51 protein-coding genes, 1 tRNA gene and 3 riboswitches (1 of these 55 running past the window's edge) are annotated in these 53,339 nt (G+C 70.3%); of the genes, 39 read left to right on the top strand and 13 right to left on the bottom strand.

Annotated features, from left to right (window positions below; all coding sequences use genetic code 11):
• Positions 1-38, top strand: a tRNA-Leu gene (locus RT282_RS06500) (it extends 147 nt beyond the left edge of the window).
• 116 nt (positions 39-154) lie between these two features.
• Here RT282_RS06500 and RT282_RS06495 read toward each other — a convergent pair.
• Complete coding sequence (locus RT282_RS06495; RefSeq protein ID WP_313312752.1) at positions 155-2,788, bottom strand: DUF349 domain-containing protein; 2,634 nt, start codon at positions 2,786-2,788, stop codon at positions 155-157.
• Between the two features lie 987 nt (positions 2,789-3,775).
• Here RT282_RS06495 and RT282_RS06490 point away from each other — a divergent pair.
• From RT282_RS06490 to nrdR, 3 genes are all read left to right on the top strand, one after another.
• Positions 3,776-4,624, top strand: a complete 849-nt coding sequence (locus tag RT282_RS06490; protein WP_313312751.1) for a lytic transglycosylase domain-containing protein — start codon at positions 3,776-3,778, stop codon at positions 4,622-4,624.
• 29 nt (positions 4,625-4,653) lie between these two features.
• A riboswitch (ZMP/ZTP riboswitch) is annotated at positions 4,654-4,823 on the top strand.
• A gap of 40 nt (positions 4,824-4,863) precedes the next feature.
• On the top strand, positions 4,864-6,108 hold the full coding sequence (glyA, locus tag RT282_RS06485; RefSeq protein WP_313312749.1) for a serine hydroxymethyltransferase: 1,245 nt from the start codon (positions 4,864-4,866) through the stop codon (positions 6,106-6,108).
• 22 nt (positions 6,109-6,130) lie between these two features.
• Complete coding sequence (nrdR, locus tag RT282_RS06480) at positions 6,131-6,580, top strand: transcriptional regulator NrdR (RefSeq protein ID WP_312307014.1); 450 nt, start codon at positions 6,131-6,133, stop codon at positions 6,578-6,580.
• A gap of 134 nt (positions 6,581-6,714) precedes the next feature.
• On the opposite strand, the gene aroC is transcribed toward nrdR, so the two are convergent.
• The gene (aroC, locus tag RT282_RS06475) at positions 6,715-7,812 is read right to left on the bottom strand and encodes a chorismate synthase (RefSeq protein WP_313312747.1); all 1,098 of its coding nucleotides are present in this window, start codon (positions 7,810-7,812) and stop codon (positions 6,715-6,717) included.
• A gap of 98 nt (positions 7,813-7,910) precedes the next feature.
• Positions 7,911-8,375 carry a CBS domain-containing protein gene (locus RT282_RS06470; protein ID WP_313312745.1) on the bottom strand — a complete coding sequence of 155 codons (465 nt, stop codon included), beginning with the start codon at positions 8,373-8,375 and terminating at the stop codon, positions 7,911-7,913.
• A gap of 108 nt (positions 8,376-8,483) precedes the next feature.
• Here RT282_RS06470 and RT282_RS06465 point away from each other — a divergent pair, with 108 nt between their 5' ends.
• Positions 8,484-9,806, top strand: a complete 1,323-nt coding sequence (locus RT282_RS06465) for an O-acetylhomoserine aminocarboxypropyltransferase (RefSeq protein ID WP_313312744.1) — start codon at positions 8,484-8,486, stop codon at positions 9,804-9,806.
• A complete protein-coding gene (locus RT282_RS06460; protein ID WP_313312742.1) occupies positions 9,806-10,612 on the top strand; it encodes an alpha/beta hydrolase in 807 nt (268 codons plus the stop codon). Before RT282_RS06465 ends, RT282_RS06460 begins: the two co-directional genes overlap by 1 nt.
• Before the next feature lie 91 nt (positions 10,613-10,703).
• Here the strand turns inward: RT282_RS06460 and RT282_RS06455 are convergent, their stop codons facing one another.
• The gene (locus RT282_RS06455; RefSeq protein WP_313312740.1) at positions 10,704-11,414 is read right to left on the bottom strand and encodes an HAD-IA family hydrolase; all 711 of its coding nucleotides are present in this window, start codon (positions 11,412-11,414) and stop codon (positions 10,704-10,706) included.
• A 26-nt stretch (positions 11,415-11,440) separates the two neighbouring features.
• On the opposite strand from RT282_RS06455, the gene hemH reads away from it, so the two are divergent.
• Positions 11,441-12,442 carry a ferrochelatase gene (gene hemH, locus RT282_RS06450; RefSeq protein ID WP_313312738.1) on the top strand — a complete coding sequence of 334 codons (1,002 nt, stop codon included), beginning with the start codon at positions 11,441-11,443 and terminating at the stop codon, positions 12,440-12,442.
• A 105-nt stretch (positions 12,443-12,547) separates the two neighbouring features.
• On the opposite strand, the gene RT282_RS06445 is transcribed toward hemH, so the two are convergent.
• The 3 genes from RT282_RS06445 to RT282_RS06435 form a co-directional block, all read right to left on the bottom strand.
• Positions 12,548-14,059: a tripartite tricarboxylate transporter permease gene (locus tag RT282_RS06445; RefSeq protein ID WP_313312736.1), complete on the bottom strand. Its 1,512-nt coding sequence runs from the start codon at positions 14,057-14,059 to the stop codon at positions 12,548-12,550.
• Between the two features lie 5 nt (positions 14,060-14,064).
• The gene (locus RT282_RS06440; RefSeq protein WP_313312735.1) at positions 14,065-14,622 is read right to left on the bottom strand and encodes a tripartite tricarboxylate transporter TctB family protein; all 558 of its coding nucleotides are present in this window, start codon (positions 14,620-14,622) and stop codon (positions 14,065-14,067) included.
• 118 nt (positions 14,623-14,740) lie between these two features.
• On the bottom strand, positions 14,741-15,700 hold the full coding sequence (locus RT282_RS06435; RefSeq protein WP_313312732.1) for a tripartite tricarboxylate transporter substrate-binding protein: 960 nt from the start codon (positions 15,698-15,700) through the stop codon (positions 14,741-14,743).
• 144 nt (positions 15,701-15,844) lie between these two features.
• Here RT282_RS06435 and RT282_RS06430 point away from each other — a divergent pair, with 144 nt between their 5' ends.
• The 5 genes from RT282_RS06430 (at position 15,845) to RT282_RS06410 (ending at position 19,365) form a co-directional block, all read left to right on the top strand.
• Positions 15,845-16,531 (top strand): response regulator, encoded by a 687-nt coding sequence (locus RT282_RS06430; protein ID WP_313312730.1) that lies wholly within the window; start codon positions 15,845-15,847, stop codon positions 16,529-16,531.
• Positions 16,532-16,593: 62 nt separating this feature from the next.
• Positions 16,594-18,000 carry a sensor histidine kinase gene (locus RT282_RS06425; RefSeq protein WP_313312729.1) on the top strand — a complete coding sequence of 469 codons (1,407 nt, stop codon included), beginning with the start codon at positions 16,594-16,596 and terminating at the stop codon, positions 17,998-18,000.
• 24 nt (positions 18,001-18,024) lie between these two features.
• Complete coding sequence (locus tag RT282_RS06420; RefSeq protein ID WP_313312728.1) at positions 18,025-18,468, top strand: S4 domain-containing protein; 444 nt, start codon at positions 18,025-18,027, stop codon at positions 18,466-18,468.
• Between the two features lie 23 nt (positions 18,469-18,491).
• Positions 18,492-18,917 carry a GFA family protein gene (locus RT282_RS06415; protein ID WP_313084011.1) on the top strand — a complete coding sequence of 142 codons (426 nt, stop codon included), beginning with the start codon at positions 18,492-18,494 and terminating at the stop codon, positions 18,915-18,917.
• Between the two features lie 124 nt (positions 18,918-19,041).
• Positions 19,042-19,365 carry an EthD family reductase gene (locus RT282_RS06410; protein WP_313312727.1) on the top strand — a complete coding sequence of 108 codons (324 nt, stop codon included), beginning with the start codon at positions 19,042-19,044 and terminating at the stop codon, positions 19,363-19,365.
• A gap of 46 nt (positions 19,366-19,411) precedes the next feature.
• Here the strand turns inward: RT282_RS06410 and RT282_RS06405 are convergent, their stop codons facing one another.
• From RT282_RS06405 to RT282_RS06395, 3 genes are read right to left on the bottom strand one after another with little or no spacing between them, the layout of a single operon-like run.
• Positions 19,412-20,155 (bottom strand): ABC transporter ATP-binding protein, encoded by a 744-nt coding sequence (locus RT282_RS06405; protein WP_313312725.1) that lies wholly within the window; start codon positions 20,153-20,155, stop codon positions 19,412-19,414.
• Entirely contained in the window at positions 20,148-21,350 is a 1,203-nt protein-coding gene (locus tag RT282_RS06400; RefSeq protein ID WP_313312723.1) for an ABC transporter permease, read from the bottom strand. Before RT282_RS06400 ends, RT282_RS06405 begins: the two co-directional genes overlap by 8 nt.
• A 15-nt stretch (positions 21,351-21,365) precedes the next feature.
• Entirely contained in the window at positions 21,366-22,586 is a 1,221-nt protein-coding gene (locus tag RT282_RS06395) for an efflux RND transporter periplasmic adaptor subunit (protein WP_313312721.1), read from the bottom strand.
• 306 nt (positions 22,587-22,892) lie between these two features.
• Here RT282_RS06395 and RT282_RS06390 point away from each other — a divergent pair, with 306 nt between their 5' ends.
• The 4 genes from RT282_RS06390 to RT282_RS06375 all read left to right on the top strand — a co-directional run bounded on the left by RT282_RS06390 (position 22,893) and on the right by RT282_RS06375 (position 25,988).
• Positions 22,893-23,213, top strand: coding sequence for a TA system antitoxin ParD family protein (locus tag RT282_RS06390; protein ID WP_312757944.1), 321 nt, complete (start codon positions 22,893-22,895; stop codon positions 23,211-23,213).
• A complete protein-coding gene (locus RT282_RS06385) occupies positions 23,210-23,836 on the top strand; it encodes an AAA family ATPase (protein ID WP_313312718.1) in 627 nt (208 codons plus the stop codon). The genes RT282_RS06390 and RT282_RS06385 overlap by 4 nt, the downstream gene beginning before the upstream one ends.
• Positions 23,837-24,027: 191 nt before the next feature.
• The gene (locus tag RT282_RS06380; RefSeq protein WP_313312716.1) at positions 24,028-25,476 is read left to right on the top strand and encodes an L-lactate permease; all 1,449 of its coding nucleotides are present in this window, start codon (positions 24,028-24,030) and stop codon (positions 25,474-25,476) included.
• A gap of 53 nt (positions 25,477-25,529) precedes the next feature.
• A complete protein-coding gene (locus RT282_RS06375) occupies positions 25,530-25,988 on the top strand; it encodes a CopD family protein (RefSeq protein WP_313312714.1) in 459 nt (152 codons plus the stop codon).
• A gap of 77 nt (positions 25,989-26,065) precedes the next feature.
• Here RT282_RS06375 and RT282_RS06370 read toward each other — a convergent pair whose 3' ends face one another.
• On the bottom strand, positions 26,066-27,091 hold the full coding sequence (locus tag RT282_RS06370; RefSeq protein ID WP_313312712.1) for a sulfate ABC transporter substrate-binding protein: 1,026 nt from the start codon (positions 27,089-27,091) through the stop codon (positions 26,066-26,068).
• Positions 27,092-27,219: 128 nt separating this feature from the next.
• On the opposite strand from RT282_RS06370, the gene RT282_RS06365 reads away from it, so the two are divergent.
• From RT282_RS06365 to RT282_RS06310, 12 genes are all read left to right on the top strand, one after another.
• Positions 27,220-27,492 (top strand): oxidative damage protection protein, encoded by a 273-nt coding sequence (locus tag RT282_RS06365; protein WP_312757960.1) that lies wholly within the window; start codon positions 27,220-27,222, stop codon positions 27,490-27,492.
• A gap of 196 nt (positions 27,493-27,688) precedes the next feature.
• Positions 27,689-28,354, top strand: a complete 666-nt coding sequence (locus RT282_RS06360; RefSeq protein ID WP_312306378.1) for a trimeric intracellular cation channel family protein — start codon at positions 27,689-27,691, stop codon at positions 28,352-28,354.
• A 40-nt stretch (positions 28,355-28,394) separates the two neighbouring features.
• Positions 28,395-30,293 (top strand): FAD-dependent 5-carboxymethylaminomethyl-2-thiouridine(34) oxidoreductase MnmC, encoded by a 1,899-nt coding sequence (gene mnmC, locus RT282_RS06355; RefSeq protein WP_313313968.1) that lies wholly within the window; start codon positions 28,395-28,397, stop codon positions 30,291-30,293.
• A gap of 388 nt (positions 30,294-30,681) precedes the next feature.
• Entirely contained in the window at positions 30,682-32,478 is a 1,797-nt protein-coding gene (locus RT282_RS06350) for a nitrite/sulfite reductase (protein ID WP_313312711.1), read from the top strand.
• A 20-nt stretch (positions 32,479-32,498) separates the two neighbouring features.
• Entirely contained in the window at positions 32,499-32,894 is a 396-nt protein-coding gene (locus tag RT282_RS06345; protein WP_313312709.1) for a DUF934 domain-containing protein, read from the top strand.
• The gene (locus RT282_RS06340; RefSeq protein WP_313312707.1) at positions 32,891-33,538 is read left to right on the top strand and encodes a phosphoadenosine phosphosulfate reductase family protein; all 648 of its coding nucleotides are present in this window, start codon (positions 32,891-32,893) and stop codon (positions 33,536-33,538) included. The genes RT282_RS06345 and RT282_RS06340 overlap by 4 nt, the downstream gene beginning before the upstream one ends.
• Before the next feature lie 186 nt (positions 33,539-33,724).
• Positions 33,725-34,657 carry a sulfate adenylyltransferase subunit CysD gene (cysD, locus tag RT282_RS06335; RefSeq protein WP_313312706.1) on the top strand — a complete coding sequence of 311 codons (933 nt, stop codon included), beginning with the start codon at positions 33,725-33,727 and terminating at the stop codon, positions 34,655-34,657.
• Entirely contained in the window at positions 34,657-36,042 is a 1,386-nt protein-coding gene (locus tag RT282_RS06330; protein ID WP_313312705.1) for a GTP-binding protein, read from the top strand. Before cysD ends, RT282_RS06330 begins: the two co-directional genes overlap by 1 nt.
• Before the next feature lie 137 nt (positions 36,043-36,179).
• Positions 36,180-36,503, top strand: coding sequence for a ferredoxin FdxA (gene fdxA / locus RT282_RS06325; protein WP_313312704.1), 324 nt, complete (start codon positions 36,180-36,182; stop codon positions 36,501-36,503).
• A gap of 7 nt (positions 36,504-36,510) precedes the next feature.
• Positions 36,511-37,551 (top strand): NAD(P)/FAD-dependent oxidoreductase, encoded by a 1,041-nt coding sequence (locus tag RT282_RS06320; RefSeq protein ID WP_313312703.1) that lies wholly within the window; start codon positions 36,511-36,513, stop codon positions 37,549-37,551.
• A 26-nt stretch (positions 37,552-37,577) separates the two neighbouring features.
• A riboswitch (TPP riboswitch) is annotated at positions 37,578-37,683 on the top strand.
• 57 nt (positions 37,684-37,740) lie between these two features.
• Positions 37,741-39,042 (top strand): cytosine permease, encoded by a 1,302-nt coding sequence (locus RT282_RS06315; RefSeq protein WP_313312701.1) that lies wholly within the window; start codon positions 37,741-37,743, stop codon positions 39,040-39,042.
• 183 nt (positions 39,043-39,225) lie between these two features.
• Positions 39,226-39,702 carry an SH3 domain-containing protein gene (locus RT282_RS06310; RefSeq protein ID WP_409519460.1) on the top strand — a complete coding sequence of 159 codons (477 nt, stop codon included), beginning with the start codon at positions 39,226-39,228 and terminating at the stop codon, positions 39,700-39,702.
• A 24-nt stretch (positions 39,703-39,726) separates the two neighbouring features.
• Here RT282_RS06310 and thiD read toward each other — a convergent pair whose 3' ends face one another.
• Positions 39,727-40,605, bottom strand: coding sequence for a bifunctional hydroxymethylpyrimidine kinase/phosphomethylpyrimidine kinase (thiD, locus tag RT282_RS06305; protein ID WP_313312700.1), 879 nt, complete (start codon positions 40,603-40,605; stop codon positions 39,727-39,729).
• 78 nt (positions 40,606-40,683) lie between these two features.
• A riboswitch (TPP riboswitch) is annotated at positions 40,684-40,784 on the top strand.
• Positions 40,785-40,829: 45 nt separating this feature from the next.
• Between thiD and thiO the strand changes: the two genes are divergently transcribed.
• From thiO to RT282_RS06265, 8 genes are all read left to right on the top strand, one after another.
• Complete coding sequence (thiO, locus tag RT282_RS06300; protein WP_313312699.1) at positions 40,830-41,936, top strand: glycine oxidase ThiO; 1,107 nt, start codon at positions 40,830-40,832, stop codon at positions 41,934-41,936.
• 9 nt (positions 41,937-41,945) lie between these two features.
• On the top strand, positions 41,946-42,143 hold the full coding sequence (thiS, locus tag RT282_RS06295) for a sulfur carrier protein ThiS (protein WP_312306394.1): 198 nt from the start codon (positions 41,946-41,948) through the stop codon (positions 42,141-42,143).
• A 12-nt stretch (positions 42,144-42,155) separates the two neighbouring features.
• Positions 42,156-42,977, top strand: coding sequence for a thiazole synthase (locus tag RT282_RS06290; protein ID WP_313312698.1), 822 nt, complete (start codon positions 42,156-42,158; stop codon positions 42,975-42,977).
• On the top strand, positions 42,974-43,888 hold the full coding sequence (locus tag RT282_RS06285; RefSeq protein ID WP_313312697.1) for a thiamine phosphate synthase: 915 nt from the start codon (positions 42,974-42,976) through the stop codon (positions 43,886-43,888). Before RT282_RS06290 ends, RT282_RS06285 begins: the two co-directional genes overlap by 4 nt.
• Positions 43,889-43,936: 48 nt before the next feature.
• A complete protein-coding gene (locus RT282_RS06280; RefSeq protein WP_313312696.1) occupies positions 43,937-45,469 on the top strand; it encodes a 3-hydroxyacyl-CoA dehydrogenase in 1,533 nt (510 codons plus the stop codon).
• A gap of 386 nt (positions 45,470-45,855) precedes the next feature.
• Positions 45,856-46,935, top strand: a complete 1,080-nt coding sequence (locus RT282_RS06275) for a catalase family protein (protein WP_313312694.1) — start codon at positions 45,856-45,858, stop codon at positions 46,933-46,935.
• 91 nt (positions 46,936-47,026) lie between these two features.
• Positions 47,027-47,758, top strand: a complete 732-nt coding sequence (locus tag RT282_RS06270) for a hypothetical protein (RefSeq protein ID WP_313312692.1) — start codon at positions 47,027-47,029, stop codon at positions 47,756-47,758.
• A complete protein-coding gene (locus RT282_RS06265; RefSeq protein WP_313312690.1) occupies positions 47,758-49,134 on the top strand; it encodes a Dyp-type peroxidase in 1,377 nt (458 codons plus the stop codon). The genes RT282_RS06270 and RT282_RS06265 overlap by 1 nt, the downstream gene beginning before the upstream one ends.
• Before the next feature lie 98 nt (positions 49,135-49,232).
• Here the strand turns inward: RT282_RS06265 and pmbA are convergent, their stop codons facing one another.
• Positions 49,233-50,663, bottom strand: a complete 1,431-nt coding sequence (pmbA, locus tag RT282_RS06260) for a metalloprotease PmbA (protein WP_313312687.1) — start codon at positions 50,661-50,663, stop codon at positions 49,233-49,235.
• A gap of 106 nt (positions 50,664-50,769) precedes the next feature.
• On the opposite strand from pmbA, the gene yjgA reads away from it, so the two are divergent.
• The 3 genes from yjgA to RT282_RS06245 all read left to right on the top strand — a co-directional run bounded on the left by yjgA (position 50,770) and on the right by RT282_RS06245 (position 53,282).
• The gene (gene yjgA, locus RT282_RS06255) at positions 50,770-51,426 is read left to right on the top strand and encodes a ribosome biogenesis factor YjgA (protein ID WP_313312685.1); all 657 of its coding nucleotides are present in this window, start codon (positions 50,770-50,772) and stop codon (positions 51,424-51,426) included.
• A gap of 188 nt (positions 51,427-51,614) precedes the next feature.
• The gene (gene mog, locus RT282_RS06250) at positions 51,615-52,235 is read left to right on the top strand and encodes a molybdopterin adenylyltransferase (RefSeq protein WP_313312683.1); all 621 of its coding nucleotides are present in this window, start codon (positions 51,615-51,617) and stop codon (positions 52,233-52,235) included.
• A 30-nt stretch (positions 52,236-52,265) separates the two neighbouring features.
• On the top strand, positions 52,266-53,282 hold the full coding sequence (locus RT282_RS06245) for a hypothetical protein (protein WP_313312680.1): 1,017 nt from the start codon (positions 52,266-52,268) through the stop codon (positions 53,280-53,282).
• The last annotated feature ends 57 nt before the right edge of the window (positions 53,283-53,339 follow it).

Here is a 53,339-nt window from a genome sequence, read left to right as displayed (position 1 = left end):
TGAGAGGCGTGGAGGTTCGAGTCCTCTCCTGGGCACCAAAACAAACAAAAAGCCGCTGATGCAAATCAGCGGCTTTTTCGTTGCTGGCGCTTCAAGCCGGCATATTGCGCCGGGCGCCGGGCCTTGCAGCCCGGTCTGCCCCATCACCAGCTTCTCATTTGCGCAGCAGCGCCTTGAGCGCGTTCTGCAGGCGGCGCGCCTGGGCTTCGTCGCCGGCACTGGCGAAGATCTGTGCAGCGTCGCTCTCCCAGGTTTGCTGCGGCGACGGATCGTTGCGGCGCGTGAGCAGCTGCAGCTGCAGCGCACGGCGCGCCGACAGCTGCTCGGCCGGGGTCGGCACCTCGGCGGCGATCTCCAGGCGCAGCAGCGCCTGCTGCGCATCACTGGCCGCAGCCGGAGCAGACAGCGCCTGCGTCCAGGCCGTGCGGGCACTGGGCGACACCTTGCCGCCCAGCTCCTGCACGCTGGGCACCTGCGCCGCATCGCGGGCCTTCCAGGCGGCCATCAGCTGCGTGAGCGCTTCGCCGTGGGCCTGGGCCGCCAGCTTGCGCAGCGTGGCCTGGGCATGCTCCATGGCGTCGCGCTGGGCGCGGAAGGCGGTGTCGCCCAGGCGGGGACCGCGGGCCGGAGCATCGCCCCGGTCGCGCATGCGCCCGCCCTGCCCGCCCCTGAAGTCGTCACGGTCGCGCCGGTCACCGGGACGGCCACCGCGCTGCTGGGGCGCGGCCGTGGCTGGCTTGCGCGCACCAGGGCGATCGTCGCCGCGCACGGCCACCACAGGGCGCTGCACAGGCGCGGGTGCGGGTGCAGCCTCTGCCATCGGCGCTTCAGCGCCTGCTTCAGTATTTGTAGCTGCTGGCGCTTGCTGGACATGGGCTGCAGCCTGATTTTGCTCAGATTGAGCGTCATGCTGCGCCTTCAGCGCAGCGTCCAGCGAGGCCATGGCCTCGCGGATGCGCTGGGCGTCGCCCGAGGCGTTGGCCGCCTCCAGCGCCTTGGACGCTTCCAGCACCGCGCGGTCGCGCGCGCCCATCTGGGCCGCACCCTGCTCGCGCGCCGCACTCTTGCGGGCGAAGGCCTCGTCGATGGGCTTGCGGAAGGCGTCCCACAGCTTTTGCTCCTGCCGGCGGTCCAGCGGCACCGCCTGCGCCTCGGCCTGCCAGCGCTGCTGCAGAGCCTTGACGGCGTCGATGCGCAGCTGCGGCGCGGCGCCCAGCGCCGTGGCTTCCTCGATCATGGCGTGGCGCTGGGCCAGGCTGGCCTTTTGCGCGGCTGCCAGCGGAGCGCCGGCCTCGGCCATGGCCTCCTTCCACAAGGGCTGCAGCTCGGCAAACACCTTCTCACTGACGTGGCCGCCGGCGCGCCAGCGCTCGCTGAACTGGTGCAGTGCGCGGCTGGCGGCCTTCCAGTCGGGGGTGGTAGCGGAGGTTTGCTCCTGCGTCCAGGCCTTGAGTTCGTCCACCAAGGCCTGGCGCTGGGCGCGGTGCTGAGCGCTTTCGGCGCGCACCTTCTCCAGCCAGGCCTCCACGATCTTGTGGGCGGCGTTGCAGGCCTCGTCGAAACGCTTCCAAAGCGCATGGTTGGCGGGCGCGCCCTGGTCGGCCTGCTTCCACTGCTCGCGCAGCTGGCGCAGCGTTTCCTGCATCTTGCGGCCGCCCAAGGCCTGGCCTTCGGGACGGTTCAGCAGGCCCTCGGCACGCGCGACCAGGTCTTCGCGCACCTGGTCGGCGCTCCAGCGCTGCCAGCCTTCCAGCTCGCCAGCGGCGACCAGTGCGGCATGCACCTTCTGCTCCAGCTCGTTGTCGATCAGCTTGCCGTGCACCTTGAGCACCCCGCGCAGGGCAGTCGCTGCCCCGGCGCTGGCTTTGCCGTGACCCTGGGCGGTCTCTTCCTCCAGTTTGGCCAAGGCTTCGCGCACTGCCTGCTGGGCTGCCTCGCGCTGGGCCGGATCCACCTTGGGGCGGACCGGAGCAGCGCTGCGCGCCTGGGCCTTTTCGGCCTCGGTGGGCAAGCCACGCGCCTGGCGTAGTTCATCGGCCCAGACGGGTACGGGCGGCAGTGGCGCCGCGGCGTCCTCAGCCGCGGCGACGGTCTGGCTCAGCGCCGACTGGAAGGCCTCCCAGACCACCAGCAGCTGGGCGCGCGAGGCCTCCAGCTGGGCCGGAAAGCGCGCTTCCACGCTGGGCCAGGCGGCGTCGCCGGACAGCTCCTGCGCCTGCGCCTGCCAGCGCTCGACGTCGGAGCTCAGCAGCGCCAGGGCCGCCTGCGCGTCCTTCCAGGGCTTGGTAGACAGGACTTCGATGCGCTGGGCCAGCAGCACGGCGGCCTCGCGCTGCACCTGCACGCGGTGCTGCAGGTCCTCAATGACCTTGACGCGCTCGGCCAGCTGGCCCTTGAGCTGCGACAGCGGCTCGCGCGACAGCGGCGCGCCGGCCTTGGCGGCGTCGCGCTGCCAGGCCAGGGCGTCGGCGATGTTTAGGCGTGGCGCGGCCAGCAGTGCCTCGGCCTTGGCGGCCCATTCGGCGCCGATGGCCTCTTGCGCCTGGGCGCGGCGGATCTCGTCCAGCCGCTCGCGCACGGCACGGGCCGCGCCCTTGTCACGCGCGCTGAGTTCCTTGAAGACCTCCTGCAGGCGCTCGACCGGGGGCTGCGTGGCCAGCCAATCGCGGATGCGCCCCGCGCGCTCGCCGGACGTCGCGGCCGAGAAGGCGCCACCCGTCAGCGCGTCCAGGGGATGCGGCTCGCTGGTTTTTGCCGGGACCGGGGAGGTTTCAGGAGCGTCGGACATTTTGCTGCGGGAAGAAAAAGGAAACATGGTTCTGGCAGGAGGGCGATGGACCGGGATGCGGCGAACGCTGGGGGGTCATCGCGGCTAGAAGCGGGTAGACGGGAAGTCCGGCCACCGCGGGAAAGTTGCTATTTTGGCCCGGTTTTGCAAGACGGCCGCCAGGGCTGCCAAGGCCACGCGGCGGAAGCCATTCGAGGCATCTCCACTGCGAGCGGACATTTATCAAAACTGATAGCTGCCAGCGCTTGCTACACAAGGGTTTGCAGCCATTTTCATTTAAACCCCTCCCAGGAAGCGCCAAGCCGTCTCCATACATATATAGAGGGCAAGGCTGTCATCAAGAGAAACATGCCTGCCGGCCGCCCCGATGTTGATGAAAAGCAGAAAAAGAGAAGCCCGGTGGAAGGAAGCCTTCCACCGGGCCCGATGGCGGACGCAGCGGTCCATGTGCCATCGCTTTTCGCACTCGGGGAGAGATAAGTCCCCCAGTGCGGGAGGCAAAGTATTGCCTCCGAGGGATGCCGCGCAGGAGGCCGCCTTTTGCAAAGCTGCGAACCTGGTTGGCTTCGCGCCCGGCCACAGCCGGACGAATGGAAGATTAGCAAAGGCGGGCGTCCCCTTCCATCGATGTTTCGCAATGACACAACCGCACCGACCCCATCAGGCAAGAGCTGTTTCCTGATGTTGCAATCAGTTCATTTATGCTTTTTTTGTCTCAAACAAGAAAACCTTAGTATTGACTGAGCATTTTGCAGCCCCCTAGAATCCGCCAGCTTCACGACATCACCTCGTAGTAACCCTAGCCCAGCCGTCTCTCGGCTCCGATGGTCCGCAAGTTTCCGGTGCGCCGCGCGCCCGGCACGGATCGATATGGCAACCCAGTCCGGGCGAGCACGCCCGGCCCGAAATCGAGTTCCCTCCCCTGCATCGCTGCATTGCGGTGCCTCGCCTTGCCGGGACTCGTTTCTTGCAGAAAGGATGAGAGCTATGACAGCTTCAGGAAGAGCCGTCGCCGGCGTTCGCACTTTTGCCGCCGATGTCGCCAATGGCTTTCTGGAAGTCACCCACAGCAGCTTCGCCCTGCTGGGGCTGGCCGTCGCCTTCGTCGCCATCACCCTGACGGCGCGGCCCGACCTGCGTCAAGCGGGCGAGGAACACCTGATGGGCTGGCTGCAGTCGCGCCAGCCGGTGGTAGTGCAACTGGAAGCCGAGCCGCCCCTGGGCGATCGCCCCCTGGCCATCAACCCTAAGGAACTGCCGCGCGAGCAGGCCGCCGTGGCCTACTGGCTGAGCAAGAAATACCGCGTGGCCCCCGAGCCCGTGGCCGCGCTGGTGAACGAGGCCTACGAGATCGGCACGCGAACCAAGCTGGACCCGACGCTGATCCTGGCCATCGTGGCCATCGAATCGAGCTTCAATCCCTTCGCCCAGAGTCCTGTGGGGGCGCAAGGCCTGATGCAGGTCATGACGCGCGTGCACACCGACAAGTACGAGGACGTGGGCGGCCACCTGGCAGCCTTCAACCCCCTGGCCAACCTGCGCGTGGGCGTAAAGGTGCTGCAGGAATGCATCGCCCGCGCCGGCTCGCTGGAGGGGGGCCTGCGCTACTACGTGGGCGCCGCCAACCTGCCCAGCGACGGCGGCTATGCCGCCAAGGTGCTGGCCGAGCACTTCCGTCTGCGTCAGGTGGCGGGCGGACGGGCCGCCGCCCCCAACGTGCCGCCGGCCACGCCCGTGCTGTCCACGAAGGCTCCGGCCGAGGCGGCCGACGTGAGCGCGCCCTCCGCCGCACTGCAGCCCACTGGCGAGAAGGTGGCCATGCTGGCCGGCGTCTGACCGGTTGGTTCTCGGCGCTCGGCTACACTAGCCGGGTACGCGACTGGCGATAGGCGTGGCGCACCTGAGAGGGCGCCGCCGCTGACGTGGAAATCCTGCAGGAGGCATGCCTTTCCTGCCAACCACTGGGAAGCGTACCGCGCGGGCAGCCCCAACGGGCTGCCTTTGCCGCGATCCGTCGTTCGCCTGGGCAGCCCCTGGAAGCCTTCGGGGGGCACACGTTCATCAGACTGCCAACCATGTACCAACGCAACATCCTTGTCGAACAAACCGATCCCGAGGTGTGGGCTGCCATTCAGGCCGAAAACGTCCGCCAGGAAGAGCACATCGAGCTGATCGCCAGCGAAAACTACGCCTCGCCCGCCGTCATGGCTGCACAGGGCTCCCAGCTGACCAACAAGTACGCCGAGGGCTACCCCGGCAAGCGCTACTACGGCGGCTGCGAGAACGTGGACGTGATCGAGCAGCTGGCCATCGACCGCATCAAGCAGCTGTTCGGCGCCGAGGCGGCCAATGTGCAACCCAACTCCGGCTCGCAGGCCAACCAGGCCGTGCTGATGGCTTTTTGCAAGCCCGGCGACACCATCCTGGGCATGAGTCTGGCCGAGGGCGGGCACCTGACGCACGGCATGCCGCTGAACATGAGCGGCAAGTGGTTCAACGTGGTCTCCTATGGCCTGAACGCCCAGGAAGAGATCGACTACGACGCCCTGGAGGCCAAGGCACGCGAGCACAAGCCCAGGTTGATCATCGCCGGCGCCTCGGCCTATGCCCTGCGCATCGACTTCGAGCGCTTTGCGAAGATCGCAAAGGAAGTCGGCGCCATCTTCTGGGTGGACATCGCCCATTACGCCGGCCTGGTAGTCGCGGGCGAATACCCCAACCCGGTGCCTTTTGCCGATGTGGTCACCTCCACCACGCACAAGAGCCTGCGCGGCCCGCGCGGCGGCATCATCCTGATGAAGGCCGAGCACGAGAAGGCGCTCAATTCCGCCATCTTCCCCGGCTTGCAAGGGGGGCCGCTGGAGCACGTCATCGCCGCCAAGGCCGTGGCCTTCAAGGAAGCGCTGTCGCCCGAGTTCAAGACCTACCAGCAGCAGGTGGTGAAGAACGCCAAGGTCTTTGCCGAAACGCTGACGGCGCGCGGCCTGCGCATCGTCAGCGGCCGCACGGAAAGCCACGTCATGCTGGTGGATCTGCGCGCCAAAGGCATCACCGGCAAGGAAGCCGAGGCGGCCCTGGGCAAGGCGCACATCACCATCAACAAGAACGCCATTCCCAACGACCCGGAAAAGCCCATGGTGACCAGCGGCATCCGCGTGGGCACGCCAGCCATCACCACGCGCGGCTTCAAGGAAGAAGAGACGCGCCTGACGGCCAACCTGCTGGCCGATGTGCTGGAGAACCCGCACGACGAGGGCCACCTGGCCGCAGTGCGCGCCAAGGTGCACGAACTGACCAGCCGCTTCCCGGTCTACCGCTGAACGCCCGCCGGGCCACGCCAGCGTGAAGTGCCCTTTCTGCAGCCACCCGGAGACGCAGGTCGCAGAAACCCGCGTGTCCGAGGACGGCACGCTGGTGCGCCGGCGCCGGCGCTGCGCCGCGTGCGACAAGCGCTTCACCACGTACGAGCGGCCGGAAGTCAACTTTCCGACCATCGTCAAGAAGGACGGGCGGCGCGTGGAGTACGACCGCGCCAAGCTGCTCGCGTCCTTCCAGCTGGCGCTGCGCAAGCGCCCGGTGAGCACGGTGCAGATCGACAGCGCCATTGAGCGCATCGAGGAACGGCTGCTGAACCTGGGCCAGCGCGAGATGCTGTCCAGCACGTTGGGCGAGTTGGTCATGCGCGAGCTGCAGAAGCTCGACAAGGTGGCCTACGTGCGCTTTGCCAGCGTGTACCGCAGCTTCGAGGACGTGCACGAGTTCCGCGCGCTGGTCGACGAGGTGGGCAAGTGAAGCGACTGGCGCTACGGTTTTAGTAGCTGCCTGCGCTTAGCTGGCGGGCGACAGAGCCGTTTTTTGCCATCATTTCACAGCACCAGGGCCGCAACTGCGGCCCTTGTCTTGTGAACTGGCCGCAAGCGCCGGTTTCAGCCCGCGCTGGCGGCGATGGGGCCCACGGCCTGGTGCACGTCGCCGCACTGCGCCCGGTGGCGCAGGACATGGTCCATCAGCACCAGCGCCAGCAGCGCCTCGGCGATCGGCGCGGCGCGGATGCCCACGCAGGGGTCGTGCCGCCCCTTGGTCACCACCTCCACGCTCTGGCCGTGCACGTCGATGGACTGGCGCGGGCTGAGGATGGAACTGGTGGGCTTGATGCCGATGCTGACCTCGATGTCCTGCCCCGTGCTGATGCCGCCCAGGATGCCGCCCGCGTGGTTGCTGGCAAAGCCCTGGGGGGTGAGCGAATCGCCGTGCACCGTGCCGCGCTGCGCCGCACTGGCGAAGCCGGCGCCGATCTCCACCGCTTTCACCGCGTTCAGGCCCATCATGGCGTGGGCGATGTCCGCGTCCAGCCGGTCGTACAGGGGCTCGCCCAGGCCCACGGGCACGTTCGCCGCCTGCACGCGGATGCGCGCACCGCAGGAGTCGCCGGCCTTGCGCAGCCGGTCCATGTAGTCCTCGTAGCGCTGCACGTCGGCGACCGGGGCGAAGAAGGGGTTGCGGGGCACGTGCTCCCAGGACTCGAAGGGAATGTCCAGTTCGCCCAGCTGCGTCATGCAGGCGCGCAGCTCGGTGCCGTATTTTTCCTTCAGCCACTTGCGCGCCACGGCGCCGGCAGCCACGGTGGGAGCCGTCAGGCGTGCGGACGAACGCCCGCCGCCGCGCGGGTCGCGCAGGCCGTACTTGTGCCAGTAGGTGTAGTCGGCGTGGCCGGGGCGAAAGCTCTGGGCGATGTCCCCGTAGTCCTTGCTGCGCTGGTCCTGGTTGCGGATCAGCAGGGCGATCGGCGTGCCGGTGGTGCGGCCCTCGTACACGCCGGACAGGATCTCCACCGCGTCGGGTTCGCGCCGCTGCGTGACATGCCGGCTGGTGCCGGGACGGCGGCGGTCCAGGTCGTGCTGGATGTCGGCCTCCGCCAGTGCCATGCCCGGCGGGCAGCCGTCGATCACGCAGCCGATGGCCGGGCCGTGGGATTCACCGAAATTGGTGACGCAAAACAGGGTGCCGAGTGTGTTGCCGCTCATAGGACCGGGATTATCGCCCAGCCCCGTGCTCATAAAAAGTGAGCTGCCAGCGCTTATACAGCAAGGGCTGGAGCCATCTTTGGCTATGAAAGCTGCGCTCAGCCCGGCTGCTGCTGGCCGCTGGATTCTTCCTGCGGCCAGTCGCGGATATAGGCCTTGAGCAGCTTGTTCTCGAAGTTCTGCCCGTCCACCACGGCCTTGGCCACGTCGTAGAAGCTGACCACGCCCATCAGCATGCGGTTTTCCATGACCGGCATGTAGCGGGCGTGGCGGCCCAGCATCATGCGTCGCACCTCGTCCATGTCGGTCTCCAGCGTGCAGGTCAGCGGCGCGTCGTCCATGGCGGTGCGCACCAGTGTCGTGCCTAGGCTTCCTCCCTGCCGGGACAGGTGTCCAATGACCTCGCGGAAGGTGAGCATGCCCACCAGATCGCCGTGCTCCATCACCACCAGCGAGCCGATGTCTTTCTCGGCCATGGTCTGCACGGCCTGCGCCAGCGGCTCGTCGGGCGTGACGGTGTAGAGGGTGTTGCCTTTGACGCGCAGGATGTCGCTGACTTTCATGGGATGTCTCTCGGTGTCGCTTTCGGGGCAGGCAGGCGCGCCGTGCGCCGGATGCTCGCGAAAATATAGCCCACAATCCCCGGCGCATTGACCACTTTGGAGACACGGATGCCCGGATATTCCGACCCTGGCTTCGACACGCTCGCGCTGCACGCGGGCAGCCAGCCGGACCCGACCACCGGCGCGCGCGCCACGCCGCTGTACCTGACGACCTCGTTCGTCTTCCAGTCCAGCGATCACGCCGCCGCCCTGTTCAACCTGGAAAGCCCCGGCCACGTCTACAGCCGCCTGAGCAACCCGACCACCGACGTGTTGGAGCAGCGCGTCGCCGCGCTGGAGGGCGGCGTGGGCGCGATCGCCACCGCCAGCGGCCAGGCCGCGCTGCACCTGGCCGTCGCCACGCTGATGGGCGCGGGCGGGCACATCGTCGCCAGCACCGCGCTGTACGGCGGCTCGCAGAACCTGCTGCACTACACGCTGCGCCGCTTCGGCATCGAGACGAGCTTCGTCAAGCCCGGCGACATCGACGGCTGGCGCGCCGCCATCCGACCCAACACCCGGCTGCTGCTGGGCGAGACCGTGGGCAACCCGGGCATGGACGTGTTGGACATCCCCACCATCGCCCAGATCGCCGAGGACGCGGGCGTGCCGCTGCTGGTGGACTCCACCCTCACCTCGCCCTGGCTGATCAAGCCCTTCGAGCACGGCGCGCACCTGGTCTACCACTCGGCCACCAAGTTCCTGTCGGGCCACGGCACGGTGATCGGCGGCGTGCTGGTCGATGGCGGGCGCTTCGACTGGGAGGGCGGCGCGGCCCAGGGCAAATTCCCCGAGCTGACCGAGCCCTACGACGGCTTTCACGGCATGGTGTTCACCGAGGAGTCCAGCGTCGCCGCCTTCCTGCTGCGCGCGCGGCGTGAAGGCCTGCGCGACTTCGGCGCCTGCATGAGCCCGCATTCGGCCTGGACCATCCTGCAGGGCATCGAGACGCTGCCGCTGCGCATGGAGCGGCACGTGCGCAACACCGAGAAAGTGGTGCAGTTCCTGGCCAGCCACCCCTTTGTCTCGCGCGTGGGCCACCCCATGCTGGAGACGCACCCCAGCCACCAGCTGGCGCAAAGGCTGCTGCCGCGCGGCGCCGGCTCCGTGTTCAGCTTCGATATCAAGGGCAGCCGCGCGCAGGGCAAGAAGTTCATCGAGAACCTGCAGCTGTTCAGCCACCTGGCCAACGTGGGCGACGCCAAGAGCCTGGTCATCCACCCGGCCAGCACCACGCACTTCCGCATGAGCGACGAGGCGCTGGCGGCCGGCGGCATCAGCCAGGGCACGATCCGCCTGTCCATCGGCCTAGAGGAGGCGGATGACCTGATCGACGACCTCAAGCGCGCCCTCAAGGCCGCAGAGAAGTTTGGCGGAAAGGCAGGTGCGTGATGAACTACCAAGTCAACGGCGCCAGCGCCTACTGTTACACCGGCGGCCGGGCCTTCGACGCGGCCAAGCCCACGGTGGTCTTCATCCACGGCGTGCTGGGCGACCACAGCGTCTGGGCCTGGCAAAGCCGCTACATGGCCACGCACGGCTGGAACGTGCTGGCCGTGGACCTGCCCGGCCACGGCAGGAGCGGCGGAGAGGCGCCCCAGAGCGTCGAGCAGGCGGCGGATTTCATCGCCGGACTGCTGGACGCCGCCGGCGTGCAGCGCGCCGCACTGGTCGGGCACAGCTGGGGCTCGCTGATCGCGCTGGAGACGGCCGCGCGCCTAGGTGAGCGCATCAGCCACCTGGTGCTGGTGGGCACGGCCTACCCGATGAAGGTCTCGCCGGCGCTGATCCAGTCCTCGCAGGACACGCCCGAAGCGGCCCTGAAGATGGTCAACGTGTTCTCGCGCAGCACGCTGGCGCCTCCCACCGGGGCGGGCTTCTGGGTCTACGGCGCCGGCATGGCGCTGGGGCGGCGCGTGATGCAGGGCAACCGACAGGCCAACGTGTTCCACCGCGGCTTCGTGGCCTGCGACAGCTACGCCGGCGGCGAGGCGGCGATCGCGGCCATCCAGTGCCCGGTGCTGTTCGCCCTGGGCGCGCGCGACCAGATGACCAGCCCCAAGGCTGCCAAGGGCCTGATCGACGGTGCACGCGCCGCCGGCAAGCAGGTCACCGTGGTGCACCTGCCCGTGGGCCACAACCAGATGACCGAAGCGCCGCACGAGACGCTGGCGGCCATCCGCGACTTTTTGAGCTAAGCCAAATCAGCCGCCAGCGCTTGTACTACGGTCGCTGGCAGCTCCTTTTTTAATAGCAAACCGGGTGGCAGCGATGGCTGGCGCCGCGGCGCTACCGCAGCAGCTGGCACAGGGCGCCGAGGCTGGCCACCGTGGCGTGCGGTGCGGGGCCGCCATGCGTCCAGGCCGCGCCGGTGGTGTTCAGCCAGGCGGCCTGCAGGCCGGCGTCCAGCGCGCCGCGCGTGTCCAGCAGCGCATCGTCGCCCACGTGCAGCACCGCGCCGGGCGCCACGCCCGCGGCCCGCGCACCGGCGTGGAAGATGCGCGCGTCGGGCTTGGCCACGCCCAGCACCGTGGCGCTCAGGCTGTCCTTGAAGTACCGGCCGATGCCGATGCGGTGCACGTCGGCGTTGCCGTTGGACACCGCCACCACCGGGTAGCGCGCGGCCAGGAACTCCAGCGCGTGCAGCGCGTCGTCGAACAGCTCCACGCGCTGGCGCTCGGCGAAGAAGCAATCGAACGCCGGCTCGGCCAGCGCCGGGTCGTCGCCCGCCTGCGTGAGCGCCAGGCGGATGGACTCGCGCCGCAGCCCGCTCAGGTCGTGGCGCAGGTCGGGGCGCCCGGCCTCCACCTGCACGCGCAGCGCACGCAGGGCCGGCGCATCGGCGAACAGCGCCGCCGTGCCCGGCGCGTGCACGGCCAGCCAGCCGGCCAGCGCCGCTTCGGCGCGGCGGATGGTGGGCCACACGGGCCACAGGGTGTCGTCCAGGTCCAGGGTGATGGCGCGGATGCGCGCCAGGTCCAGCGTATGGGTCTTCGTCATGGCGCGGCCAAGGATAATCGCCGCCCATGCCTTCTTCCGATACCGCCATCTTGCTGTGCAACCTGGGCACGCCCGATGCGCCCACGGCGCCGGCGCTGCGCCGCTACCTGGCGCAGTTTTTGGGCGACCCGCGCGTGGTCGAGATTCCGCGCCTCGTGTGGCTGCCCATCCTGCACGGGATCATCCTGCGCATCCGGCCCGCCAAGTCGGCCGCCAAGTACGCGACCATCTGGACGCCCGAGGGCTCGCCCCTGGCCGTGTGGACGGCCAAGCAGGCGCTGATGCTGCGCGGCTGGCTGGGCGAGGCCGGGCACGCCGTGCGCGTGCAGCACGCCATGCGCTACGGCCAGCCCGCCATTGGCGCGCAGCTGCAGGCGCTGCAGGACGCCGGTGTGCAGCGCGTGCTGGTGCTGCCCCTGTACCCGCAATACTCCAGCACCACCACGGCCAGCCTGTTCGACGATGTGGCCGCCTGGGTCAAGCGCGCGCGCGTCTATCCCGAGCTGCGCTTCGTCAACGGCTACCACGACCACCCCGGCTACATCGGCGCGCTGGCAGACAGCGTGCGCGCCCACTGGCAGCGCGAAGGTGGGCCGGCCGAGCGCCTGGTGATGAGCTTTCACGGCATCCCCGAGCGCAACGTGCGCCTGGGCGACCCCTATGCCGACCAGTGCCGCACCACGGCGCGGCTGCTGGCGCAGGCGCTGGGCTTGACCGAGCAGCAGTGGCAGATCACCTTCCAATCGCGCTTCGGCAAGGCGCGCTGGCTGGAGCCCTACACCGAGCCCACGCTGGTCGCCCTCGCCCAGGCCGGCACGCGCCGCGTGGATGTGATGTGCCCCGGCTTCACCGGCGACTGCCTGGAGACGCTGGAGGAGATCAACCAGGAGGCGCGCCACGCCTTCATGGAGGCGGGCGGCAAGGAATTCCGCTACATCCCCTGCCTGAACGACGACCACGCGTGGCTCACCGCCCTGAGCCAGATCGCCCAGCAGCACCTGACCGGTTGGCCGACGGCGTCACTCTGACCGCCTGGGCGTCGCCAGCAGGGCAGTGCGGAAAAATAATAGGCAAATCGGGCTCCAGGCCTTACCACATAAGCGCTGGCAGCTCCCGATTCAATAGCGACTCGCTCAGCCGGCCGCGCTGCGCATCCGGCGCTCGGCCCAACGGCGCAGCACGCGCGGCACGATGAGCACGGCCAACACGATGACCAGCAGCGTCGCCGACATGGGCCGCTGCAGGAAGACCCACCAGCTGCCCTCGCCGATGGCCACGGCGTTGCGCATCTGCGCCTCCGCCAAGGGCCCCAGGATCATGCCGACGACCACCGGCGCGGTGGGAAAGTCATAGCGCCGCATCAGCACGCCCAGCAGGCCGATGGCGTACAGCAGGAACAGATCGAACGTGCTCTGGCGCATGCCGTACGCGCCCACGGTGGCGAAGATCAGGATGCCGGCGTACAGCTGCGGGCGCGGGATCTTCAGCAGCTTGACCCACATGCCCACCATGGGCAGGTTCAACACCAGCAGCATCAGGTTGCCGATGTACAGCGACGCAATCAGCGCCCACACCAGCGTGGCCGAGCTGGTAAACAGCTGCGGACCCGGGTTGATGCCGTAATTCTGAAAGGCCCCCAGCAGCACGGCCGTGGTGTTGCTGGTGGGGATGCCCAGCGTCAACAGCGGAATCAGCGCCGCCGTCACCGTGGCGTTGTTGGCCGCTTCCGGCCCGGCCACGCCCTCGATGGCGCCGGCGCTGCCGAACTCGGCGCGGTCCTCGCCCTTGGCCAGCTTCTTCTCGACCGCGTAGCTCAGGAAGGTGGGGATCTCCGTGCCCCCGGCCGGGATGCAGCCGAACGGCGTGCCGATGGCCGTGCCGCGCAGCCAGGCGGGCACCGAGCGCTTCCAGTCGCGCTGCGTCATGTGCACGCGGCCCATGGCGTTGCGCGACTCCTGCACGCGGCCCTCGTACAGCGCCGCGTACAGCACCTCGGCCACGGCGAACAGGCCCACGGCCACCAGCACGATGTCGATGCCGTCCAGCAGTTCCATCTTGCCGCCGGTGTAGCGCGCCGCACCCGTGATCTGGTCCATGCCCACGCAGCCCAGCGCCAGGCCGACGAACAGCGCCACCATGCCGCGCAGGCTGCTCTGGCCCAGCACGGCGCTCACCGTGGTGAAGGCCAGCACCATCAGCATGAAATATTCGGGCGGCCCGAGGCGCACGGCGAAGTCGGCCACCGCCGGGGCGAACAGCGTGACCACCACCGTGGCGACGGTGCCGGCCACGAACGAGCCGATGGCCGACGTGGCCAGCGCCGCGCCGGCGCGCCCGCTCTTGGCCATCTTGTTGCCCTCCATGGCCGTGACCATGCTGGCCGTCTCGCCGGGCGTGTTCAGCAGGATGGAGGTGGTCGAGCCGCCGTACATCGCGCCGTAGTAGATGCCGGCGAAAAAGATCATCGAGGCCGTGACCTCGACCTTGGCCGTGATGGGCAGCAGCATGGCCACGGCCACCGCCGGGCCGATGCCGGGCAGCACGCCCACGGCCGTGCCCAGGGCGCAGCCCACCAGCGCCCACAGCAAATTGACCGGCGTGGCGGCGGTGGCAAAGCCGGCCAGCAGCGCGTCGAAGATTTCCATGCCCATCACAGCCACCCCGTGTTCGTGAGCCCCGGCAGGCCGATGGCCAGGAATTGGGTGAAGGCCCAGAACACCGGCGCGGCGATGGCCAGGCCCGCCAGCACATCCACCAGCAGCACGCGGGGCGACAGCGTGCGCGCATCACCCTGGGCGCGGCGCAGGCCCTGCACCGCCAGGGCGTAGCACAGCGCGCAGCCCAGGATGAAGCCGATCTCCGTGATCAGCGCCGCGTTCAGCAGCAGCCCGCTTGAGACCCAGGCGAATCGCCCCCAGTGCCCGCGCGCGCTGCCGCCCGGGTCCTGCGCGTGGCGGTAGCCGCCGGACAGCGCCTCGCGCACCAGCAGCACGCCGCACAGCCCCAGCACCGCCGCGCACAGCCAGGGTACGAAGTTGGGGCCCACGCCGCCATAGCCGGCGGTGCCGGGGATCTGCAGCGCGCCCACGGCCAGGCCCGCCGCGACCAGGACCACGGCCACGCCCACGGTGGCCTGCCAGCGGGCGGACGGAATTGCCGAAGGCGCCACGCCGGCCGCGTCGCCGTCGCTGGAGGAGATTTCAGTCATCAGGACACACCCCGCACGGGCTGCCGGCGCCGCGGCAAGAATTCAAGCCAAAACCGGCTCAAACCCTTGCTGTACAAGCGCAAGCAGCTCATCTATCAATAGCAAAAAGGCCGACGCTTCAGACCATGCCCGACTTGACCATAGTGGCGCGCAGGCTGGCGAACTCGGCGTCCACGAACTCGGCGAAGGCGTCGCCCGCCAGCCAGGCCGGCGTCCAGTCGTTCTTCTCCAGCGCCTCCGCCCAGGCAGCGCTCTTGGTGGCCTTTTGCACCATGGCCACCAGCGCGTCGCGCTGGGCCCGGGTGATGCCCGGCGCGCCGTACACACCGCGCCAGTTGCCGATCTCCACGTTGATGCCCTGCTCCTTCAGGGTGGGCACGTCCACACCCTTCAGGCGCTGGCCCGACGTCACGCCAATGGGGCGCATCTTGCCGGCGGCGATGTATTCGGAGAACTCGCTGTAGCCGCTGCCGCCCACGGTGACGTTGCCGCCCAGGATGGCGGCCGTCGCCTCCCCGCCCCCGCGGAAGGCCACGTAGTTGATTTTGGCCGGGTCCACGCCCACCTCGCGGGCGATCATGGCGGCGGCGATGTGCTCGGTGGAGCCGCGCGAGCCGCCGCCCCACTTCACGCTGCCGGGGTCTTTCTTGAGCTGGGCGACCACGTCGGCCATGGTCTTGAAGGGCGAGCTGGCGGGCAGCACGAAGACGTTGTATTCGCTGGTCAGGCGTGCGATCGGCGTGACGCGGTCCAGGCCCACCGGCGGCTTGGCCGTGATGATGCCGCCCAGCATCACCGCGCCCATGACCATCAGCGCGTTAGGGTCGCCCTTGCTGGCGTTGGCGAACTGCGCCAGGCCGATGGCGCCGGCCGCGCCGCCCTTGTTCTCGTACGTGACGGACGAGGCCACGCCCGCGTCCTGCAGCGCCTTGCCCAGGGCGCGGCCGGTGCTGTCCCAGCCGCCGCCGGGGTTGGCCGGCAGCATCATCTTGATGGCCACGGCGGCCTGGGCCGACAGCGGCAGGCTGCCGGCAGCGGCCAGGGCGGCCAGGGACTTGAGGAAGGTATCGCGGCGCATGGTGGTGTCTCCTTACCTGGTTGGAATCGCCATGAAAACAGCAAACGCCGCGATCATGCGCACGCAAGCTGTCAAACGGCTGTCCGGCACACCAGGGTTAACACCGGGTCCGGCGCCCTGCCTGAACGGCTTTCTAATCGCCCGATGCAACTGCTGCTTGTCGAAGACGACGCCACCATGCGGTCCACGCTGCAGCGCTCGCTGGCGCGCCGCGGCATGGCCGTGACGGCCCTGGGCGACGGCCGCGATGCGCTGGCCCAGTGGCGCGCCCAGCCGCCCGACGCCGTGGTGCTGGACCTGACCCTGCCCGGCCTGGACGGCCTACAGGTGCTGCAGCAGGCGCGCGCCGGCGGCCTGCGCACCCCCGTGCTGCTGCTGACCGCACGCGGCACCGTGGGCGACCGCGTGCTGGGCCTGAACGCGGGCGCCGACGACTACCTGCCCAAGCCCTTCGACCTGGACGAACTGGAGGCCCGCCTGCGCGCCCTGCTGCGCCGCAGCGGCGACGCGCCATCGCCCGCCCTGCCCGCCGGCGCCCCGGCGCTGGGCGCCCTGCGCTGCGACCGGGGCAGCGGCGCCATCTACGTGCATGGCGAGCCCCTGGACCTGACGCCGCGCGAACTGGCGCTGCTGCGCGCCCTGCTGGCCCAGCCCGGGCGCGCCGTGGCCAAGGAGCGGCTGTACGAGCTGGTCTTTCCCGGCCAGAGCGAGGTGCAGTACGAGGCCATCGAGGTGGTGGTCTACCGCGTGCGCAAGAAGCTGGCCGGCACCGGCGTGGCACTGATGACGCTGCGCGGCCTGGGCTATCTTTTGAAGGCGCAGCAGGCGTGAGCGCCCGCCCGGCCGTTCCGAAGGGCGCTTGCACCGCAGGCGAAGCCGAAGGTGTCATCCCAGTGAGCCGCCCGCGTTCGCTGCGCCGCCAGCTGCTTCTGGGCATCCTGCTGCCCACGCTGCTGTTCGTCTGCGTCAACACCTACAGCCTGCACCGCCAGGCGCTGGCCGCGCTGCACACCGCCTACGACCGCACGCTGCTGGCCTCGGCCAAGACCATCAGCGAGCAGCTGGACGTGCGCGGCTGGGACGAGCAGGCCGAGCTGCGCGCCACCGTGCCCTACGCCGCGCTGGAGGCCTTCGAGGCCGACAACCAAAGCCGCATGTTCTACCGCGTGTCCACCCTGCAGGGCGAGCTGGTCTCCGGCTTTGCCGAGCTGCCCGTGTGGCGCGGCACCATCCCCGCACGGCCACCCTATGCGGCGCTGGTGGACTTCTACGATGCGCGCTTTCGCGGCGAGAGCGTGCGCGTGGCCGTGCTGCTGCAACCCGTGGCCAGCAGCCAGGGCCGCGGCATGGCCGTGATCCAGGTGGCCGAGACGCTGGAGCTGCGTGAGGCCGCTGCCCTGCAGATCCTGTGGGACACGCTGGCGCGCCAGGCGCTGCTGCTGGCCGTGGTGGCCGCTGTGGTGGCGCTGGTCACGCAGCGTGCCACGCGGCCGGTGCGCCAACTCAGCAGCGACCTGCAATCGCGCGCCGAGGGCGACCTGGCCCCCATCTCCGCACCCGATGCCCCGCGCGAGCTGCAGCCGCTGATCGCCGCCACCAACGCCGTGATGCTGCGCCTGTCGCGCCTGCTGGCGCACCAAAAGCGCTTCGTGCGAGATGCCTCGCACCAGCTGCGCACGCCGCTGGCCGTGCTCAAGACCCAGGTGCAGTCCGCCCGGCGCGGCGACCTGCCGCCGGCCCAGGCGCTGCAGGAGATGGGCGACACCGTGGAGCGCGCCACGCAGCTGGCCAACCAGATGCTGGCCCTGGCCAAGGTGGAGCAGCTGCGCCAGCAGGGCCAGGTGCCCGTGGCCCGGCTGGACGAGGTGCTGCGCGAAGTCGCCCTGGAGCTGTCACCCCTGGTGGCCCAGGGCGACCTGGACTTCGGCATCGAAACCGCCGCCGCACCTGTGCGCGCCCACGACTGGATGCTGCGCGAGCTGTGCCGCAACCTGCTGCACAACGCCATCCGCCATGCGCCGGACGGCTCGGAACTGGCCGTGACGCTGCGCGCGGGCGCCGGCCAGGCGGTGCTGACCATCGCCGACGCCGGCCCGGGCATCGACGACGAGCTGGCCACGCGGCTGTTCCAGCCGTTTTCGGCCGGCGACGTGCGCCACGGCAGCGGCCTGGGCCTGGCCATCTGCCAGGAGATCGTGCAGGCGCTGGGCGGCAGCATTGCCCTGTCCAACCGACGCCAGGGCGAGCGCGTGCGGGGCCTGGACGCCGTGGTGCGCCTGCCGCTGGCGCACCAAGGTTGATGGCGGCCCGGCAAAATATCCGCGATGACGATACCCCCGGAATCCATGCGCCTGGACAAATGGCTGTGGTGCGCGCGCTTCTACAAGACGCGCGGCCTGGCCGTGGACGAAATCGGCCGCGGCCGCGTCACCGTCAACGGCCAAGCCGCCAAGGCCGCGCGCGAGCTGCGCGTGGGCGACACCGTGGCGCTGCGCCAAGGCCCGGTGGCACGCACCGTGGTCGTGCGCGCCCTGAGCGGCATGCGCGGCCCGGCGCCGGTGGCGCAGCTGCTGTACGAGGAGACTGCCGACAGCATCGCGGCGCGCGAGCAGGCGGCGCAGGCCCGCCGCCTGGCACCCGAGCCGGCTGACGCCTTACGCGACGGCCGGCCCACCAAGCGCGACCGGCGCAACATCGACCAGCTGCGCGGCGGCTGGGGCAGCCGCTGGAGCGCGTCGCTGGACGACGATGCATCCGGCAAATCCTGACCATCCCTTCTCCTTTCTCTCCCATGCAAATCACTGGCAAGTGCCATTGCGGCGCCATTTCCTACACGGCCCAGGTGGACCCCGCGCGGGTCCAGGTCTGCCACTGCGCGGACTGCCAGCAGTTTTCCGGCGCGCCCTTTCGGGCCGTGCTCCCCACGCCCGTAGAGGACGTGGCCCTTACCGGCCAGCCCCGGCACTACGTGAAGGTGGCCGAAAGCGGCAACCGCCGGGCCCAGGGCTTCTGCGCCGAATGCGGCACCCAGCTGTATGCCACCGAGGCGGACCAGCCCAAGGTGCTGAACCTGCGCCTGGGCTGCGTGAACGAGCGCGCGCAGCTGGTGCCCCAGCGGCAGATCTGGGGCGAATCGGCCATGCCCTGGCTGCCCACGCTGGCGGCGCTGCCCCTGCACGTGAAGGGCGCGGCCAGCGAGCTGCTGCCGCCCGGGTAACGTCGCCGCCGCCCGGCTGTCGCCCAGGAGGCAGCACGCCGGGCCGCGCTGCCCTACGGTCGGCGGCGCGCGGGGCCGGGGCCGCCGCGCTGCCACCCACCCCTGCCAAGGAGGCGCTTTTCCGATGATCAAGGTCACCGTCCTGTACCGCTGGCGCGAAGGCGCCCGCTTCGACCACGACTACTACCATGGCGCGCACATGCGCATCGCCCGCCAGGCCCTGGGGCCGCTGGGCCTGGCGCGGCTGGAGAGCGACCGCGCGCTCTACCCCGGCCAGCCGCGCCCCGGCCAGGTCGTCGCGCTGACCAGCGCCTACTTTCCCACGCTGGAGCAGGCGCAGGCTGCCGCCCGGCAGTCGGCGCCGGTGCTGATGGCCGACATTCCCAACTACACCGACATCGAGCCCGAGTCGTACCTCGCCCAGGTGGCGGCGCACGCCCTGCCCTGAGCCTGGCGGCCACGCGCCGGCATGCCGACTACGGGCGCGGCGTCCGTCACCCGGCGGCCGGCGGCGCCGGCGCGGCGCGCTGGCGTTCGTCGCGCTCGATCCGGCCGTCGACCAGCGTCACCGTGCGGTCGCACTGGGCGGACAAGCGCGGGTCGTGCGTCACCATCAGCACGGCGCAGCCGAACTCGCGGTTGAAGCGGCGAAACAGCCCGAAGACGTCCGCGGCGGACTGGCTGTCCAGGTTGCCGGTGGGCTCGTCGGCCAGCAGCAGGGCCGGCTGCATGACCAGCGCCCGCGCCACGGCCACGCGCTGCTGCTGCCCGCCCGAGAGCTGGTCGGGCTTGCGCTGCTCGTACCGCGCCAGGCCCACTTCGTGCAGCAGGTGGCGCGCGCGCTCCGTGTCCTGCGGCGTGGGCCGTCCCCGGGCCACCATGAGCGGCATCAGCACGTTCTCCAGCGCCGTGAAGGCCTGGATCAGGTAATGGAACTGGAAGACGAAGCCGATGGCATGGCCGCGCAGCGCCGTGCGGCGCATATCGGGCATGTCGCGCGTGGGCTCACCCAGCAGGTAGAGCTCGCCGGACGTCGGCCGGTCCAGCAAGCCGATCAGATTGAGCAGCGTGCTCTTGCCTGAGCCGGAGGCGCCCACCAGCGCCGCGAAGTCACTACGCTGCAGGCGCAGGTCCAGCCCGTGCAGCACCTCCACCTCCGTGGGCTTGCCGACGTTGTAGCTTTTCTTCAGCTCCTGCAGGCGCAGGACTTCCTGGCTGGCGGCGGTGTGCTCAGACATGGCGGATGGCCTCGGCCGGGTCGAGCGCGGCGGCGCGGCGCGCCGGCACCGCCGCCGACAGCACCCCGGTCACCGTGGCCAGCGCGGCGGCCAGCACCAGCAACCAGGGGCTCATGGGAATGGGAAACAGCTTCGGGCCCAGCACGTTAAAGGCCGTGACCAGCCCATAGCCTGCTGCGCCCCCCACCAGGGAGCCCACCAGGCCGAACACGGCGCCCTGGATCAGGAACACCCGCAGCATCTGCTGGCGCGTCGTGCCCATGGCACGCAGGATGCCGATGTCGCGCGTGCGCTGCACCACGCTCACCGACAGCACGCTGGCGATGCCCAGCGCCACGCTCAGCGCCACGAACAGGCCGATCATCTGCGTGGACAGGCTTTGCGAGCGCAGGGCGTTCATCAGCTGGGCGTTGGTTTCGATCCAGCTCTCCGCGCGCAGCCCGGTCAGGCGCGCCAGCCGGGCGGCCACGTCCTGCGCCGCGAAGATGTCGCGCACCTTGACATCGATGCCGGTGGCTGCGCCCGGCAGCTCCAGCAGCGACTGCACCTGCTTCATGTCCAGGTACAGGTAGCGCGCGTCCAGCTCGCGCACGCCCAGCTCGAAGATGCCGGCGACGTTGACCACGCTCTCGCGCCCCTGGCCCCCGTCCACACGCACCTTGTCGCCCACGCGCACGCCCAGGTCGGCGGCCAGCTGCCGGCCGATCACGGCGTCGCCCGCGCCGATGCGGAAGGTCCCGGCCACGAGCTCGTCCTGCACGGCGATGATGCGCCGGTAGCGCTCCGGGTCGATGCCCAGCAGCGCCACCGGCAGCAGTGCCTCGCCCCGGCGCACGAAGGCCGGCCCCGACACCACGGGCGACACGGCCGTGAGCTGCGGCAGCGTTTCCAGCACGTCGCGCACCTGCTGCCAGTTGTTGATCGAGCGCAGGCGCTGCGCGCGCTGGGTCTCCAGCACCAGCTGCGTGGTGCCGGGCGGCGGGAGCACGATGAGGTTGCGCTCCTGCGGCGGCTGGATCTTGATGTGGGGCTGCGTGCCCAGGGTGCGGTCGATGATGTTCTGCTGCAGCCCGGTGATGAGCGCGCTCAGGAACACCAGCACGGCCACGCCCACGCCGATGCCCACGAGGATCAGCACGCTTTGCGTCCGGCCCTCGCGCAGGAACTTGGTGGCGATGGTCCATTCAGCCCACATGGCGTCGGCCCGTCGTCAGTCCAGCTGCACAGGCAGCTCCTTGCGCGTGGCCAGGCCCGCATCGCGCGCGGGCGGCTGGCGCGGCTCGACGCGCACGCGCTGGCCTGGCTCCAGCGCGGCCTGCCCGTCGGCCAGCACCCAGTCGCCGGCCTGCAGCCCCTCGGTGACCTCGGTCTGCGCCAGGCCGCGCAGCCCCAGCCGCACCTGGCGCTGCGCCGCGCGGCCGTCCTGCACCACCCACAGCCGGGCGTGCTCGCCCTGCAGCGCGGCAAGGGCGTCGTTGGGCACCACCAGGGCACGCTCGCGCCGGCCCGTCTCCACGTTCACGGACACCGTCATGCTCTGACGCAGGAAGTCCGGCACCGGCTCGACGGCCAGGCGCACGTCCACCGTGCCGCGCTGGGCGTCCACGCTGGGCGCGATGAAGTCCACGCGGGCGGGGAACGGCCGTGTGGGAAAGGCGTCGGCGATGGCCAGCGCCGGCTGGCCGACGGCCAGCACTTCGAGGTTCTTCTCATCCACCGCCACCAGCAGTTCGGTGGCGCCGCTGCGCGCGATCTCAAACAGCACGCGGCCGGGCTGCACCAGGTCGCCGGGCTCGGCATTGCGGGTGAGCACCGTGCCGGCGACCTCGGCGCGGATGGTCGTCTTGTCCAGCTGGGCCTGGGCGCTCGCCACGCGGGCGCGGGCCGCGGCCTCGGCCGGGTTGCCCGCCTGCAGCGCGCGGGCGTTCAGCTGTGCCTGCGCGGCGGCCGTGCGGGCGACGGCTTCGGCCTGCAGGGCCTGCTCCAGCTCCTCGCGCGCGATGGCCTGCCGGGCAAATAGCGCCTGGCGGCGCTGCGCCTCGCGGCGGGCCTGCTCCAGCCGCACCTGGGCCTCGGCCAGGCGCGCCTGCGCCTGCGGGCGCGTGGACTGCTGCAGCTCGGCCAGGGCGGCCTGGGCCTCGCGCAGCGCGGCCTGCAGGTCATCGGCCCGCAGCACCGCCAACACGTCGCCCGGCTGCACCCGGTCGCCCTCGCGCACGCGTCGCTCGACCAGCACCCCCGTCACCGCGCTGCCCACCTGCGCACGCGACACCGCCGCCACCTGCCCCGTGGCAACCACCGTCTGCACCAGCGGCCCGGCCGTGACCTGATAGCCGGGCAGGAGCGGGCCGCGCAGGGCGCGCACGCCCAGCCAGGCCAGCGCGGCCAGGACAAGCACGGCGGCCGCTGCGGCCCACCAGCGGCGCTTCATGGGCAGCACCTGCGCAGTCCCGGCCTGCAGCCGGCATTCAATGAAAAAAGGAGAGGCATCGTCGTTGGGCTGGGGTCTGCCGGGGGCGTGAGAACAGCACGGCAGGCACGTTGCCCCTGCTGAGCTGCGGCGCGCGAGCCGGCTCACGGTGCAGTCTCGCACACCCTGCACGGGGCCGGGCCTGCCAGGACCGCACCGACCACCCCGTGCGTTGCTTGGACCCTGCACGTCATACCCGGCTGCCAGCCCCAACGGCCTTGAAGAAAGCCAAAATGGCGCAAAATGCGCCACAAAGGAGTCTTCGCCATGGCCCAACCCGCTTTTTCCTCCGTCAAGTTGCCCGGCTCCCTGGTCGAGCAGGCGCGCCAGGCCGCGCAGCCGCTGCGCCGCTCGGTCGCCAGCCAGATCGAATACTGGGCCACGCTCGGCCAGATCGTCGAGCACACCGGCCTGAGCGTGCAGGACGCGCGCGCCGCCATCGAGCAGTACGAGGCCGCCGCCGCGCAGGCCACGGCGCCCGTGTCGGTGGACGCGCTCACCGGCCGCCTGCTGGCCGCACAGGCGCGCGGCACGCTCGCCGAGCGCGTGCGCGAGGTGGTGCGCGAGAACCAGTCGCGCGCCCGGTGACGCACGCCTCCGCCGCCGCCACGGCGGCGCCCTGCTGGCTGCACCTGCTGGCCGGGCCCAACGGCGCGGGCAAGTCCACGCTGTACCGCGCGCTGGTGCGCGAAGGCATCCTGGGCCCGCCGCTTCCGTTCGTGAACGCCGACCTGCACGAGCAGGCACAGCTGCAGCACATCGCCGATCCGCACGAGCGCTCGCTGGCCGCCCGCGCCTGGGCCGACGCACGGCGCGCGGCGCTGATCGAAGCGCGCACCCCGTTCGCCAGCGAGACGGTGTTCTCCCACCCCTCCAAGCTGGAATTGATGGAGCACGCCCAAAGCCGCGGCTTTACCGTCGCCCTGCACGTGGTGGCGCTGGACGACCCGCACCGCCTGCTCGAGCGCGTGGCCCAGCGCGTGCGCGAGGGCGGCCATCCGGTGCCGCCCGAACGCATCCTGGCGCGCTACCCGCGCACGCTGGCGCTGCTGGCGCAGGCGGTGCGCCGGGCCGACGTGGCCTATCTGTATGACGGCGCCGACGTGCAAGCAGGCGGCCCGCAGCTGGTGGCCGTGCGCACGGCGGCCGGCGCGACCGCGCTGGCGACGCCCCTGCCGCCTTGGGCGCGGGCCATGCTGCAGGCAGGCTGAGGACGCGCGGTTTGGCATAAAAACAGGCTCCAGCCCTTGTGCAGCAAGCGCCGGCAGCTCTTTTTTCAGGAGCGACTTGATCAGCCTCGCCAGGGCGCAACGGGCGACCCCGCGGCGGCCGCACGCCGTATGCTGGCGCGCCGGCAACCCTGGGGTGCCGGCCTGCCGCCACACCCTCAAAGGTCTGTTCCATGTCGCTGCTGCTGCACCTGTCGCCCCTGCTGCTGGTCATGCTGGCCCTTATGGTGCTGCGCCGCCCACCACTGCAGGCGGCGCTGGCCGGCTGCCTGCTGGCCCTGCTGCTGTGGGCGCTGGGCGCCGCGCGGCCCCTGCAGGGCGCGGACCTGGGCGCGGCAGCGCTGGACACTGCGCTGCTGCTTGCCATCACCGCCAGCGTCATCGTGCCAGGCCTGGCCTTCGTCATCGCCATCGAGCGGCTGGGAGTGAACCAGGCACTCAGCCAGTCGGTGCAAGCGCTGGCGCTGCCGCGCGCAAACCAGGTCCTGCTGGTGGTGCTGGGGCTGGGGCCGCTGCTGGAGTCGATGACGGGCTTCGGCGTGTCCATGGTGGCTACCGTGCCGCTGCTGCTGGCACTGTTCGCGCGGCCGGTGGCGTTGCGCCTGGCTCTGGTCGGCATGGCCATCATGCCGTGGGGCACGCTGGGGTTGGCGACGGTGGTCGGGGCCTCGCTGGCCGGGCTGGCGCCCGAGGCGCTGGCGGCCGACACGGCGCTGGTCAGCGCCCCGGTGTTCCTGGCCGTGGCGGCGCTGTCGCTGTGGTGGACCGGGGCGCGTGGGGCCCGGGCCTGGCTGGCACTGGCCGTGCACGGCACGCTGTTCCTCGCCGTGCTGTGGGCGCTGAGCCGCGCCACCGGGCCCGAGGTGGCGGGCGTGGGCGCCGGCCTGGCCGTGGTGCTGGCCGTGCTGGCACCCTCCTGGCTGGCCCGCGCCCGCGGCGCCGCCTGGCCGCACGCCGCCTGGCCCTACCTGGCACTGATCGCCTGCGTGGTACTGCTGAAATGGGTGACTCTGCTGACCCGGCTTGACGAGCGCTGGACGGTGGCCGGCGCGGCCGTGGTGTGGAAGCCCCTGGCCTCGCCCGGCATCGCCCTGGCGGCGGCCCTGGCGTGGGTCTGGCTACGCCGGAGTCGCACACTGCAGGACGCCGCGCACCCGCCCCTGGCCCGCGCCCTGGGCGCGCGGGCGGCGCGGCCGCTGGTCACCATCGCCTGCTTCCTGGCGCTGTCGCAGATGATGGTCAAGGGCGGCTTCCTGGACGGCCTGACGCATTCGCTGGCCGCCCTGCCGCCCCTGGCCGTGGCGCCGGCGGTGGGGCTGATGGGAGCACTGTCGGGCTACATGACGGGCTCCACCCTGGGCGGCAACGCGCTGTTCATGCCGGCCATCGCGCTGCTGCCCGAGGGCGGGCGGGCGCTGCTGGCGGCGTTGCAAAACAGCGCGGCAGGACATGCGGCCATGGGCTCCATCCCGATCGCCATGGTGGTGCTGGGCCTGGCCCGCACCACGCCGGACGAGGAAGGCCGGCTGGTGCGCTTCGGCTTCCTGCTGGCCTGCATGAACGCGGCCCTGGTGGCGCTGACCGCAGTGGCCGTACTGGCATTGCAGCCGGGCCGCTGGTGAGGCTGGGCACAATGCGCGGCAATTTTTGTCAACGCCCTGGCGCCCTTCTTTCCATGCTCTACAACGCCCTGAAACTGCTGCACGTGCTGTCCATCATCGTTTGGGTGGGCGGCATGGTGTTCGCCCACTTCTTCCTGCGCCCGGCCGCGCAGGCACTGCCACCGGCCCAGCGGGTGCCGCTGATGCACGGCGTGCTGCAGCGCTTCCTGGGCGCGGTGGCCGCGGCCGTGGTGGTGGTGCTGACCACGGGTCTGGCGATGATCGGCATGGTCAGCGTGGGCTCGGGCGGGGGCTTTGCCATGCCGGCGGACTGGCACTTCATGATCGGCGTCGGCCTGTTGATGATGGCCATCTTCGGCTACCTGTACTTCGCCGTGCTGTCACGCTTGGATGCGGCCGTCGCCGCCGGCGACTGGGCCGCGGGCGGCGCGGCGCTGGCGCGCATGCGCACCTGGGTGGGCGTGAACTTGGTGCTGGGCACGGCCATCGTGGCGGTCGTGCTGCTGTGGTGAGGTAGCTCTCCGCTACCCTTTTGGTAGCTGCCAGCGCCTGTCCAGCAAGGGCTGGAGGCACTTTTGACTGTTTTTTTTCAGCGCCTGGTGTAGATCTGGTCGAAGCTGCCGCCGTCGGCGAAGTGCTCCCTGTCCGCCTTGGCCCAGCCGCCAAAGGCCTGGTCGATGGTCACCAGCGTGAGCTTGGGGAACTGCGCGTCGAACTTCGCCTTGGCCTTCTCCCCCGTGGGGCGGTAGTAGTTCTTGCCGGCGATGTCCTGGCCTTCGTCGGAGTACAGGTGCTTGAGGTATTCCTCGGCCAGCGCGCGCGAGCCTTTCTTGTCCACCACCTTGTCCACCACCGCCACCGTGGGCTCTGCCAGGATGGAGAGGGACGGCACGACGATGTCGAACTTGTCCTTGCCGAACTCCTTGATCGCCAGGAATGCCTCGTTCTCCCAGGCCAGCAACACGTCGCCGACGCCGCGCTGCACGAACGTGATGGTCGAGCCGCGGGCGCCGGTGTCCAGCACCGACACGTTCTTGTAGAGCCGGGCCACGAAGTCCCTGGCCTGAGCCTCGCCGCCGTATTTGCGCTTGGCGAACTCCCACGCGGCCAGGTAGTTCCAGCGCGCGCCGCCGCTGGTCTTGGGGTTGGGCGTGATGACCTGCACGCCCGGCTTGGCCAGGTCGTCCCAGTCCTTCAGGCCTTTGGGGTTGCCCTTCTTGACCAGGAACACGATGGTCGAGGTGTAGGGCGCCGAGTTGTGCGGCAGGCGCTTTTGCCAGTCGGCGGCCAGCAGACCGTGGCGGGCCAGCGCGTCCACGTCGCCGCCCAAGGCCAGCGTGGCCACGTCGGCGTCGATGCCGTCGATGATGGAGCGCGCCTGCTTGCCCGAGCCGCCGTGCGACTGCTTGAACTGCACCTCCTGGCCCGTCTTGGCCTTCCAGTGGCGGGCGAAGGCCTGGTTGTATTCGGCGTACAGCTCGCGCGTCGGGTCATAGGAGACGTTCAGGAACTGCGTGCCCTGGGCCAGCGCAGGCGGGGCAATGACCGTGCCCAGCGTGGCGGCAAGGGCCGCGGCCGCAAGGGGAAACTTGATAAAGTGACGGCGATTTTTCACGGGTGCTTTCTGTGCGTTGGAAGAGATGCAACGCATTCTGGAAGCCGCCCCAGCAAACCGAAACCAATAAGAATTCAGTTCGTTATTCGTTTAATGACTGAAAACTTTTACGCAGGAACATATTCCCCATGGCACGTACCGTCCACTGCATCAAGCTCGGCCAGGATGCCGAAGGCCTCGACTTCCCGCCCTACCCCGGCGACCTGGGCAAGCGCATCTACGAGAACGTGAGCAAGAAGGCCTGGGCCGACTGGCTCAAGCACCAAACCATGCTAGTCAACGAGAACCGCCTGAACCTGGCCGATGCGCGTGCCCGACAGTACCTGGCCCGGCAGATGGAAAATCATTTCTTCGGCGGCGGTGCAGACGCCGCGGCGGGCTACGTCCCGCCCAGCGCGTAACCCAGTGAAGCGCTGGAAAAAAGTGATTTCGTAAAACCACTTTTTCCCGCAGCGGCGCAGACGCTGCGGCGGGATACGTCCCCGCCCAGCGTGTAGCGCAACCTGACGCAGCCGCCCCCGCCGCACCCCGTGGCGGGGGCGGCTGCCGCTGTGCCCCCTGAAACCGCAGGCGCGCCCCGCCGGAGGTCTTTCTGCCATGCTGCCATCGGTCTCGCTGCTGGACTCGTTCCAGGCTTCGCAGTTCAGCGTCATGCTGGTGGTCTATCTCGTGGCCATCACGGCCGAGGCCATGTCCGGCGCCCTGGCCGCGGGCCGGCGCAACATGGACATCTTCGGTGTCGCCGTGATCGCCTTCGTCACCGCTTTGGGTGGCGGCACGCTGCGCGACATGGTGCTGGGCCACTACCCGCTGGGCTGGACGCAGCACCCTGAATACGTCTACCTGGTCATCAGCGCCGGGCTGCTGACCACCGTGCTGGCGCCCCACATGCACCGCATCAAGCGCGTGTTCCTGCTGCTGGACGCCATGGGTCTGGTGGCCTTTTCCCTCATCGGCTGCAACGTGGCGCTGGAGCTGGGCTACCCCACGGTGGTGGTGGTCATCTCGGGCATGCTCACCGGCATCAGCGGCGGCATCCTGCGCGACGTGCTGTGCAACCAGGTGCCGGTGGTGTTCCGGCGCGAGCTGTACGCCAGCGTCTCGCTGGCCGTGTGCCTGCTATTCCTGGGCCTGCGCGCGTTGGACGTCGGCCTGAACCTGGCCACCGCCGCGTGTTTTGCCATCGGCCTGGCGCTGCGGCTGCTGGCCATCCGCTTCGCCTGGCGTCTGCCCGTGTTCTCTTACCAGCAGCGCTGGGAATGACCCTGCCATGACCGAATCCCTGCACCGGCCGTCCACCGACATGCCGGGCAACGCCTGTCCGGACGGCCGCGAGCCGGGCGGCGATGGCGGTGCCCTGGCCCGGGCGCGCCATCTCGTCCTGCACGGCGGGGGCCTGCCCGATGCCTGGGCGGGCCAGGCGCAGTGGCGCCTGCTGGACGTGCACTTCAGCCGGGGGCTGAACTTCCTGGTCGCGTGGGCTGCCTGGCGCGCCGACACCCACCGCCCGCGCGTGCTGCACTGCGTCGCGTGCACGGCCAGCCCCCCGGGCGCGGACGAGCTGCTGCGCGCAGCGCCGCAATGCGACGAGCTGCAACCCCTGGCGCGGCAGCTGGCCGAACAGTGCTGGGGCCTGCTGCCCGGCGTGCACCGCCTGGCCTTTGAGGGCGGGCGCGTGCTGCTGACGCTGTGCGTGGGCGACGCCCAGGCCCTGCTGCGCCAGCAGCAGCCCACCGCCGACACGGTGTGCCTGGGCCCCGCAAGCGACCCCGACCCGTGGCGCATGCAGACCCTGAAAGCGGTGGCACGCTGCTGCCGCCGCGGCGCGCGCCTGGCCGCCTGGGGCGCGCCGCCCTCCCTGCCCGAGGCGCTGGCGGCGAGCGGCTTCACCGTCCAGGCAGCCGCGAATGCGCCGGCCGGGGGCGACCTGCTGCAGGCCACGTTCGACCCGCCCTGGCAGCCGCGCGCGGGCCAACCACCGCTGCCGCACGCTGCCCTGCCCGACGGTCAGCCTCCCGGGCACTGCCTGGTCGTGGGCGCGGGCCTGGCGGGCGCCGCGGTGGCCGCCAGCCTGGCGCGGCGCGGCTGGCGCGTCACCGTGCTGGACGCATCCGCCGCCCCCGCCGCCGGCGCCTCGGGCCTGCCGGCAGGCGTGTTCGCCTCGCACGTCTCGCCCGACGACAGCGTGCTGTCGCGCCTGTCGCGTGCGGGGGTGCGCACCACGCTGCAGACGCTGGCGGCCCTTGCGCCGCAGGCCAAGGGCGTGGAGTGGGACGACACCGGCGTGCTGGAGCACGGCGTGGACACCCCCGTGCGCCTGGCCTGGGAGGCCGGCCCCGGTCTGGACTGGAGCCGCCCGCCCACGCCGCAGGAGCTGCACGCCAGCCACCTGAGTACCGATGCACCTGCCGCCTGGCACGCGCGCGGCGGCTGGGTCAGCCCGCCGGCGCTGGTGCGCCGGCTGCTCGCCCAGCCGGCCATTGCATGGCACGGCAACGCACGGGTAGCGCGGCTGCAGCGGGACGGCGATGGCCTGTGGCGCGCGCTGGACGATGCCGGCAACCTGCTGGATGCCACGCTGCCTGGCGCCGAACTGGCCGTGGTCTGTGCCGGCCCGGCCAGTGCCGGGGTGGCCGGCGTGCCGCTGCCGCTACAGATGCTGCGCGGGCAGCTGGCCTGGGGCTGGCATGCAGACGCGCCCTCCGGCGCGGCCTGGCCGGCGCATCCGGTCAACGGCCACGGCAACCTGGTCCCCTGCGCGCCGCTGGCGGGGCCGGGGCAAGCGCCGAACGCCGTCACCGGCACCGCGCACCTGGGCTGGGTGCTGGGCTCGACCTTCGAGCGCGACCAAGCCACGCTGCCCGTCAGCCCCGCCGATGAAGCAGCCGGGCGCGCGGCCAACCGGGACAAGCTGGCGCGGCTGCAGCCTGCGCTGGCCCCGGTGCTGGCACCGGCCTTCGCGCCGGGCCTGCCGGCCGTGCACACCTGGGCCGCCGTGCGCTGCGCGGCGCCGGACCGGCTGCCGCTGGTCGGACCGCTGGATGCGCAGGCGCTGCCCGGCCTGTGGGTCAGCACCGCCATGGGCGCGCGTGGCCTGACCCTGGCGCTGCTGTGCGGCGAACTGCTGGCGGCGCGCCTGCACGGCGAGCCGCTGCCGCTGCAGGCGCGGCTGGCGCAGGCCCTGGCCAGCGAGCGGCTGTGACCGCCGCAGTGCGGGTGGTTTGAAGCCAAAACCGGCCCCAGCACCCACCCAGCAAGCGCCAGCAGCTATTGATTAAGGAGCGCCTCCCCTTGGCTACCACGTAGCCGCCATAACCCAGGCCCAGGCCGCCGGCACCGCCGGTGACGGCCCTGTTCCTTCCCGTCAGCCGCAGGGCGGAACTCCTGGGTGCCGGGAAAGGGCGCGCCCAGGCCGGCGCATGTCGAACCGGGACGTCTTTTTATATGCCTGTTGCGACATATGTGAAGTCATAAACAGTAGTTTGTTTTTATAAGAACCTTGCCTACAGTCGCTGCGTTGCGTGTCGCGGCGGGCTTTTGCCTTAGGCAGCCCGGCGCGGCACGGCCCCCACACCACGACCCGCCGCGCCATGTACCAGTACACCGAATTCGACCGCCAGTTCGTCCAGCTGCGCGCCCAGCAATTCCGCGACCAGCTCGAGCGCTGGGAGCGCGGGGAGCTGACGGACGAGCAGCTTTTGCCCCTGCGCCTGCAAAACGGCTGGTACATCCAGCGCTACGCTCCCATGGCGCGCATCGCCGTGCCCTATGGCGAGATCAGCAGCACCCAGCTGCGCATGCTGGCGCACATCGCCCGCGAATACGACCGCCCCACGCCCGAGTTACTGGCCCACGCCCAGGCCACGCAGAACGCGCTGGAGGCGTCGCAGCCCGGCCAGACGCTGCCTGCCAAGCCGCTCAAGTACGGCTACGGCCACTTCACCACGCGCACCAACTGCCAGTTCAACTGGATCCCGCTGTCCAAGGCGGCCGACGTGATGGACCTGCTGGCCAGCGTGCACATGCACGGCATCCAGACCAGCGGCAACGACATCCGCAACATCACCTGCGACGCTTACGAGGGCATCTCCGAGGACGGCATCGTGGACACGCGCCCGTTCGCCGAGATCACGCGCCAGTGGAGCTCGCTGCATCCCGAGTTCACCTACCTGCCGCGCAAGTTCAAGATCGCCTTCAACGGCGCGCTGGAAGACCGCGCCGCCATCGGCTGGTACGACATCGGCCTGCAAGCCGTGCGCGATGCCCAGGGCGCCGTCGGCTTCACCGTCAAGGTGGGCGGCGGCATGGGCCGCACGCCCATCGTGGGCACCGTGGTGCGCGAGTTTCTGCCCTGGCCGCAGCTGCTGAACTACATCGAGGCCATCGTGCGCACGTACAACAGCTACGGCCGGCGCGACAACAAGTGGAAGGCCCGCATCAAGATCCTGGTCAAGGCCGAGGGCCAGGGCTTCATCGACGCGGTGGAAGAGGAGTTCAAGGCCATCACCGAGCTGGACGGTGCCCCGCACACCATCACCCAGCAAGAGCTGGACCGCGTGACCAGCCACTTCGTCATCCCCGAACTGCGGCCCGCCGGCCTGCCCTCGCGCGTCGACCCGCAGGGCCAGCTGTACCAGCGCTGGCTGCGCCAGAACGTGCGCGGCCACCGCCTGCCCGGCCTGCGCGCGGTAACGCTGTCGTTCAAGCGCCCGGGCTTTGCCCCCGGCGACGCCGACGCCGACACGCTGGACGCCCTGGCGCAGCTGGCCGAGACCTTTTCTGCCGCCGAGGCGCGCCTGACGCACGAGCAGAACCTGCTGCTGCCCTGGGTGCACGAGGCCGACCTGCCCGCCCTGTACGAGGCCGCCCGCAAGCTGGGCCTGGCCCAGCCCAACATCGGGCTGCTGACGGACATGATCGCCTGCCCCGGCGGCGACTTCTGCTCGCTGGCCAACGCCCGCTCGCTGCACATCGCCGCGGCGATCACCGAGCGCTACCAAGACCTGGACGAGCTCTTTGACCTGGGGCCCATCGACCTGCACATGAGCGGCTGCATCAACAGCTGCGGCCACCACCACAGCGGCCACATCGGCATCCTGGGCGTGGATAAGGACGGCAAGGAGTGGTACCAGATCACCCTTGGCGGGGCGGACGGCAGCGACCTGTCCGGCCCGGCCATCGGCGGCAAGGTGGTCGGCCCTTCGTTCAACGCGGCCGAGGTGCCGGATGTGATCGAGGCCGTGCTGGAGGTCTTCCGCGCCGTGCGCAAGCCCGGCGAGCTGTTCATCGACGCCCTGCGCCGCGTGGGCCACGACCCCTTCAAGGCGGCCGCCAACGCCGCGCGCCACCCCAAGATCGACGAGCCCGCCCTGAGCGAGCAGGACTGAAACCCGAGGCCTAGAGAACTATGAAAATCATAGCAGTCAGCGCTTATTCCACGGGCCTTGAGTCCGAAAAACGCTTGCGAATCCCCAACGACGCCGATCTGGCCGAGCTGGCCGCCAGCGGCGCGCTGGAGGGCGTGCAGGTCATCGAGCTGCACTTCCCCAAGTTCACCGATGGCCGCGCCTACACCCAGGCCCTGCTGCTGCGCCGCCGCTACCGCTTCGCCGGCGACATCCGCGCGACGGGCGACGTGCTGATCGACCAGCTGGTGCACATGCACCGCAGCGGCTTTTCCAGCGCCGTGCTGGCCGAGGGCGTGGACCCCGCCGCCGCCGAGCGTCAGTTCGCGCGCTTCTCAGCCTTCTACCAGGGCGACGTGCACGAGCCGCGCCCGCTGTTCGCACGGGAGGCGGCATGAGCGGCGCCGCCCTCGCGCTGGACCGTGGCCTGGACCTGGCCCGCGTCAACGCCGAGCTGGGCCGCGACGCGCCCGGCCTGGTGCGCTGGGCCCTGGGCCTGGAGCAGCCGGCGATCGTCACCACCAACTTCCGCCCGTTCGAGGCCGTGATCCTGCACTTGGTCACCCAGGTGCAGCCCGATGTGCCCGTCATCTGGATGGACAACGGCTACAACACCGAGGCCACTTATCGCTACGCCGACGAGGTGGCGCGCCTCCTGAAACTGAACCTGCGCACCTACCTGCCGCTGCGCTCGCGCGCCCACCGCGAGGCGCTGGAGGGCCCGGCGCCGGCGCTGGACGACCCGCGCCACGCCGCCTTCACCGAAGAGGTCAAGCTCGAGCCCTTCGCCCGCGCCCTGCGCGAGACCGCGCCCCGGGTGTGGTTCACCGCGCTGCGCGCCAGCGACAGCGCCGTGCGCGCGCAGATGCAGCCTGTGAGCGTCAACCCCGACGGCCTGATCAAGGTGGCGCCGCTGCTGCACTGGACGTCCCGCGACCTGCACCAGTACTGCCAAACCCACGGCCTGCCCAACAACTTCGACTACGTGGACCCGACCAAGGGCGAGGCCCAGCGCGAATGCGGCCTCCATTTAGCCCACTGATATGAAACACCCCCCGCAGGCGCTGCGCGCCTTCCCCCCGCTCTCGCAATGCTGCGCATTGCGGGCAGGGGGACGCAGCCCTCGCTGCGGGGCGGCCCTTGCTCGGCTGCCCTGGCTTGGGTTGCGTCAGTTTGATGCCGCGTGGACCTTGCGCGGCACGATAGATAACCGGATTGGAAAAAACAGATGAACGCCCGTGTCGACCCCGACGTGCTGAGCACCTTGAGCAACCGCCACCTGGACGCGCTGGAGGAAGAAACCATCTTCGTCCTGCGCGAGGTCGCCGCCGCCTTCGAGCGCCCGGCCCTGCTGTTTTCCGGCGGCAAGGATTCGCTGGTCATGCTGCGCTGCGCCGAGAAGGCGTTTGGCGCCGGCCACATCCCGTACCCGCTGTTGATGATCGACACCGGGCACAACTTTCCCGAGGTCACACAGTTTCGCGACCAGCGTGCGGCCGAGCTGGGCGCGCGCCTGATCGTGCGCAGCGTGGAGGATTCCATGGCCCGCGGCACCGTGCGCCTCAGTCGCCCCGACGAACCGCGCAACGCGCACCAGTCGGTGACGCTGCTCGAAGCCATCGAAGAATTCCGCTTCGACGCGCTGATCGGCGGCGCCCGGCGCGACGAGGAAAAGGCCCGCGCCAAGGAGCGCATCTTTTCGCACCGCGACAGCTTCGGCCAGTGGCAACCCAAGGCCCAGCGGCCCGAGCTGTGGACGCTGTTCAACACCCGCATTGCGCCGGGCGAGCACTTCCGCGTCTTCCCCATCAGCAACTGGACCGAGCTGGACGTCTGGCAATACATCGAGCGGGAGGCCATTGCGCTGCCCAGCCTCTACTACAGCCACCCGCGCCAGGTGGTCGAGCGCCGCGGGTTGCTGGTGCCCGTCACGCCGCTCACCCCCGCAAAAGACGGCGAGCAGGTTGAAACCCGCGCGGTGCGCTTTCGCACCCTGGGCGACATCACCTGCACCTGCCCGGTGGCAAGCGACGCCGCCAGCGCCGCGGAGATCGTCATCGAGACCTTGTCGACTGAGGTCAGCGAGCGCGGCGCCACACGCATGGACGACAAGACCAGCGACGCCTCGATGGAAAAACGCAAGAAGGACGGGTATTTCTGATGACCACCGCCACCGCACCTGGCACTATCAAAACAATAGCTGCCAGCGCCCAGCAGGCAAGCGCTGCGGCCACTTTGGACCATGAAACCGCGCTGCGCTTCATCACCTGCGGCAGCGTGGACGACGGCAAGAGCACGCTGATCGGCCGCCTGCTGGTGGACAGCCGCGCCGTGCTGTCCGACCAGTTGGCCGGCGTATCGCGCTCGGGCGAGACCGACCTGGCCCAGCTCACCGACGGCCTGGCCGCCGAGCGCGAGCAGGGCATCACCATCGACGTGGCCTGGCGCTACTTCGCCACGCCCGCGCGCAAGTTCATCATCGGCGACGCGCCCGGCCACGAGCAGTACACGCGCAACATGGTCACCGCCGCCTCGCAGGCCGACTGCGCCGTGGTGCTGGTGGACGCCACCAAGCTGGACTGGCAGCCGGGCGAGCCCGCCCTGCTGGCGCAAACGCGCCGCCACGCCCTGCTGGCCCACCTGCTGCGCGTGCACTCGCTGGTCTTCGCCGTGAACAAGCTGGACGCCGTGACCGACCCCGAGCGGGCCTTCCACCACATCCGCGCGGCGCTGGCGCGCTTTGCGCATGAGGCGGGCTTGAGCGTCGCCGCCACCGTGCCCCTCTCCGCCTTGAAGGGCTGGAACGTGGCCGCGCCCCAGCCCGGCTGGTGCGGCTACGACGGCCCCGCCCTGCTGCAGTTGCTGGAGCGCCTGCCCTGCACCCCGGCCGACGCGCAGCTGCCACTGGCCCTGCCGGTGCAGTGGGTGGAAAAAACCGCCTCGGCCTCGGCCGACACCACACAGGGCCGGCGCGTGTTCTGGGGCCGCGTGGCCACGGGCAGCGTGGCGCCGGGCATGCAGGTGCAGGTCTTCCCCAGCGGCCAGGCCGCGCGTGTGGCCCAGGTGCTGGACCACGCCCGCCGCCCCGCCGACGCGGCCACCGGCGCCAGCGCCGGCATCGTGCTGGACCGCGAGGTGGACGTCTCGCGCGGCGACTGGATCGTGGCCGCGCCAGTGCCGGCGCTCACCGCCGACGACGATTTCGACAGCCCCGCCGCCACCACCGCGTGGCCGGGCCAGCGCGAGCTGTCGGCCACCGTCGCCTGGCTGGACGACGAGCCGCTGGCCGCCGGGCGCGTGTACTGGGCGCTGCACGGCCACCGCTGGGTCAAGGCCAAGGTGCGCCGCGTAGCCCACCGGCTGAACATCCACACCCTGGCGCAGGAGACGGCCGACGCACTGGAACCCAACGCCATCGGCCACGTCGAGCTGCAGCTGCAGGAAGCCATCCCCGCCGCCCCCTTCGCCCATGCACGGGTGCTCGGCTCGATGATCCTGGTGGACACCGCCAGCCATCGCACGGCCGGCGCGGTGCTGGTGCGCTGAGGGGCGCCCAGGCAGCCCCGCGGCTTGATCCGTATCAAGGTAACCGGACCCGGGCCATGGCCTGGCGCCCGGTTGCCGCGCCTCGCAGCCTAAAATTGCGGGCTATCCCGAATACCCAAGAACTCTAGAGCTCACTCATGACTCACGTCGTCACCGAGAACTGCATCAAGTGCAAATACACCGACTGCGTGGACGTGTGCCCCGTGGACTGCTTCCGCGAAGGCCCGAATTTCCTCGTGATCGACCCGGACGAGTGCATCGACTGCGCCGTCTGCATCCCCGAGTGCCCGGCCAATGCCATCTTCGCCGAGGAAGACCTGCCGGCCGACCAGCTGCCCTACATCAAGCTCAACGCCGAGCTGACCCCGAAGTTCAAGAGCATCACCAAGAGGAAGGGTGCCCTGCCCGATGCCGACGAATGGAACGGCAAGCCCGACAAGCTGCAATACCTGGAACGCTGATCCACGCATGAGCACTGCCACGCCGCAGAGCGTTGACGCCGTCGTCATCGGCGCCGGCCCCGTGGGCCTGTGGCAGGTGTTCCAGCTCGGGCTGCAGGGCATCGCCGCGCACCTGATCGATGCGCTGCCCCACGTCGGCGGACAGTGCGCCCAGCTGTATGGCGACAAGCCGATCTACGACATCCCCGGCATCGCGGTCTGCAGCGGGCTTGAGCTGGTCGAGCGGCTGCAGCGGCAGATCGCGCCCTTTGCCCCCACGCTTCACCTCGGCCAGCAGGTCAGCGCCCTGGCCGCGCAGGACGATGGCCGCCTGCTGCTGCAGACCAGCGCCGGCCTGCGCCTGGCTGCGCGCAGCGTGTTCATCGCCGCCGGCGTGGGCGCCTTCGTACCGCGCGCGCTCAAGGTGGAGGGCCTGTCGGCCTTCGACGGCAGCCAGCTGCTGTACCACCCTGCCCGCCTGGATGCCGCCGCCGGCCGCCGCGTGGTGGTGCATGGCGGCGACGCAGCCGCCGTGCAGGCCGCCATCGACTGCGCGCCGCTGGCCGCCAGCGTCGCGCTGCTGCACCGGCGCGACGCCTTCGACGCGCCGGCCGAGGCGCTGGAGCAACTGCAGGCCTTGCGCGCGGCGGGCCGCATCCACGTGGCCACGGGGCAGATCACCGGCGTGCAGGCCAGCGGCGGGCGGCTGCAAGGCCTGCAGCTGCTGAACCCCCAGGGCGAGCCCGAGACGCTGGCGCTGGACCTGCTGCTGGCCTATCCCGGCATCTCGCCGCGCCTGGGGCCGATGGCCGACTGGGGCCTGGCCATGCAGCGCAAGCAGATCACCGTGGACCCAGCCACCTTCGCCACCAGCGTGCCGGGCATCTACGCGGTGGGCGACATCAACAGCTACCCCGGCAAGCGCCGCCTGATCGTCTGCGGTTTCCACGAAGCGACGCTGGCCGCCTTTGCCGCCGCAGAGCAGTTGACGGGCCACAGCGGCCCGCTGGAATACACCACCAGCAGCGAGCGCCTGCAGCGCCGCCTGGGCGTGCTGCCCGCCGCCTAAAATGCCCCGGCGCGGCCGCCCTGGCCGCGTTTTGCTGGGGGTGTCCTGCGCCGATCGCGGCCAGGGCTGAGATCACACCCTTCGAACCTGACTGAGATCATCCTCGCGCAGGGAAAGCACGCCGGGCCGCCGCCATGCCGCAGCGCGCCCGGCGCCTGCCCGCGCGACCTGGCCCAAGGAGCGCACCGCATGACGACTACCCCTTCCCCCGCCGCCGGCGCGGCCAACGAGGCGCTGGCGCCCGTCGCCGCCGCGCAGCGCGTGTTCCGCTGGCACGACCATGCCTCGCTGTGGTTCAGCCTGGGCGTGGGCCTGCTGGTCATGCAGGTGGGCGCCTATCTGATGCCGGCGCTGTCGCCGCGCGAGGCGCTGGCGGCCATCGTCGCCGGCTCAGCAGTCGGCGCCGGCCTGCTGGGCTGGGTGGCCAAGCTCGGCTGCGACAGCGGCCTGGCCAGCGCCGGGCTGATGCACGCCGTCTACGGCCGGCGTTTTGCCGCCCTGCCCATCGTGCTGAACATCGTGCAGCTCGTCGGCTGGGGCACCTTCGAGCTGGTGGTGATGCGCGACGCCACGCTGGCCATCGCGCGCCAGTCCGGCGCCATGGCGGGCGCCGCCTGGGCGGTGCCGGCCACGCTGCTGTGGGGCGGCGTGGTGGTGCTGCTGCTCAGCGGCTCCATGGTGCAGCTGGTGCGCCGCATCATCGCGCGCGTGGCGCTGCCGCTGGTGGTGCTGTCGCTGCTGTGGCTGACCTGGCAGTTCGCCGCACTGGCGCAGGCCCAGGGCCTGGCCGAGCTGTGGCGGCGCCCGGGCGCGGGCGGCATGGGCGTGATGTCGGCCCTGGACCTGGTCATCGCCATGCCCATCTCGTGGCTGCCGCTGGTGGCCGACTACGCTCGCCACGGCACCAGCGGGCGCACGGCGCTGCGCGCCACCTGGGCCGGCTACGCGCTGGCCAACATGTGGTGCTACGGCCTGGGCGTGCTGGTGGCGCTGGTGCTGCCCAGCCAGGATCTGGTGACGGCGCTGCTGCTGGCCCAGGGCGGGCTGATCGCGCTGTCGCTGATCCTGATCGACGAAGTGGACAATGCCTATGGCGACGCGTACTCGGGCGCCGTCTCGGCGCACGCCCTGCGCCCGCGCACCAGCGTGCGGCGCCTCGGCATCCTCATCGCGCTGCTGTGCACGGGCCTGGCGCTGCTGCTCCCCATGCACAGCCTGGAGCCCTTCCTGCTGCTGCTCAGCTCGGTCTTCGTGCCGCTGTTCGGCGTGGTGCTGGGGCGGCTGGCCGGCGGCGCCGCGGCGCGCGTCGACCTGGCACGCACCGCGCCCGTGCACTGGCCGGCCGTGCTGCTGTGGCTGGCGGGGGTGGCCTTCTACCACGCCGGCCCGCGCCTGGTACCCGGCATGGGCGCGGCCCTGCCCACGCTGGCGCTGTGCCTGCTGCTGTCGTGGGCAACGCGCGAGCGCGCGGCCAAGCCTGCTATGGTTTGAGTAGCTGCCAGCGCTTGATCAGCGCCATATTCAAAATATTTAGACTTGAAACCCCCATGAATCAAGCGCCAGCAGCTCTCATTTAAATAGCAACGCCACGCACGCCGGAACTTCGCGGCGCGCGTGCCCCTCCATTTCGGTTGGCCTTTTCACACCCATCCGCACAGAAAGGAACCCCGCCCCGTGTCGTTTGACCTGCCCCGCTTTGCCTCCGCCCTCCGTACCGCTGCCGCCGCGCTGGCGCTGGCCGCGCCGCTGCTGGCCCCCGCCGGCGCGCAGGCGCGCGAGTTCGTCAGCATCAAGGGCAATGTGGTGAACGTGCGCGAAAAACCCACCACGCGCTCGGACACGCTGTGGGAGCTGTCCAGCGGCTACCCCCTGCAGGTGCGTGAGCGCCGCGGCCAGTGGCTGCGCGTGCGCGACTACGAGGCCACGCTGGGCTGGGTCTTCGCCCCACTGACCACCAAGACGCCGCACCGCGTGGTGACGGCGCGCACCGCCAACCTGCGCGCCAAGCCCGGCACAAACAGCCGCGTGGTTGGCAAGCTGGAGCAAAACGAGATCGTGCGCACGCTGGAAAGCCAGGGCACCTGGACCAAGGTGCGCAGGGGCGGCGGCCAGACCGGCTGGGTGGCCAAGCGGCTGACCTGGGGCTGGTGATCCGCCCCGTGCCGCCGCTTTCTCCTATCTCTTTTCTTCTTCGATGATGCGCTGCGCCACGGGCGCGTAGCCGTGGTTCAGCGGCCCCTGGCCGGCGCCCGTGCGCACGTCGGCGCCGGCGGCGATCGCGCCCAGGATGTAGCTGCGTGCCTGGCGCACCGCCTCGGGCAGCTCCCGGCCCAGCGCCAGGTGCGCGGCGATGGCCGACGACAGCGTGCAGCCGGTGCCGTGCCCGTTGTGCGTGGCGATGCGCGGCGAGCCCAGGCGCTCGTGCACGCCGCCGGGCAGGGCCAGCACGTCCACCACACGATCGCCCGGCAGATGGCCGCCCTTGAGCAGCACGGCGCGCGCGCCCAGGGCCAGCAGCGCGTCGGCGGCCTCGTCCAGCTGCTCCTCGACCTCGATGCTGCGCCGCAGCAGCCAGCCGGCCTCATCCAGGTTGGGCGTGACCACGGCGGACAGGGGAAAGAGCGCCTGCACCAGCGCGCCCACCGTCTCCTGGGCGATCAGCCGGTCGCCGCTGGTGGCGACCATGACCGGGTCCAGCACCACGTTTTGCAGGGCGTGTCGGCCGATGGCATCGGCCACCACGCGCACCACCTCGGGCGAGTGCAGCATGCCGATCTTCACGGCGTCCACGCCGATGTCCTCCACCACCGCGTCGATCTGCGCGCGCAGCATCTCGGGCGGCACGCCGTGGATGTCGCGCACGCCGCGGGTGTTCTGCGCCGTGATGGCGGTGATGGCCGTCATGCCGTAGCACCCTAAGGCGGCAAAGGTCTTCAGGTCGGCCTGGATGCCGGCGCCGCCGCCCGAGTCCGAACCGGCGATCGAGAGCACGCGCGCATAGCGCCGCGGCCCGGAGGGTCGGCCCTGCGGGGCCTGGGTGTCTTGCTGCGTCATGGCAAAAATTATCGAGCATGGCCCGGGCTGCGCCACGTCAACACCAGGGTTGGCACCCCTGTGCTGTAATTCCCGCTTCGGACGAAACAGGGGTGCCGCCACGACGTGCTGGCGGCTGAGAACACACCCTCGCACCCGATCCAGATCATGCTGGCGTGGGGAGTTTCCGCAGCGCGCCGCCGCGCCCGTTTTGTCCCCACCAGTCTGCCGGGCTTCAAAACGCGATGCGCTCCCTTCTTCCCTCCCTCGACGCTCCCCTGTCCATCGCCATCCTGGGCGCCGGCCTCATGGGCCGGCTGCTGGCCGTGCGCCTGGCCCGTGATGGCCACCGCGTGCAGCTGCACGAGGCCGGCGGGCCCGACGCCCAGGGCAGCGCCGCGCACGTGGCCGCCGCCATGCTGGCGCCCCTGGCCGAATCCGCCGTGACCGAACCCGGCGTGGTGCGCATGGGCCAGCACGCGCTGGCCCGCTGGCCCGAGCTGCTGGCGCAGCTGGCCGAGCCGGTGTATCTGCAGCAGGACGGCACCCTGATCCTGTGGCACCGCCAGGACGCGGCCGACGCCGCCCGGCTGCAACACACGCTGCAGCGCACGCAGCACGCGGTGCAGGGCCTGCCGGCGCTGCAGGCGCTGGACGGCGCCGGCGTGGCGGCGCTGGAGCCGGCCGTGGCCGGGCGCTTCCACCAGGGCCTGTACCTGCCCGGCGAAGGCCAGCTGGACAACCGCCAACTGCTGGCCGCCCTGGGCGCCACGCTGCAGCAGCTGGGCGTGGACCTGCACTGGCACAGCACCCGCGCGCCGTCGGACTTTGCCCCCGGCACCAAAGATCAGCCCGACCTGGTGCTGGACTGCCGCGGCCTGGGCGCGCGCGCGCACTGGCGCCAGCTGCGCGGCGTGCGCGGCGAGGTGGTGCGCCTATATGCGCCCGGTGTCACGCTGCAGCGCCCCACGCGCCTGGTGCACCCGCGCTACCCCATCTACATCGCGCCCAAGCAGGACCACCTGTTCGTCATCGGCGCCACCGAGATCGAGTCCGACGACCTGTCGCCGGCCAGCGTGCGCAGCACGCTGGAGCTGCTGTCCGCCGCCTACGCGGTGCACCCCGGCTTTGCCGAAGCGCGCATCCTGGAGCTGGCCACCCAGTGCCGTCCCACCCTGCCCGACAACCTGCCCGCCGTGCGCGCCGTGCAGCCGCGCGTGCTGGAGGTCAACGGCCTGTACCGCCACGGCTTCATGATCGCTCCGGCGCTGCTGGACGTGGTCATGGAGCTGCTGCAGACGGGACAATCGCCGCTGGCCTCCCGTTTCGACCTCAGCCTGCAGATGGATTGATCCCTGACCATGAACGTCCTCATCAACCAGCAACCCGTGGAACTGCCCGACGGCGCCACCGTGGCCGACGCCGTGGCGCACCTCGCCCCTCAGGCGCCCTTTGCCGTGGCCGTCAACCTGCAGTTCGTGCCCAACAGCCGCTACGCCGCCCAGCCTCTGGCCGACGGCGACCAGGTGGAAATCATCGCGCCGGTGACCGGCGGCTAAGTTCCTATCTCCATGACCAAGCAAGACACCTCCCTCTCCGCCAGCGCCGACGCGCTGGTGCTGTACGGCCAGTCCTTCGACAGCCGTCTGCTGCTGGGCACCGCCCGCTACCCTTCGCCTGCCGTGCTGGAGGCCGCCGTGCGGCGCGCCCGCCCGGCCATGGTCACCGCCTCGCTGCGCCGCCAGGGCGCGCAGCCGGGCGACGCCGGCCAGGGCTTCTGGGAGCTTTTGAAGCGCCTGGATGTGCCCGTGCTGCCCAACACGGCCGGCTGCTACAGCGCCGATGAAGCCATCACCACCGCCCAGATGGCGCGCGAGGTGTTCGGCACGCCCTGGATCAAGCTGGAGGTGATCGGCGACGACTACACGCTGCAGCCCGACACGCTGAACCTGGTGCAGGCCGCCGAGCAGCTGATCCGCGACGGCTTTCACGTGCTGCCCTACTGCACCGAAGACCTGGTGCTCTGCCAGCGTCTGGTGGACGTGGGCTGCCAGGCCGTCATGCCCTGGGCCGCGCCGATCGGCACCGGGCGCGGGCCCGTCAACCCCTATGGCCTGCAGCTGCTGCGCGAGCGGCTGGATGTGCCGCTGCTGGTGGACGCCGGCCTGGGGCTGCCGTCGCACGCCTGCCAGGTCATGGAATGGGGTTTCGACGGCGTGCTGCTGAACACCGCCGTGGCCCTGGCCAGCGACCCCGTGGCCATGGCCGGCGCCTTTGCCGACGCCGTCTCGGCCGGCCGCACCGCACGCATGGCCGGTGCCATGCAGCCGCAGTCCACCGCCCAGCCCAGCACACCGGTGCTGGGCACGCCCTTCTGGCACCACGCCACATGACGGCCGCCACCGACCTGGCCCAGGCCATCGTGGCCCGGCACGCCGCCGCCTTTGCCGGCTTCGCGCCCGAGCCCGTTCCCCCGTTCACCAGCGACGCGCCGGCCTACCGCGCCGCGCTGGCCGCGGCCAGCGAGCTGGGCTTCATCGCGCAGGACGCCGAATGCATCGCCCGCGCCTGGGCCGCACAGGCCGCGCGCACCGGCCGCTTCGATCCGGCCCAGTGGCCCGATGCGCCGCAGGACTTCGGCCTGGCGCAGCGCAGTGATGGCCACGGCCCAGCCTTCGCCGAATGCCCGCAGGCCCTGGGCCTGTACGCCGTGCTGCCCGATGCCGAATGGGTGGGCCGCATGGCGCGCGCCGGCGTGCCCACGGTGCAGCTGCGCTTCAAGAGCGACGACCGCGACTCGATCGCCCGCGAGGTGCGCGCCGCCGTGGCCGCCGTGCAGGGCACGGGCGCGCTGCTGTTCATCAACGACCACTGGCGCGACGCGCTGGACGCCGGCGCCTACGGGGTGCACCTGGGCCAGGAAGACCTGGACGCGCTGCCGCCGCAGGATCTGGCCGCGCTGCGCACATCCGGCGCGCGCCTGGGCGTCAGCACCCACGGCTACGCCGAGATGCTGCGCGCCGCGGCCGTGCGGCCCAGCTACATCGCCATGGGCGCGGTGTTCCCCACCACGCTGAAAAAAATGGCCACCGCACCCCAGGGCCTGGGCCGGCTGGCGGCCTATGCACGCCTGACACGCGGCTACCCGCAGGTGGCCATCGGCGGCATCGACGAAGCGCGCTTCGGCCCGGTGCTGGCCACTGGCGTGGGCTCCATCGCCGTGGTGCGCGCCCTCGTCGCCGCGCCCGACCCCGAGACCGCCGCCGCGCGGCTGATGCGGTCCATGGCGGCGCACCGCGCCTGAGAACGTGCCCACGATCTCCGTCCTCGCATGGTGCGGATAATTCCGCCCATGCAAACACCCCAACCCACTCCCTTCACCCGCGTCGGCATCGTCGGCACGGGCGCCATGGGCCGCGGCATCGCGCAGATCGCGGCGCAGGCGGGCAGCACCGTCCAGCTGTTCGACGCCCGCAGCGGCGCCGCCCATGCCGCGCGCGAGGCCGTGCTGCAGCAGTGGCAGCGCCTGCAGGACAAGGGCCGCGTGCAGCCCGGCGAGGTGCAGGCCTGGAGCGAGCGCCTGGTGCCGGTGGCCACGCTGGGCGAGCTGGCCGGCTGCGAACTGGTGGTCGAGGCCATCGCCGAGGACATGCAGGCCAAGCGCGACCTGCTGGCGCAGCTGGAGGCCGTCGTGGCGCCCACCGCCGTGCTGGCCAGCAATACCTCCTCGCTGTCCATCACCGCGCTGGCGGCCGGCCTGCGGCATCCCGCGCGCATGGCCGGCTTTCACTTCTTCAACCCCGTGCCTTTGATGAAGGTGGTGGAGGTGGTGGCCGGCCTGCGCACCGCCCCCGCCACCTGCCAGCAGCTGATGCAGTACGCCCGCGCCATGGGCCACACGGGCGTGGCAGCCAGCGACACGCCCGGCTTCATCGTCAACCACGCCGGCCGGGGCTTCGGCACCGAGGCGCTGCGCATCGCCGGCGAGGGCGTGGCCGACTTCGCCACCATCGACCGCATCCTGCGCGACCAGGTGGGCTTCAAGCTGGGCCCGTTCGAACTGCTGGACCTGACCGGCCTGGACGTCTCGCACCCGGTGATGGAATCGATCTACCACCAGTTCTACGACGAGCCGCGCTTTCGCCCCAGCCCCATCACCGCCCAGCGCTTGGCCGGTGGCCTGCTGGGGCGCAAGAGCGGCGAAGGCTTTTACCGCTACACGGACGGCCAGGCCGAGCTGCCGCCCGAGCCGCCCGTGCCTCAGGTGGGCGAGCTGCCTCCGGTGTGGGTGTCGCCGCGCGCGGCGCGCCGCGCCGAGCTGTACCAGCTGCTCAAAGACCTGGGCGCGCAGATCGAGACCGGCGCCGCGCCCTCGTCCGCCGCGCTGATCCTGGTGGCGCCGCTGGGCTTTGACGTGACCACGGTGGCCGTGGTCGAGCGCCTGGACCCGGCCCGCACCGTGGGCATCGACCTGCTGGTGGACGACGCCGCCACGCGCCGGCGCGTGCTGGCCACCAACCCGGCCACGCGCGCCGACATGCGCGATGCCGCCCACGCGCTGTTCGCGCGCGACGGCAAGGCCGTGAGCGTGATCCGCGACTCCGGCGGCTTCGTCACGCAGCGGGTGCTGGCGGCCATCATCAACATTGCGGCGGACATCTGCCAGCAGGGCATCTGCTCGCCCGCCGACCTGGACCGCGCCGTCACCCTGGGCCTGGGCTACCCCGTGGGCCCGCTGGCGCTGGGCGACCGCTTCGGTCCGGCCAGCGTGCTGGAGGTGCTGTTCAACCTGCAGACCGTCTACGGCGACCCGCGCTGGCGCCCCAGCCCCTGGCTGCGCCGCCGCGGCGCCCTGGGACTGAGCCTGACGCACGAGGAGGCCTGAGCGGGGCAGCCGGCGACTATCAATAAGATAGCTGCCGGCGCTTGATCTGCGGGCGTTAGAACCGCTTTTGGCCTCATTTTCCTGGGTAGCGCCGAGCTTTCGCCCTGCGGCTGGTGGCGGCCGCCTGGGCATAAACGCACGCCCGTGCGTATCTTTGTGCAACCGACGTTTCCGGCGCAGCAAGAAATCCCCGGGTTAACCCTGAATCACCCTGCTCCGGCCCACTCGCCCCACCCGGGCGGACTGTCCGCTGCTTCGCCAATGCACCCGCCGCTGTCAGCCAGCGGCGCTTTTGCACGCTGTCACAGCCATTGACAGCCTGTCTGTCGCGCGTCCCTACCATGGCCCGATGAGTTGCCCTGCGGCAACACCCTGAGGAGGACGCCATGACTGCACTGCCCTATGACGACACCGTCGAACAGATCCAGGAGGACGAAGCCCGCCTGACCCAGGAAATCGTCGCCCGCATGGCTGCCGCCCAGGCGCGCAACGCCGAGCGCCACCGCCACGCGCACCGCGACGCACACGCCAAGAGCCATGCCATCCTCAAAGGCACGCTCGCCGTGCACGCCAACCTGCCGCCCGAGCTGGCGCAGGGCCTCTTCAGCCAGCCGCGTGAATACGAAGTGGTGGCGCGCCTGTCGTCCGCGCCCGGCGACATCCACAGCGATGAAGCCCCCGCGCCGCGCGGCTTTGCCATCAAGGTCATGGGCGTGCAGGGCGATCGCCTGTTGCCCGGCCTGGGCGGGCACAACCAGGATTTCCTGATGGTCAACTTCCCCGTGCTGGCCTTTGGCACGGTGCAAGACTATCCGCGCTTTCTGACGCTGCTGGAGGCCAATGCCGACGCACCCCAGCCGCTGCAGCGCGCCGTGGCAGCCGCCGCACGCGGCATAGAGAACGTGGTCGAGCGCCTGGGTGGCACACCCGGCGCCACCGTGCAGGGCCTGGCGCAAAAGAACACCAACATGCTGGGTGAGACCTACCACACCCAGGCGGCCATCCGCTTTGGCAATTACGTGGCCAAGCTGTCGCTGGCGCCCTGGGGCGAGCTGCAGGGGCTGAACGAGCAGCCCATCGGCGAGGGCTTTTCCGCCATGCGCGACGCGCTCACGTCGCACTTCGCCAAACAGGGCGCCACATACGAGCTGCGCGCGCAGCTGCAAACCGACCGCACCGCCATGCCGGTGGAGGATGCCTCCGTTCTGTGGGACGAGAAGGCCTCGCCCCACCGCGCCATCGCCACGCTGCGCTTCGACATCCAGAACCCGTATTCGCCCGAGCGCCAGGTGTACGGCGACGACCACCTGGCCTTCAACCCCTGGAACGGCGTGGCGGCGCACCGTCCGCTGGGTTCGATCATGCGCGTGCGCCGGCCGGCCTACGAGTCCTCGACCGCGCAGCGCCACCGCCTGAACGCCCTTCCCCGGCGCGAGCCCGCATCGCTGGCCGACATCCCGGATTGACGCGCTTTCTCCTTGAGGAAAAGAGGAGCAAGGAAAAAGCCGCCGCCAGAGCCGGCCCCGCAACGCATCGCTTGAAAGAAAGGCTGCACCCATGAACACCAAAACCCAGAGCAAGCCCCAGGACGGCCAGGAATCGGGCGGCGACCCGCGCCTGGAAGGCGAGAGCCGGCTGGCCGAGTTCCGCCGCATCGCCCAGGAAATCGCCGCCGACGCGCCGCAGGTGGCCAAGATCGCCATCGACGCGCTGGTGCGCGACCACAACCCGCTGTTCAAAGGCAGCTCGCAATCGGCCGGCCGCGCGGGACGCCAGTCGGGCAACGTCTCAGAGCTGACGGCGATCGCCACGCTCAAACCCGGCGGCGCCGACCGGCTGCGCCGGCTGTTCAAGCTCACCGGCGGCAATTTCGACGGCGCGCAGCGCGTGTCCACGCTGCACGACATGCGCTTCGTGTTCTTCGACGATGACAAGCGCATCCTTTTTGCCACCACCTACGACGGCGACTGGGACACCTACATCAACGACTTCGCCACCAAGATTCCCGGCCTGATGGACCTGCTGTTCGCCAACGTCGAAGGCTGGCCGGGCATCGACTCTCCCGAGGTCAAGGACTACATCGCCCAGCACCAGATCGACGCCGCCGGCTGGTTCGTCGCCAACCCGCAGGTCACCGTGGTGGACGTGCGCCGGCTGCAGCGCATGGAGCAGGCGCTGGACAAGTTTCTGGATGCCATGAGCAAGAACAAGGACATGGACCAGTCCACGGCGAAGGCGCTGGACGAGCTATCTAAGGAGATCTCTCAACCGCAGGGGGTGGACTACTGATGGCGCTGCTGCAACACCTCAAGGACCGCTTCCACCGTGACAAGGTCACGCTGCAACTTCACGATATCCAGGCGCTGATCCTGCGCTCGCGCCCTGAGCCCTACGTGGGCATCCACGCCATGCTGCACGTCGATGAGGCCGAAGGCGGGCGCGACCTGATCGCGCGCCTGGCCAAACATATTCCGTCGGCCGACGATTGGACGGGCGACCTGAACGCCTGGACCGGCGTGGCCATCAGCCACGCGGGCCTGAAAGCCCTGGGCCTGCCGGACAGTGCTCTTGCGTCCTTCCCTCTGCCCTTTCGCCAGGGCATGGCCCAGCGCGCCGAGCAGCTGCGCGACTTCGGCGAGAACGCGCCCGAGACCTGGGAGGAGGCGTATCAGGGCGAGCGCCTGCACATCGCTCTGACCATCTACGCCGAAGACAAAGCCGCCCTGGATGAGGCAGTGGACAAGGCCATGGGCGAGCTACGCGCGTCGAGCGGCGTGACGCTGGTGGGCACGCACGAGTTCGGCGCAGACGAGGAAGCCAAGAACCCCTTCGGCTTTCGCGACGGCATCTCGCAGCCGGTGGTCCAGGGCGCCGGCGTCGAGCCCCCGCCCGGCGGTGGGCGCGCGCTGGCGCCGGGCGAATTCATCCTGGGCGAGAACAGCGAGAGCGGCCAGCCGGTGGCCATGCCCGAGCCGCCCGAGCTGGGCCGCAACGGCTCCTTCGTGGTGCTGCGCAAGTACGACAGCCGCCCCGGCGCGTTCAACGACTTCGTGCGCCAGCACGCAAGCGGCGAGCAGGAGCAGGAAAAGCTGGCCGCCAAGCTGGTGGGCCGCTGGCGCTCGGGCGCGCCGCTCAACCTCTCGCCGGAGCACGACGACGAGGCGCTGGGCGCCGACCCTCAGCGCAACAACGACTTCGATTTCAAGGGCGACGAGCGTGGCCTGGTCTGCCCGCACGCCGCGCACATGCGCCGGCTGAACCCACGCGGCACCAGCCTGACCATCCTGACCGACGAGAACATCCACCGCATCATCCGCCGGCCCTCGACCTTTGGCCCGAAGTGGACGCCCGCGCTGACGGCGAGCGACGACGGCGGCGAGCCGCGCGGCATCTACTTCATCTTCATCAGCGCGCGGGCCTACGACACCATCGAGTTCCTGCAGCAGGAGTGGATCAACCGCGGCAACTTCCTGGACCTGGGCAAGGAGCGCGACCCCGTGGTGGGCCTGCACGAGGAGCCGGGCACGTTCACCATCCCCGAGCAGCCCGTGCGCCGGCGCATCGACGGCGTGACCACCTTCAACCGCCTGCGCGGCGGCGAATACCTGTTCATGCCGTCGCTCACGGCGCTGCGCTGGATCGGCGAGGCTGGGTGGAAGTATTGACGGCGCTCTGCGCAGTTACTATTAGAAGCATAGCTGCCAGCGCAATATCGGCGGGCGCTGGCAACGTTTTTTGCTAAAAAATCCTGGGCGCACTGCGCTCAGGAGCCCGCCACCTTCATCCGGTTGACCAGCACCGAGCCCACCGTCTTGGCGCCGTAGGTGTAGGCGTCCGCGCCCACGGCCTCGATGCCGCGCAGCATGTCCCGCAGGTTACCGGCGATGGTGATCTCATGCACCGGGTAGGCGATCTGGCCGTTTTCCACCCAGAAGCCGCTGGCACCGCGCGAATAATCGCCCGTGACGTAGTTCACGCCCTGGCCCATCAGCTCGATGACGAACAGGCCCGTGCCCAGCTTTTGCAGCATGGCGGGCAGGTCGTCGCCCGGGCGGGTGTGGCGCGAGGTGAGCACCAGGTTGTGCGAGCCGCCGGCGTTGCCCGTGGTCTTCATGCCCAGCTTGCGCGCCGAGTAGGTGGACAGGAAGTAGCCCTGCACCTTGCCCTGGCGCACCACCTTGCGCGGCGCCACGCGCACGCCCTCGTCATCAAACGGCGAGCTGCCCTTGCCGCCGATGAGGAACGGGTCTTCGTCGATGTCGATGTGCTTGGGGAAGACCTGCTTGCCCAGTGAATCCAGCAAGAAGGTGCTGCGCCGGTACAGCGCGCCGCCGCTGATGGCCTGCACGAAGCCGCCCAGCAGGCCGGCGGCCAGGGGCGATTCGAACAGCACCGGGCATTCGCGCGTGCTGATCTTGCGGCTGCCCAGGCGCGACAAGGCGCGCTCGGCGGCGTAGCGGCCCACCGATTCGGGCGAAGCCAGCTCGCGCGCGTCGCGCATGGAGCTGTACCAGGCGTCGCGCTGCATCTCGCCATTGCGCCCGGGCAGGCTGGCGATCGGCGCCACCGAAATGCTGTGGCGCGAGCTGGCGTAGCCGCCGCGAAAGCCGCGCGTGTGGGCGCTGAAAAAGTGCGACTGCTGCGCCGACACGCCCGCGCCCTCGCTGTTGGTGATGCGCTTGTGCGTGGCAAAGGCCGCGGCCTCGCACTCCAGCGCCAGGCGTGCGGCCTCTTCGCTGTCCACGGTCCAGGGGTGGAACAGCTGCAGGTCGCGGTGCGACTCCTGCGGGGCGATGTCGGCCGCGTCAGGCAGGCCGGCCACCGGGTCTTCGGCGGTGAAGCGGGCGATGTCGTAGGCGGCCTGCACGGTGCGCTCCACGGCGGCCTCGGAGAAATCCGAGGTGCTGGCGTTGCCGCGCCGGCGGCCCACGTAGACCGTCACGCCCAGCGACTTGTCGCGGTTGCGCTCCACCGTCTCCAGCTCGCCCTTGCGCACGTTCACCGACAGGCCGCAGCCCTCGGAGGCGTCAGCGCCGGCATCGGTGGCGCCCAGTTTCTTGGCGTGCGCCAGGGCATGGTCCACCAGGCCCTCGAAGAACGAGCGGGAGTAGCTGAAGCCGCTTTGCGGCGCGTCGGTGGAGGTGGGCTGGCTGGGGGCGGCAGCGCGCTGGGCGCCTGGGCGGGGAGTGTTCATAGCGGCGGCTATGATACTTGTCGCCCCTGGCGCCCGCAGGCGCGCAGCGCCCCGCAGGCCGCGCCGCCGCGGCTTTTTCTCCCGCCCCGAATCCCACCTGCCACCGATGTCACGCAAACCCAAAAAAGGCTACTTCGTGAAGGGCCATTTCGTTGCCGAAGGCAGCGAGCTGGACCTGCAGCTGAAGGCCGAGCTCAAAGGCACGCCCGGCAGCACCAAAACCGACCTGAAGCGTGAAAGCGACGCGCTGCAAACCCTGGGCGGCGAGCTGCTCACGCTGCGCGCCGACCTGATGGCCCGCCTGGAGCTGCCCGAAAAGCTGGTGGATGCGCTGCACGAGGCCGCACGCATCACCAACTTCGAGGGCAAGCGCCGGCAGATGCAGTTCGTCGGCAAGCTGATGCGCAAGCTGGATGAAGACACCATCGCCGCCATCCACGCCGCGCTGGACGAGCAGCGCAGCGGCAGCGCCGCCGAGCGCCTGCTGCTGCACCAGGCCGAGCACTGGCGCGACCAGCTCATCGCCAGCGACGAAGCCCTGGCGCAGTGGCTGGAGCTGTTCCCGCGCACCGACACGCAGCAGATCCGCGCCCTGATCCGCCAGGCCCGCAAGGACACGCCGCCGCCGGACGCCGCCGCCGTCTCGCAAGGCCTCGCGCCGCGCAAGAGCCGCTCCTACCGCGAGCTGTTCCAGCTGGTGCGCGCGCAGATGACCGACGCCGGCGACCACGCGGCGGAGGAAGAGCGCTCTGCGGATGCGTGATTAAGAGCAACCCCCTGAGCGCCTGCGGCGCTTCCCCCTTCTCTCGAATAGCTGCGCCATTCGGGAAGGGGGACGACGCTGGTGGACCGGCAAAGCCGGATCCACGGCGTCTGCTGGCCTGGGGTGCGCCGGTTTCATGACGGGTGCGCTGCGCCTATCCACGGCTACGGATTACTGAGATGACGACTATGACCACGCCCTCCGCCCTGCCGCCGCCCGAGCCGGTGAAGATCGGCATCGTCTCCGTCAGCGACCGCGCCAGCAGCGGCGCCTATGAGGACAAGGGCCTGCCGGCGCTGCAGGACTGGCTGACGCGGGCGCTGCACAACCCGGTTCACTTTGAGCCGCGGTTGATCCCAGACGAGCCCGAGCAGATCGCCCAGGCCCTGATCGAGCTGGTGGACCAGGCCGGCTGCAGCCTGGTGCTGACCACCGGCGGCACCGGCCCCGCGCCGCGCGACGTCACCCCGGAAGCCACCCTGGCCGTGGCCGACCGCGAGATGCCCGGCTTCGGCGAGCAGATGCGCCAGATCTCCCTGCGCTTCGTGCCCACCGCCATCCTGTCGCGGCAGACGGCAGTGATCCGCGGCAAGAGCCTGGTCATCAACTTGCCGGGGCAGCCCAAGTCCATTGCCGAGACGCTGGAAGGGTTGAAGGGGGAAGACGGAGCGCAGCTGGTGCCCGGGATCTTTGCGGCCGTGCCCTATTGCATCGACCTGCTGGGGGGCCCGTACCTGGAGACGCGCGACGCGGTGTGCAAGGCGTTTCGGCCGAAGGCGGCGGTACGGCACGTGCGCACCGGCGACTGACTCCTTAGGCGCCACTTACTCCAATCCTCCATGCCCATTTACCGCTGCAACCAATGCGGCTTCGTGAGCGAAGACGCCCAGACCCCTGTCAATGCCCAAACGTCGTGCGGCCGGTGCGGCACGTCCAGCAGGGTCTACGGCACCGTGTTTTTTGTGGAAGAACTGGTCAAGAGGCTTGCCGTCACGACGCGCGAACTCAATGCGCTCAAGCAGGAGGCAGCCAGTGCGGCACCACCGCCCGCCGCCACGCCACAGCAGCCCACCCAGGCCGCGGCCGCGCCGGCCGCAGGTAAGGCGCTGGCCAACGTAGCCGGCCTGGCCACGGAGGAGCAGCACGCGCCTCTCAAAGCCTGGTTTGCCGCCCGTCAGATCGAAGTGCAGCTCGACCCGGCGCATGTGGACACGAGCGGTTTTTTCGACGACGCGGCGCTGCTCCTGGGCAGCAACCACACACTCTTTGCCGAACTCATCGAGCGCGTGCGCTTCGCCTACCGCAAGAGCCACAGCTGGATCAACCTGGAACTGGCCAGCCTTGCCCAGAAGGATGCGCAGGCCATCAACCAGCTGTGCCGCAAGCTCTACGAGCACACTTTCTTCGCGCGCTACCACTACCAAAAGCCCGAAAAAATCGTGCGCCTGACGCTGCAGCCTGCGGCGGCCATCCGGCATTTCTTCGAGGGTGGCTGGCTGGAGTGGTATGCGCTGATGGCGCTGCTCGGGCAAGTGGACAACCATCCGGGCGGCGTGTCCTGCGCACGCAGCGTGAAGGTGGTGTTTCCCAACGAGGACCTGCACGAGTTGGACGTGGTAGCCCTGCCTGCGGGTCAGCAGCCCATTTGCATCGAATGCAAGAGCGGCGAGTTCCGCCGCGACATCGACAAGTACTTGCGCCTGAAAAAGCGCCTGGGCCTGGAGCGTGGTCGGTTCGTGATCTGCTCTGCAGAGCTTAATGACGAACAGGCAGCGGGACTGAGTGCGATGTATGAGCTGAGCTTCGTGAACCTGCAGACGCTGGCGCCGCATTTGCAGCGGTTGATTTCGTCCTGAGTTTTTGATGTGGCTGGCCGGGACTCGCCCCGGCGGGCGACTTCCTTTCTTGCTCGT

It is taken from the genome of Pulveribacter sp., from assembly GCF_032079985.1.
Classification (GTDB): Bacteria; Pseudomonadota; Gammaproteobacteria; order Burkholderiales; family Burkholderiaceae_C; genus Melaminivora.
This window is presented reverse-complemented; position numbering and strand designations above follow the sequence as displayed.

Bases quoted from the DNA above. Each gene is read 5' to 3' on its own strand.
- RT282_RS06495 (WP_313312752.1), bottom strand. From the start codon at position 2,788: ATGTCCGACGCTCCTGAAACCTCCCCGGTCCCGGCAAAAACCAGCGAG.
- RT282_RS06490 (WP_313312751.1), top strand. From the start codon at position 3,776: ATGACAGCTTCAGGAAGAGCCGTCGCCGGCGTTCGCACTTTTGCCGCC.
- glyA (WP_313312749.1), top strand. From the start codon at position 4,864: ATGTACCAACGCAACATCCTTGTCGAACAAACCGATCCCGAGGTGTGG.
- aroC (WP_313312747.1), bottom strand. From the start codon at position 7,812: ATGAGCGGCAACACACTCGGCACCCTGTTTTGCGTCACCAATTTCGGT.
- RT282_RS06470 (WP_313312745.1), bottom strand. From the start codon at position 8,375: ATGAAAGTCAGCGACATCCTGCGCGTCAAAGGCAACACCCTCTACACC.
- RT282_RS06465 (WP_313312744.1), top strand. From the start codon at position 8,484: ATGCCCGGATATTCCGACCCTGGCTTCGACACGCTCGCGCTGCACGCG.
- RT282_RS06460 (WP_313312742.1), top strand. From the start codon at position 9,806: ATGAACTACCAAGTCAACGGCGCCAGCGCCTACTGTTACACCGGCGGC.
- RT282_RS06455 (WP_313312740.1), bottom strand. From the start codon at position 11,414: ATGACGAAGACCCATACGCTGGACCTGGCGCGCATCCGCGCCATCACC.
- hemH (WP_313312738.1), top strand. From the start codon at position 11,441: ATGCCTTCTTCCGATACCGCCATCTTGCTGTGCAACCTGGGCACGCCC.
- RT282_RS06445 (WP_313312736.1), bottom strand. From the start codon at position 14,059: ATGGAAATCTTCGACGCGCTGCTGGCCGGCTTTGCCACCGCCGCCACG.
- RT282_RS06440 (WP_313312735.1), bottom strand. From the start codon at position 14,622: ATGACTGAAATCTCCTCCAGCGACGGCGACGCGGCCGGCGTGGCGCCT.
- RT282_RS06435 (WP_313312732.1), bottom strand. From the start codon at position 15,700: ATGCGCCGCGATACCTTCCTCAAGTCCCTGGCCGCCCTGGCCGCTGCC.
- RT282_RS06430 (WP_313312730.1), top strand. From the start codon at position 15,845: ATGCAACTGCTGCTTGTCGAAGACGACGCCACCATGCGGTCCACGCTG.
- RT282_RS06420 (WP_313312728.1), top strand. From the start codon at position 18,025: ATGACGATACCCCCGGAATCCATGCGCCTGGACAAATGGCTGTGGTGC.
- RT282_RS06415 (WP_313084011.1), top strand. From the start codon at position 18,492: ATGCAAATCACTGGCAAGTGCCATTGCGGCGCCATTTCCTACACGGCC.
- RT282_RS06410 (WP_313312727.1), top strand. From the start codon at position 19,042: ATGATCAAGGTCACCGTCCTGTACCGCTGGCGCGAAGGCGCCCGCTTC.
- RT282_RS06405 (WP_313312725.1), bottom strand. From the start codon at position 20,155: ATGTCTGAGCACACCGCCGCCAGCCAGGAAGTCCTGCGCCTGCAGGAG.
- RT282_RS06400 (WP_313312723.1), bottom strand. From the start codon at position 21,350: ATGTGGGCTGAATGGACCATCGCCACCAAGTTCCTGCGCGAGGGCCGG.
- RT282_RS06395 (WP_313312721.1), bottom strand. From the start codon at position 22,586: ATGAAGCGCCGCTGGTGGGCCGCAGCGGCCGCCGTGCTTGTCCTGGCC.
- RT282_RS06390 (WP_312757944.1), top strand. From the start codon at position 22,893: ATGGCCCAACCCGCTTTTTCCTCCGTCAAGTTGCCCGGCTCCCTGGTC.
- RT282_RS06380 (WP_313312716.1), top strand. From the start codon at position 24,028: ATGTCGCTGCTGCTGCACCTGTCGCCCCTGCTGCTGGTCATGCTGGCC.
- RT282_RS06375 (WP_313312714.1), top strand. From the start codon at position 25,530: ATGCTCTACAACGCCCTGAAACTGCTGCACGTGCTGTCCATCATCGTT.
- RT282_RS06365 (WP_312757960.1), top strand. From the start codon at position 27,220: ATGGCACGTACCGTCCACTGCATCAAGCTCGGCCAGGATGCCGAAGGC.
- RT282_RS06360 (WP_312306378.1), top strand. From the start codon at position 27,689: ATGCTGCCATCGGTCTCGCTGCTGGACTCGTTCCAGGCTTCGCAGTTC.
- mnmC (WP_313313968.1), top strand. From the start codon at position 28,395: ATGCCGGGCAACGCCTGTCCGGACGGCCGCGAGCCGGGCGGCGATGGC.
- RT282_RS06350 (WP_313312711.1), top strand. From the start codon at position 30,682: ATGTACCAGTACACCGAATTCGACCGCCAGTTCGTCCAGCTGCGCGCC.
- RT282_RS06345 (WP_313312709.1), top strand. From the start codon at position 32,499: ATGAAAATCATAGCAGTCAGCGCTTATTCCACGGGCCTTGAGTCCGAA.
- RT282_RS06340 (WP_313312707.1), top strand. From the start codon at position 32,891: ATGAGCGGCGCCGCCCTCGCGCTGGACCGTGGCCTGGACCTGGCCCGC.
- cysD (WP_313312706.1), top strand. From the start codon at position 33,725: ATGAACGCCCGTGTCGACCCCGACGTGCTGAGCACCTTGAGCAACCGC.
- RT282_RS06330 (WP_313312705.1), top strand. From the start codon at position 34,657: ATGACCACCGCCACCGCACCTGGCACTATCAAAACAATAGCTGCCAGC.
- fdxA (WP_313312704.1), top strand. From the start codon at position 36,180: ATGACTCACGTCGTCACCGAGAACTGCATCAAGTGCAAATACACCGAC.
- RT282_RS06320 (WP_313312703.1), top strand. From the start codon at position 36,511: ATGAGCACTGCCACGCCGCAGAGCGTTGACGCCGTCGTCATCGGCGCC.
- RT282_RS06315 (WP_313312701.1), top strand. From the start codon at position 37,741: ATGACGACTACCCCTTCCCCCGCCGCCGGCGCGGCCAACGAGGCGCTG.
- thiD (WP_313312700.1), bottom strand. From the start codon at position 40,605: ATGACGCAGCAAGACACCCAGGCCCCGCAGGGCCGACCCTCCGGGCCG.
- thiO (WP_313312699.1), top strand. From the start codon at position 40,830: ATGCGCTCCCTTCTTCCCTCCCTCGACGCTCCCCTGTCCATCGCCATC.
- thiS (WP_312306394.1), top strand. From the start codon at position 41,946: ATGAACGTCCTCATCAACCAGCAACCCGTGGAACTGCCCGACGGCGCC.
- RT282_RS06290 (WP_313312698.1), top strand. From the start codon at position 42,156: ATGACCAAGCAAGACACCTCCCTCTCCGCCAGCGCCGACGCGCTGGTG.
- RT282_RS06285 (WP_313312697.1), top strand. From the start codon at position 42,974: ATGACGGCCGCCACCGACCTGGCCCAGGCCATCGTGGCCCGGCACGCC.
- RT282_RS06280 (WP_313312696.1), top strand. From the start codon at position 43,937: ATGCAAACACCCCAACCCACTCCCTTCACCCGCGTCGGCATCGTCGGC.
- RT282_RS06275 (WP_313312694.1), top strand. From the start codon at position 45,856: ATGACTGCACTGCCCTATGACGACACCGTCGAACAGATCCAGGAGGAC.
- RT282_RS06270 (WP_313312692.1), top strand. From the start codon at position 47,027: ATGAACACCAAAACCCAGAGCAAGCCCCAGGACGGCCAGGAATCGGGC.
- RT282_RS06265 (WP_313312690.1), top strand. From the start codon at position 47,758: ATGGCGCTGCTGCAACACCTCAAGGACCGCTTCCACCGTGACAAGGTC.
- pmbA (WP_313312687.1), bottom strand. From the start codon at position 50,663: ATGAACACTCCCCGCCCAGGCGCCCAGCGCGCTGCCGCCCCCAGCCAG.
- yjgA (WP_313312685.1), top strand. From the start codon at position 50,770: ATGTCACGCAAACCCAAAAAAGGCTACTTCGTGAAGGGCCATTTCGTT.
- mog (WP_313312683.1), top strand. From the start codon at position 51,615: ATGACCACGCCCTCCGCCCTGCCGCCGCCCGAGCCGGTGAAGATCGGC.
- RT282_RS06245 (WP_313312680.1), top strand. From the start codon at position 52,266: ATGCCCATTTACCGCTGCAACCAATGCGGCTTCGTGAGCGAAGACGCC.